The organism is Kitasatospora sp. MAA19, assembly GCF_029894125.1.
Classification (GTDB): domain Bacteria; phylum Actinomycetota; class Actinomycetes; order Streptomycetales; family Streptomycetaceae; genus Kitasatospora.
In genome coordinates this window covers 1-56,512 of record NZ_JARXYZ010000027.1, presented here as the reverse complement: position 1 = coordinate 56,512, position 56,512 = coordinate 1, and the positions used below count along the sequence as shown (strand labels likewise).

At 73.1% G+C, this 56,512-nt stretch carries 50 protein-coding genes, 1 tRNA gene and 1 pseudogene (1 of these 52 cut by a window edge); 31 read left to right on the top strand and 21 right to left on the bottom strand.

Going from position 1 to position 56,512, the window contains the following annotated elements; all coding sequences use genetic code 11:
* Nucleotides 1–1,170: the 5' portion of a hypothetical protein gene (locus P3T27_RS30715; RefSeq protein WP_280684393.1), read on the bottom strand. The gene continues 159 nt to the left of window position 1, outside the view; 1,170 of the gene's 1,329 nt are visible here — the first part of the coding sequence; its start codon is at nt 1,168–1,170; its stop codon lies off the left edge, out of view.
* Between the two features lie 229 nt (nt 1,171–1,399).
* On the opposite strand from P3T27_RS30715, the gene P3T27_RS30710 reads away from it, so the two are divergent.
* Entirely contained in the window at nt 1,400–1,906 is a 507-nt protein-coding gene (locus P3T27_RS30710) for a DUF3592 domain-containing protein (protein WP_280684391.1), read from the top strand.
* Here P3T27_RS30710 and P3T27_RS41065 read toward each other — a convergent pair.
* Both P3T27_RS41065 and P3T27_RS30700 read right to left on the bottom strand, forming a co-directional pair.
* Entirely contained in the window at nt 1,869–2,003 is a 135-nt protein-coding gene (locus tag P3T27_RS41065; RefSeq protein ID WP_348534156.1) for a DUF397 domain-containing protein, read from the bottom strand. The genes P3T27_RS30710 and P3T27_RS41065 overlap by 38 nt on opposite strands.
* Entirely contained in the window at nt 1,963–2,916 is a 954-nt protein-coding gene (locus P3T27_RS30700) for a helix-turn-helix transcriptional regulator (protein ID WP_348534155.1), read from the bottom strand. The genes P3T27_RS41065 and P3T27_RS30700 overlap by 41 nt, the downstream gene beginning before the upstream one ends.
* A gap of 160 nt (nt 2,917–3,076) precedes the next feature.
* Here P3T27_RS30700 and P3T27_RS30695 point away from each other — a divergent pair, with 160 nt between their 5' ends.
* From P3T27_RS30695 to P3T27_RS30680, 4 genes are all read left to right on the top strand, one after another.
* Nucleotides 3,077–3,517, top strand: coding sequence for an ATP-binding protein (locus P3T27_RS30695; RefSeq protein ID WP_280684387.1), 441 nt, complete (start codon nt 3,077–3,079; stop codon nt 3,515–3,517).
* Nucleotides 3,518–3,528: 11 nt separating this feature from the next.
* Nucleotides 3,529–4,086, top strand: a complete 558-nt coding sequence (locus P3T27_RS30690; RefSeq protein ID WP_280684385.1) for a hypothetical protein — start codon at nt 3,529–3,531, stop codon at nt 4,084–4,086.
* A gap of 182 nt (nt 4,087–4,268) precedes the next feature.
* Nucleotides 4,269–4,784 carry a hypothetical protein gene (locus P3T27_RS30685; RefSeq protein WP_280684383.1) on the top strand — a complete coding sequence of 172 codons (516 nt, stop codon included), beginning with the start codon at nt 4,269–4,271 and terminating at the stop codon, nt 4,782–4,784.
* Nucleotides 4,785–4,997: 213 nt separating this feature from the next.
* A complete protein-coding gene (locus P3T27_RS30680; protein ID WP_280684378.1) occupies nt 4,998–5,390 on the top strand; it encodes a VOC family protein in 393 nt (130 codons plus the stop codon).
* A 117-nt stretch (nt 5,391–5,507) separates the two neighbouring features.
* Here the strand turns inward: P3T27_RS30680 and P3T27_RS30675 are convergent, their stop codons facing one another.
* Together P3T27_RS30675 and P3T27_RS30670 are read right to left on the bottom strand one after the other, a co-directional pair.
* Entirely contained in the window at nt 5,508–6,557 is a 1,050-nt protein-coding gene (locus tag P3T27_RS30675) for a hypothetical protein (RefSeq protein ID WP_280684376.1), read from the bottom strand.
* Nucleotides 6,558–6,611: 54 nt separating this feature from the next.
* Nucleotides 6,612–7,724: a peptidase gene (locus P3T27_RS30670; protein ID WP_280684374.1), complete on the bottom strand. Its 1,113-nt coding sequence runs from the start codon at nt 7,722–7,724 to the stop codon at nt 6,612–6,614.
* A gap of 316 nt (nt 7,725–8,040) precedes the next feature.
* Here P3T27_RS30670 and P3T27_RS30665 point away from each other — a divergent pair, with 316 nt between their 5' ends.
* Entirely contained in the window at nt 8,041–8,952 is a 912-nt protein-coding gene (locus P3T27_RS30665; protein WP_280684372.1) for a sigma-70 family RNA polymerase sigma factor, read from the top strand.
* A 45-nt stretch (nt 8,953–8,997) separates the two neighbouring features.
* Here the strand turns inward: P3T27_RS30665 and P3T27_RS30660 are convergent.
* Together P3T27_RS30660 and P3T27_RS30655 are read right to left on the bottom strand one after the other, a co-directional pair.
* A pseudogene (locus P3T27_RS30660) lies at nt 8,998–9,087 on the bottom strand (DUF664 domain-containing protein); the annotation flags it as partial.
* Nucleotides 9,088–9,093: 6 nt separating this feature from the next.
* Nucleotides 9,094–9,669, bottom strand: coding sequence for a nucleosidase (locus tag P3T27_RS30655; protein ID WP_280684370.1), 576 nt, complete (start codon nt 9,667–9,669; stop codon nt 9,094–9,096).
* A 500-nt stretch (nt 9,670–10,169) separates the two neighbouring features.
* On the opposite strand from P3T27_RS30655, the gene P3T27_RS30650 reads away from it, so the two are divergent.
* The 10 genes from P3T27_RS30650 to P3T27_RS30605 all read left to right on the top strand — a co-directional run bounded on the left by P3T27_RS30650 (nt 10,170) and on the right by P3T27_RS30605 (nt 23,474).
* Nucleotides 10,170–11,528, top strand: coding sequence for a hypothetical protein (locus P3T27_RS30650; RefSeq protein WP_280684369.1), 1,359 nt, complete (start codon nt 10,170–10,172; stop codon nt 11,526–11,528).
* 16 nt (nt 11,529–11,544) lie between these two features.
* Nucleotides 11,545–12,507 carry a glutamate ABC transporter substrate-binding protein gene (locus P3T27_RS30645; RefSeq protein ID WP_280684367.1) on the top strand — a complete coding sequence of 321 codons (963 nt, stop codon included), beginning with the start codon at nt 11,545–11,547 and terminating at the stop codon, nt 12,505–12,507.
* Nucleotides 12,508–12,685: 178 nt separating this feature from the next.
* Nucleotides 12,686–14,041, top strand: coding sequence for a hypothetical protein (locus tag P3T27_RS30640; protein ID WP_280684365.1), 1,356 nt, complete (start codon nt 12,686–12,688; stop codon nt 14,039–14,041).
* Nucleotides 14,042–14,046: 5 nt separating this feature from the next.
* A complete protein-coding gene (locus tag P3T27_RS30635) occupies nt 14,047–16,566 on the top strand; it encodes a serine/threonine-protein kinase (RefSeq protein WP_280684363.1) in 2,520 nt (839 codons plus the stop codon).
* Between the two features lie 3 nt (nt 16,567–16,569).
* On the top strand, nt 16,570–17,964 hold the full coding sequence (locus P3T27_RS30630) for a PP2C family serine/threonine-protein phosphatase (RefSeq protein WP_348534154.1): 1,395 nt from the start codon (nt 16,570–16,572) through the stop codon (nt 17,962–17,964).
* Between the two features lie 123 nt (nt 17,965–18,087).
* Complete coding sequence (locus P3T27_RS30625; RefSeq protein ID WP_280684361.1) at nt 18,088–19,443, top strand: VWA domain-containing protein; 1,356 nt, start codon at nt 18,088–18,090, stop codon at nt 19,441–19,443.
* Between the two features lie 316 nt (nt 19,444–19,759).
* Nucleotides 19,760–20,776: an FHA domain-containing protein gene (locus P3T27_RS30620; RefSeq protein WP_280684359.1), complete on the top strand. Its 1,017-nt coding sequence runs from the start codon at nt 19,760–19,762 to the stop codon at nt 20,774–20,776.
* A gap of 144 nt (nt 20,777–20,920) precedes the next feature.
* Nucleotides 20,921–21,838 (top strand): ABC transporter ATP-binding protein, encoded by a 918-nt coding sequence (locus P3T27_RS30615; protein WP_280684355.1) that lies wholly within the window; start codon nt 20,921–20,923, stop codon nt 21,836–21,838.
* Nucleotides 21,835–22,983, top strand: a complete 1,149-nt coding sequence (locus P3T27_RS30610) for an ABC transporter permease (RefSeq protein ID WP_280684353.1) — start codon at nt 21,835–21,837, stop codon at nt 22,981–22,983. Before P3T27_RS30615 ends, P3T27_RS30610 begins: the two co-directional genes overlap by 4 nt.
* Before the next feature lie 86 nt (nt 22,984–23,069).
* The gene (locus tag P3T27_RS30605) at nt 23,070–23,474 is read left to right on the top strand and encodes a globin (protein ID WP_280684351.1); all 405 of its coding nucleotides are present in this window, start codon (nt 23,070–23,072) and stop codon (nt 23,472–23,474) included.
* A gap of 30 nt (nt 23,475–23,504) precedes the next feature.
* On the opposite strand, the gene P3T27_RS30600 is transcribed toward P3T27_RS30605, so the two are convergent.
* From P3T27_RS30600 to ssb, 5 genes are all read right to left on the bottom strand, one after another.
* Nucleotides 23,505–24,197 carry a hypothetical protein gene (locus P3T27_RS30600; RefSeq protein ID WP_280684349.1) on the bottom strand — a complete coding sequence of 231 codons (693 nt, stop codon included), beginning with the start codon at nt 24,195–24,197 and terminating at the stop codon, nt 23,505–23,507.
* A gap of 33 nt (nt 24,198–24,230) precedes the next feature.
* Nucleotides 24,231–24,674, bottom strand: a complete 444-nt coding sequence (locus P3T27_RS30595) for a thioesterase family protein (protein WP_280684348.1) — start codon at nt 24,672–24,674, stop codon at nt 24,231–24,233.
* Nucleotides 24,675–24,786: 112 nt separating this feature from the next.
* Entirely contained in the window at nt 24,787–26,451 is a 1,665-nt protein-coding gene (gene ettA / locus P3T27_RS30590) for an energy-dependent translational throttle protein EttA (protein ID WP_280684347.1), read from the bottom strand.
* Between the two features lie 217 nt (nt 26,452–26,668).
* Complete coding sequence (locus tag P3T27_RS30585; RefSeq protein WP_280684345.1) at nt 26,669–28,141, bottom strand: Cys-Gln thioester bond-forming surface protein; 1,473 nt, start codon at nt 28,139–28,141, stop codon at nt 26,669–26,671.
* Nucleotides 28,142–28,495: 354 nt separating this feature from the next.
* The gene (gene ssb, locus P3T27_RS30580) at nt 28,496–29,056 is read right to left on the bottom strand and encodes a single-stranded DNA-binding protein (RefSeq protein WP_280684343.1); all 561 of its coding nucleotides are present in this window, start codon (nt 29,054–29,056) and stop codon (nt 28,496–28,498) included.
* A 634-nt stretch (nt 29,057–29,690) separates the two neighbouring features.
* Here ssb and P3T27_RS30575 point away from each other — a divergent pair.
* Nucleotides 29,691–29,766 (top strand) — tRNA-Arg (locus P3T27_RS30575).
* 300 nt (nt 29,767–30,066) lie between these two features.
* Here P3T27_RS30575 and P3T27_RS30570 read toward each other — a convergent pair.
* Nucleotides 30,067–30,684, bottom strand: a complete 618-nt coding sequence (locus P3T27_RS30570; protein ID WP_280684341.1) for a TetR/AcrR family transcriptional regulator — start codon at nt 30,682–30,684, stop codon at nt 30,067–30,069.
* A gap of 77 nt (nt 30,685–30,761) precedes the next feature.
* Between P3T27_RS30570 and P3T27_RS30565 the strand changes: the two genes are divergently transcribed.
* Complete coding sequence (locus P3T27_RS30565; protein WP_280684339.1) at nt 30,762–31,310, top strand: GNAT family protein; 549 nt, start codon at nt 30,762–30,764, stop codon at nt 31,308–31,310.
* 85 nt (nt 31,311–31,395) lie between these two features.
* Here the strand turns inward: P3T27_RS30565 and P3T27_RS30560 are convergent, their stop codons facing one another.
* Nucleotides 31,396–32,877 (bottom strand): MFS transporter, encoded by a 1,482-nt coding sequence (locus P3T27_RS30560; RefSeq protein WP_280684457.1) that lies wholly within the window; start codon nt 32,875–32,877, stop codon nt 31,396–31,398.
* Between the two features lie 192 nt (nt 32,878–33,069).
* Here P3T27_RS30560 and P3T27_RS30555 point away from each other — a divergent pair, with 192 nt between their 5' ends.
* The 3 genes from P3T27_RS30555 (at nt 33,070) to P3T27_RS30545 (ending at nt 35,388) form a co-directional block, all read left to right on the top strand.
* The gene (locus tag P3T27_RS30555) at nt 33,070–33,759 is read left to right on the top strand and encodes a TetR family transcriptional regulator (RefSeq protein ID WP_280684337.1); all 690 of its coding nucleotides are present in this window, start codon (nt 33,070–33,072) and stop codon (nt 33,757–33,759) included.
* 35 nt (nt 33,760–33,794) lie between these two features.
* Complete coding sequence (locus P3T27_RS30550; RefSeq protein ID WP_280684335.1) at nt 33,795–34,604, top strand: enoyl-CoA hydratase/isomerase family protein; 810 nt, start codon at nt 33,795–33,797, stop codon at nt 34,602–34,604.
* Between the two features lie 184 nt (nt 34,605–34,788).
* Nucleotides 34,789–35,388 (top strand): hypothetical protein, encoded by a 600-nt coding sequence (locus P3T27_RS30545; RefSeq protein WP_280684333.1) that lies wholly within the window; start codon nt 34,789–34,791, stop codon nt 35,386–35,388.
* A gap of 53 nt (nt 35,389–35,441) precedes the next feature.
* Here P3T27_RS30545 and P3T27_RS30540 read toward each other — a convergent pair whose 3' ends face one another.
* A complete protein-coding gene (locus P3T27_RS30540) occupies nt 35,442–36,668 on the bottom strand; it encodes an acyl-CoA dehydrogenase family protein (RefSeq protein WP_280684331.1) in 1,227 nt (408 codons plus the stop codon).
* A gap of 147 nt (nt 36,669–36,815) precedes the next feature.
* On the opposite strand from P3T27_RS30540, the gene P3T27_RS30535 reads away from it, so the two are divergent.
* Nucleotides 36,816–37,439 (top strand): TetR family transcriptional regulator, encoded by a 624-nt coding sequence (locus P3T27_RS30535; RefSeq protein ID WP_280684329.1) that lies wholly within the window; start codon nt 36,816–36,818, stop codon nt 37,437–37,439.
* Nucleotides 37,440–37,545: 106 nt separating this feature from the next.
* The gene (locus P3T27_RS30530; protein WP_280684327.1) at nt 37,546–39,006 is read left to right on the top strand and encodes a cellulase family glycosylhydrolase; all 1,461 of its coding nucleotides are present in this window, start codon (nt 37,546–37,548) and stop codon (nt 39,004–39,006) included.
* A gap of 31 nt (nt 39,007–39,037) precedes the next feature.
* Here P3T27_RS30530 and P3T27_RS30525 read toward each other — a convergent pair whose 3' ends face one another.
* On the bottom strand, nt 39,038–41,062 hold the full coding sequence (locus P3T27_RS30525) for a M3 family metallopeptidase (protein WP_280684325.1): 2,025 nt from the start codon (nt 41,060–41,062) through the stop codon (nt 39,038–39,040).
* A 165-nt stretch (nt 41,063–41,227) separates the two neighbouring features.
* Between P3T27_RS30525 and P3T27_RS30520 the strand changes: the two genes are divergently transcribed.
* On the top strand, nt 41,228–42,958 hold the full coding sequence (locus P3T27_RS30520) for a bifunctional 3'-5' exonuclease/DNA polymerase (RefSeq protein ID WP_280684323.1): 1,731 nt from the start codon (nt 41,228–41,230) through the stop codon (nt 42,956–42,958).
* Nucleotides 42,959–42,984: 26 nt separating this feature from the next.
* On the opposite strand, the gene dhaM is transcribed toward P3T27_RS30520, so the two are convergent.
* Nucleotides 42,985–43,377, bottom strand: coding sequence for a dihydroxyacetone kinase phosphoryl donor subunit DhaM (gene dhaM, locus P3T27_RS30515; protein WP_280684321.1), 393 nt, complete (start codon nt 43,375–43,377; stop codon nt 42,985–42,987).
* Between the two features lie 157 nt (nt 43,378–43,534).
* Here dhaM and dhaK point away from each other — a divergent pair, with 157 nt between their 5' ends.
* Nucleotides 43,535–44,530 carry a dihydroxyacetone kinase subunit DhaK gene (gene dhaK, locus P3T27_RS30510; protein ID WP_280684319.1) on the top strand — a complete coding sequence of 332 codons (996 nt, stop codon included), beginning with the start codon at nt 43,535–43,537 and terminating at the stop codon, nt 44,528–44,530.
* Nucleotides 44,531–44,543: 13 nt separating this feature from the next.
* A complete protein-coding gene (gene dhaL, locus P3T27_RS30505; protein WP_280684317.1) occupies nt 44,544–45,185 on the top strand; it encodes a dihydroxyacetone kinase subunit DhaL in 642 nt (213 codons plus the stop codon).
* 83 nt (nt 45,186–45,268) lie between these two features.
* Here the strand turns inward: dhaL and P3T27_RS30500 are convergent, their stop codons facing one another.
* Nucleotides 45,269–46,441: a PP2C family protein-serine/threonine phosphatase gene (locus P3T27_RS30500; protein ID WP_280684316.1), complete on the bottom strand. Its 1,173-nt coding sequence runs from the start codon at nt 46,439–46,441 to the stop codon at nt 45,269–45,271.
* A gap of 125 nt (nt 46,442–46,566) precedes the next feature.
* On the opposite strand from P3T27_RS30500, the gene P3T27_RS30495 reads away from it, so the two are divergent.
* The 3 genes from P3T27_RS30495 to P3T27_RS30485 all read left to right on the top strand — a co-directional run bounded on the left by P3T27_RS30495 (nt 46,567) and on the right by P3T27_RS30485 (nt 49,752).
* Nucleotides 46,567–47,028 (top strand): PrsW family glutamic-type intramembrane protease, encoded by a 462-nt coding sequence (locus tag P3T27_RS30495; protein WP_280684314.1) that lies wholly within the window; start codon nt 46,567–46,569, stop codon nt 47,026–47,028.
* A 148-nt stretch (nt 47,029–47,176) separates the two neighbouring features.
* Nucleotides 47,177–47,395 (top strand): cation transporter, encoded by a 219-nt coding sequence (locus P3T27_RS30490; RefSeq protein WP_280684313.1) that lies wholly within the window; start codon nt 47,177–47,179, stop codon nt 47,393–47,395.
* A 68-nt stretch (nt 47,396–47,463) separates the two neighbouring features.
* Nucleotides 47,464–49,752 (top strand): heavy metal translocating P-type ATPase, encoded by a 2,289-nt coding sequence (locus tag P3T27_RS30485; protein ID WP_280684311.1) that lies wholly within the window; start codon nt 47,464–47,466, stop codon nt 49,750–49,752.
* Nucleotides 49,753–49,857: 105 nt separating this feature from the next.
* Here P3T27_RS30485 and P3T27_RS30480 read toward each other — a convergent pair whose 3' ends face one another.
* From P3T27_RS30480 to P3T27_RS30470, 3 genes are all read right to left on the bottom strand, one after another.
* Nucleotides 49,858–50,577 (bottom strand): SDR family oxidoreductase, encoded by a 720-nt coding sequence (locus P3T27_RS30480; RefSeq protein WP_280684309.1) that lies wholly within the window; start codon nt 50,575–50,577, stop codon nt 49,858–49,860.
* 537 nt (nt 50,578–51,114) lie between these two features.
* A complete protein-coding gene (locus P3T27_RS30475) occupies nt 51,115–52,404 on the bottom strand; it encodes a citrate synthase (protein ID WP_280684307.1) in 1,290 nt (429 codons plus the stop codon).
* Between the two features lie 225 nt (nt 52,405–52,629).
* Nucleotides 52,630–54,864 (bottom strand): ATP-dependent RecD-like DNA helicase, encoded by a 2,235-nt coding sequence (locus tag P3T27_RS30470; protein WP_280684305.1) that lies wholly within the window; start codon nt 54,862–54,864, stop codon nt 52,630–52,632.
* A 199-nt stretch (nt 54,865–55,063) separates the two neighbouring features.
* On the opposite strand from P3T27_RS30470, the gene P3T27_RS30465 reads away from it, so the two are divergent.
* Entirely contained in the window at nt 55,064–55,855 is a 792-nt protein-coding gene (locus P3T27_RS30465; protein ID WP_280684303.1) for a VOC family protein, read from the top strand.
* A gap of 90 nt (nt 55,856–55,945) precedes the next feature.
* On the top strand, nt 55,946–56,398 hold the full coding sequence (locus P3T27_RS30460; protein ID WP_280684299.1) for a GNAT family N-acetyltransferase: 453 nt from the start codon (nt 55,946–55,948) through the stop codon (nt 56,396–56,398).
* Nucleotides 56,399–56,512 lie beyond the last annotated feature (114 nt).

Genomic DNA, 56,512 nt, shown 5'->3' with positions numbered 1-56,512 from the left:
GTCCAGCGCCACCGCGCTGACGGCCGGGACGAAGGTACCGCTGCGGTACTCCTCGGTGATCTTCGCCTTGAGCGCGGTCGCGACCTTGCCGAAGGAGTCCAGGGTGCCGCCGGGCACGCTGTCCAGGGCCGGGACCTCGGTGGTGGTGCTGCGGCGCACGGCGAGGCCGAGGTGCATGCCGCCGATGCGCTCCTTGTCGCCCTTGTTCGGCTGGAAGCGGGCCGTGGCGCTGGCGATCAGGGCCTGCCAGTCGAACGCCACCTCGCCCGCCGGCAGCGGGAGGCCGACGCCGTCCCGGCGGCCGTTGGAGACGCCGAGCTTGCGCGGGATCCGCGGGAAGTTGCCGACCCGGTCGAGGTCGGCGAGGAACTCCTTGCGCAGGTCGCTGGCGGTGGCCACCGGGCCCTTGTACTTCGCGTTCTCGACCCACGCCCAGAGCAGCTGCTGAGCAGCAGGGCTGCGGATCAGCTCGGCCTGCTTGACGCCGTCCGGCCCGGCCGGGGTGAAGTCCTCGAAGAAGTACGCCATCTGCTGGAGGATGAGCGGGATCCAGGCGCCGTTGTGCGGGGAGTCGAAGGAGAGGTAGGTCGCCGTCTGGTGGTCGCCCTGGGGGTCGGACTCCAGCTTGGCGAGCGCGTAGCGGGTGATGATGCCGCCCATGCTCACCCCGCCGACGGTCAGCCGCTCGTCGCCCTTACGCTCGGCGATGGCCCGGCGAATGGCGTCGATCGCGACCTCGGCGTTGGCCTGGATGTGAGTGTGGCGCTCGGTGAAGCCGATCAGGACGATGTCGTAGCCCTTGGCAAGCAGTTGGTCGAAGAGGCCCGGCCGGCCGTCGGCGACGGTGTTGAAGTAGGAGAAGAGGCCCGGGAGGTCGCTGGGGCCGTAGTTGAAGCCGTCCGCGAAGAGGAAGGGCTTCCGCAGGCCGAGCTTCGGGTTGGCGTAGTAGACCGCCGCCTGCCCGGTTGCCGTCTGCCCCTTGTACGGCGCGCCGGTCAGGTCCCAGACGACGTCGGCGTCCCGGCCGCCAGCCTCGCCGGACAGCGCGGTGGTGAACCAGACCTCGGGCTTGAGGGAGCCGGCGATCTCCGCCAACTCTGCCTTGGTGGGCTCGGACTGGCCCTCCTTGAGGGCCGTGAGCGATACGTCGATACGGGGTTCTTGTGCCATGACTGCTACCGCCTCTGTTGAGTCGAACAGGGACTACCCGTGCACTGCGGGCGACTGTAACCGTCCGGTTACGTATCGCATCGGCATAACACGCAGAGTGGTCGAAATTGCTCGCGAGGGGTCGCCGGACGACCGGAACTGACCGATCCGCGCTCCGAGGCCCTGCCGGCGTCGGCGGGTGCGGCTAGCGTGAGCACGCGGGGCAGTTCGACTGATACCAGGGGGACCGATGGAGAACGTGCCGGACCATGGCCGGACCGTGCGGAACGGGTCGCTCGCGATGATCGGCCTGGGGGTTCTGCTGTTCGTCCTCAGCCTGGTCTATCTGATACCGCACGACATGGGCGTGACGTCGGCTCTCCGCAGTCGCGGCGTCCACACCCCGGCGGTCGTCACCGAATGTGCCGACGTGAGCGGGCCGCAGGACAACCCGGCCGGCAACGCCAACTGCCGGGTGCGGTTCACGACTTCCGAGGGGGCATCCGTCGAGACCCGACTGGCCTATGTCACCGACAGCATCAAGGCCCGTGACACGGTGACGGTGGTGTACGACCCCCAGCACACCGACGTCGCCGCCCTTGCTTCGAGCATCGGCTTCTGGAACTCACTGACCCGGAACGCACTCGATGTGGTCGCACTGGTCGCGTCGGTCGTCATGACCCTGCTCGGCCTCGCGGTCCACCTCGCATACCGCTGGTTCACCCGGGGAAGTCGCCCGAACGGACGGCCGCGATGAAGGCTTCCCAGGAGGAGGCAGGGAAGAGGAGGGCGGGGCCGGAGGGGTCCTTGGAGTCACGGACCGGGACGGCGCCGGGGAGAGATTCGAGGGCCACCTCGATGCACTCGCCCCCGTCGTCCCCGCTGTAGCTGCTCTTGCGCCAAGCAGCCATCCTCAGATCGACGTTCTTCATACCGGTACTCCTCCATCGCATCGGCGATCAGGGTGCGCGAGTCGCCCACCGAGAGTACATCGCCACGCAGGAGGTCGAAGTCTCGTCGAGCCTCATTGATGATTGACGGCGCATCACTGAAGTGTCCGCGATACAGGCTCTCCGAGTAGACCCACTCTTTCCCGTCCGGCATCAGCAGCAAGAACAGGGAAGTGGCTGGCATCTTCCTCACCGGACGGGCAAACGGCGCCACCTCGATGAAGATGTTCGACTGCTCACTCACGGAGAGAAGGTGCTCCATCTGCCTCCTCATCACGCCCGGCCCACCAATGACAGTGCGAATAGCGCTCTCATGGAGAACCGCCAGCAACATCGGCCCGTCGCCAGCCAGGAAGCGATCCTGCCTGCTCAGCCGAGTTGCAACCCTCTCCGCTAGCCTCTCCGGGCTGTTGCGTGCATCTCCGAGGCTGAGGATCGCGCGAGCGTAATCCTCGCACTGCAGTAGGCCGTTGATCCGGTTGTACTGAATCGCGCGGATGGCCGCAGCCTCGTCTTCCAGCTCCACGTACTTCTGGAACCAGTCCGGGTGCTCGATGTCCGCGTGCCAGTCCACCCGCTCCCACAGCCGAACTAGCAGGCCACCCATGGCGAGTACGGCGTCAGCTCTCTCCACGGTGTCCCGATCCATCGGCCTCTTGCCGCCCTCCCACCGGGTGATCACCGTCCGGTGGCAGTGCAGGAGCCTGCCCAGGTCTTCCTGCTTGTAGCCGGCCCGCTCGCGCGCGAACCGGAGCGCCTCACCGAACATCACCGCCGGGCTCGACGTGAGTCCGTTCTCCAACCGTCGATGTGCCATCGCAATCCCCCTCAGGTGCCGTGGGTCTCCACACGCTGATTTGGTCGTCACCGTAACCCCGGCAGCCCGATCATTGAGACCAGAACGCAGTCATTTGCATGCAGAGCGTGATTGCGTGCGCCTCTCGCACTCCCCCATCCGCCCCCCGAGGTACTCCACCATGCTCAAAACCCACCGCCCCCGCACGTTCGCGGCCCGCCTCGACTCCCGCCCGGACTCCACCCCCGTCGCCCGGCAGTTGCTCCGCGCCTACCTCGCCGCGCTCCCCGCCGGCGACCGCTACGCCGACATCGCCGAACTCCTCCTCGGCGAACTCTTCGCCAACGCCGTCCAGCACACCGACGCCCCCGCCGACCGTCTGATCGAGGTCCGCTTCGCCCTCATCGGCGACCGGCTGCGCCTCGAAGTCCACGACGCGGGCACCGGCCGCCCGTCCCTCCGCTCCCCCGCGCCCAACGACGAGCACGGGCGCGGCCTCTTCCTCGTCAACGAGCTGGCCGAGCGCTGGGGTTGCTGCCCCCGCGCCGGCGGCATCGGCAAGTTCGTCTGGGCGCTGATCGCGCCCTCCCCCGTCGCCACACTCACCGTCCTCGCCGTCTGAAGGTGCCCTCCATGCGACTCGCTCTCACCGCCCGGCACCTGTTCGACACCGGTTCGACCCCGGCCGACGCCTACGCCACCCTCGCCCGCCGCACCCGCGAACCCGTCCGCGCCGCCCGTGCCGTCTGCGTCGCGCTCGGCATCCCCGCCGCCGAGACGCAGCTCCGCCTCGACGACTGCTTCGACGCCCTGCTCGCCGACCCGCGCCCGGGCTCCGAGGCGGACACCGGCGAACTCCTCGAAGCCCTCGGCGTGTTCGACGTCCCGAAGACGCTCGACGACCGCGACCTCGCCATCGTCGACCAGTTCCTCGCCGCGATCGACGCCCTGGGCGGCATCCGCGCCGGCCACCAGCACGGGCTGGCCCGCTGGTTCGTCACCGGGAACCTGACCGCCGCCTTCCTCTCCCTCGCCGCCACCCGGCCCCGCCCCACCACCGGCGACCCGGCCCACTACTGGACCGCCCTGGTCACCGCCGGCGAGTTGCTCGCCGCCTCCCCCGCCCCCGACGCCCGCATCAAGCCCGCCCTGGCCCACTGCCGCGACCGCGCGCAAGCCGCCACCCGGTAGCCCGCATCCGACAGTCGATCGCGCGGCAGGTCGACGTTGCGCTGAGTGCAGCGTCGGGCGGGCTCGGCCCGACGCTGCAGGCCGATCACGCCCCATGTCCAGGGCGATGGCACCGCCCGTCGAACGCGGGTGATGATGTACTGGGTCAACGTCCGGAATTCGACGGCCAGTTGGGGGATCCCTTGTTCCGCAGCAACCGCCCGCGCACCTTCCACCTCCCCACCCCGCGCGAGACCGCCGAGGAGTGGAGCGAGCGGATCGCCGTCCTCCGCGACGCGCCGCCTGGGTGGTTCGTCCTGCTGGGGCGGATGGCCAGCGACGGCTACCTCTGCCACCTCGACCTGAACTACCACCTGGATCGCGAGTTCGTCGCGATCGTCCAGACCTCCCGGCCCGTCCCGGACAGCCACCGGGTCAAGTCCGTGACCACCCCGGAGAGCCAACTCGCCAACTTCCTCGCGAACTCCGACCGCATCGACCCACGCGCACCCTGGACCCCGCTCGACTCCGGGCCGACCACCGGGGAGTTACGGCTGAACGGCGAGCGCGTCCCCGTCGAGGTCCTGCACAGCCACGGCTGCCGCAGCGCCCTCGTCCCCCAACTCCCCGGCCAGGACGGTTACGTGATCGTCACCGCCCCCGACGAGCACTGGGACACCGTCCTCGACCTGGTCCTCCAACCACCCACCGCGTTCTGAATCTTCACCCCAAGGTGGGGTTTGGCTCAACGAACCCCTACCCCGGTGCCGAGAAGCCAACGGGGTGGCGGCGCTGAGGGCCGCCACCCCGCTCCTCGCCCGAACCCGACCGGCGGCGGCAACCGCTCTGTGCGGGCCGCCGGACCGGGTGCCGGTGCTGTCCGGCCGCAATCCGGTAGCGGACCGAGCGGCGCTTCGGGCAGGCTCTCGGGCATGGTCTCGGTGTTGCAGAATGTGGCGATCGACTGTGCGAACGCCTATGAACTGGCTCGGTTCTGGAGTGAGGTGCTCGGTTGTCCGCTGCATCCGGAGGCCGAGCCGGGTGCAGCGGAAACCGAGGTGGTGCTGCCGGAGGGCCCACTGCTGTACTTCAACCAGGTGCCGGAGCCGAAGACGATCAAGAACAGGCTTCACCTGTGCGTGCGTCCGAAGACCACGCGCGAGGAGGAGGTCGAGCGACTGCTGAAGCTCGGGGCCACCCTCGTCGACGATCGCCGGGAACCGGACGGCCCCGGCTGGGCCGTCCTCGCGGACCCTGAGGGCAATGAATTCTGTGTTCTCCGCAGTGAGTCCGACCGCGCAGCGATGTCCTCTTCAGGCGATTGATGTCGCACCCGGCGGCGTGCCGCTCCCGATCACCCGGTCGCACAGCCCCTGATCGCCACCGCCCGTGCGGCCGGCCACCGATGTACCGGTGGCCGGCCGCACGGGACTGACGGACGGTCAGGCCGCGCGACCCTGCGCCCAGGTGTAGAGGCGGTGGGCGCTGTCGCCGAGGCGCGTGGCGTAGAGCGTGTTGGTCGGGCCGCCCGCGAGATCGTCGCTGGTGGTGGTCACGCCGACGACGGTGCCGGTGCCGGTCCGGGTGTCGAACTGTGCCAGGTGGGGGCCGCCGCTCGCCCCGTGCGACATGTCGCAGGACTCACCCCACAGCAGGGGGGCCTTGGGGCCGGGCTGGGCCGGTCCGGCGCAATGGATCATGCGCGATCCGGCGTACTTGGCGCTGGGGTTGTTGAGCCGGTCCTTCGGGTACCCGAAGGTGTGGATGAACTCGTCCTTGGCCGGCTTGGTGAACGCGATCTTCTGGCTTCCCGTGACGTCCGCGACCCGTCGTCCCTCGGCCGAAGGGTTCGCCACGAGGAGTCCCGCGTCGTAGCCGGCGACGGCGACAGCGTCCGAGGTCGTCTTGCCCGGATCGGCGTCCCAACGGGAGGAGGTGGCCGCCTCCTTGATGCTGAAGCCGCCGAGCGGCTTCGTGCCGTTGCGGTAACCGGGCACGAAGTAGAGGTTGTGGTTCCACGTCGTGTCGGTGGCGGCGGCTCCGACGCCCCTCAGACAGTGCGCCGCCGTGATGACGGTGCTGCGGTTCGCGCTGGCGACGACCGTTGCGGTGCAACTGCCGTCGTAGCCGTCGGAGAAGGTGAAGAAGAGCCGGCCGACGCTCTTGTTCACCGCTCCGCCGTGCGTCCACGTGGCCCCGGGGTCCGGCGTGTTCGCGGGAAGCGGCTGCGGATCGTCAGGCGTGTTGTCGTCCTCGGGCACGGGGGTGATCTCGGGGACCATGGCGCCCGCCAGCTTCATCCGTTCGGGAGTCCAGTAGGCATCGATCCGGCTGCGCTCCTGTTCGGTCGTGGCGCCGGCATGCGTGGTGACGGATTCCCGTTCCGCGGCGAAGGCCGTGTTCGGCAGCAGCACGGCCGCCGTGGTCGCGCTCAGCAGGAGGACTCCCGCGGCGGCGAACTTGCGGGGAAACGCTCGGGGTGTGGTTGACATCGTCGCCAATCTCCTTTGGGTGCGGTTCGTTTCGAGCACGGCTCGGCCGACGCTTCAGGAGCGTTCGGCGGCCTTGTACAGCGGCTTCGTGATCGCGGAGGTGAACTGCGGGCCGACCAGGTGTCGGGTGCAGGCGGGGTCGCCGCGGTCGCAGACCCGGCCCGAGGAGTCGAAGAAGCCACCCAGGGTGTTGTCACCCACCACCGTGCCGATCCCGGAGGACGGGTCGAAGTCGGCGACGCGGGGACCGCCACTGGAGCCGCCGCCCATCACGCAGGGGGCGCCCCACTGACCCCGGGGCTCCGGGTACTTCTCGGTACCGGGGTACTCGCGGGTCTGTCCCACGCAGTGGGCGAGCCTGGCCCCGGTGTACTCGGGCAGGCCCGCGCGGGTGGGATCGCCCGAGGACTCGCGCGGATAGCCGAACTCGTGGACGGAGGCGTTGCCCGGCCGGTCGAAGCCGATGCGCTGTGCGGCGCCGACGGCGTCCTGCACGCGCTTTCCTGCGGCGTTGGTGTTCAGGACCAGGAACGCCTGGTCGTACGCGTTGTACTTCAGGGCGTCCTGCTGGTCGTTGAGGAGCCAGGTGGCGTCGGCGACCCCGGCGCGGGCGACGAACTTGCCGTACGGCGCGAGACCGTCGCGGTAGCCCGGGACGAACATCTCGTTCGACAGCCACTCGTCGTTCTCACCAATGAGGTCAGGGCTGTTGACGCAGTGCCCCGCCGTGACGACGGTGCTGCGGTTGGCGCTGTTCACGACGGTCGCGGTGCAGCTCTCGTCCTCACCGTGGTTGGTGAAGAAGAGCCTGCCCACCGTCCTGCTCAGGGTGTCGGCACCGGTCCACGGAGCGCCGTCGGGGGCGCTCTTGGGCGGATTGCCGGACGACGGCGTCGTCAGGGCGGCCATCCGCTCGGGGGTCCAGTAGTCCAGGACGGTCTGCTGCTGCGCGGCCGTGACTGCCTCCGGATGGACGACCACCCGGCTCGCCGTGGCCGCCCCGTCCGTCGCTGCGGCCCCGTCCTGCGCTGCGGCCCCGGCGGCTCCTGCGGGCGCGGCCAGCGCCAGGCCGGCTGCCAACACGGCTGTCGTCAGGACGACTTGGGTGCGCGCTCGGCTGTGGATCCGGTTGCGGTGGCCGCCGATCCGGCCATGTGTTTGTGGCATGCACGGCACCGTAGGAGCGGGATGTCAGATTCTCGTCTGGGGGGAGTCTCATCCGTTCATCGGTATCAGCAGATTCCGGTAACCGGCGTTTCATCCTTGTATCGGTCACGGCCGCACCCCTCGCTGGCCCTCCTCCCCGGTGCGGTGGCCGAGTTCGGCACCGGCCAGGGTGCGAGTGGCGGCGTCGTCCCTGGTCGCGGGGGTGTTCGTCACGATCGTCTCCGGTTCGTCCCGGGCGGGGAGTTGATCTGCCCGCCGCAGCGTTGTTTGGTGGCTCCTGCTGCTCTGACCCCCGGCGACGAAGGAATGTGACACGGTGGACGAGAAATCTGCGCGGGCGGCGCTCTTCGAGGCGCACCGGCCTCGGCTGCGGGCCGTGGCGTACCGGATGCTCGGCTCGATCAGCGAGGCCGAGGACGCCGTCCAGGAGGCCTGGCTGCGGTACGACCGCACCGACACCGCCGACGTGCAGAACCTCGCCGGCTGGCTGACCACGGTGGTCTCGCGGGTCTGCCTGAACCTGCTGCGCGCCCGGGCGCTGCGCCGCGAGGAGCCGCTGGAGGGCCCGTCGGACGAGACGGGCGCGCCGCGCATCCCGGACCCGCTGCTGCGCGGCGAGGGCGTGGCCGACCCCGAGCAGGAGGTGCTGCTCGCGGACTCGGTGGGGCTGGCGCTGATGGTGGTGATGGAGTCGCTGTCGCCGGCCGAGCGGGTCGCCTTCGTGCTGCACGACCTGTTCGCGGTGCCGTTCGACGAGATAGCCCCGCTGATCGAGCGGACGGCGGCCGCGACCCGCCAGCTGGCCAGCCGGGCCCGCCGCCGGGTGCAGGGGCAGGCGCCGGCGCCCGATCCGGACCTGGGCCGTCAACGGGCGGCCGTGGACGCCTTCTTCGCGGCCGCCCGCGGCGGCGACCTGGACGCGCTGGTGGCGGTGCTCGACCCGGACGTGGTGCTGCGCTCGGACGGCGGCGGGGTGCGGGCCCGGCACACGGTGGTGCTGGCGGGCGCCGCCACGGTGGCCGGCCAGGCCGTGCTGTGGGGCGGGCTGTCGCCGTTCGCCCGCCCGGCGCTGGTCAACGGCGCCGCGGGCGCGGTGGTGATCGGCGACAACGGCCGGGCGCTGTCGATCATGGCGTTCACGGTGGTGGACGGCGTGATCGCGACGATCGACGTGCTCACCGACCCGGAGCGGCTGGCGGCGCTGGACCTCTCGGCGTTCCGCGGCTGACCGGTGCGGGTGGGAGGGCGGCCGCCCTCCCACCCGTGGGGCCGGTCAGCGCCCGACGGCGCCGTCCAGCTGCTCGCGGATGAGGTCCGCGTGCCCGGCGTGCCGCCCGGTCTCCTCGATCACCCGCAATCCGACGGTCCGTCACCAACCCTGGGTGGTCACCCAGTCGGCGAGGTGGCGGGCGCACTCGTCGACCGACTCGCGCCAGCTGTGGCTCGCGCCCTCGCCGGCCTCGTCGCTGACGTGCTTGACCAGGCGGACCGGGACTCCGGCGCGGTGCGCGACGGCGGCGACGGCGTAGCCCTCCATGTCGACCAGGTCGGCGTGCTCGGCGAGCCGGTCGCGGGCCGCCGGGTCCGAGACGAAGAGGTCCCCGGTGGCCAGCACCGGCCCCTCGCCCTTGCCGATCACCAGCGGGGCGCCGTAGCTGCGGCCGGTGAGCGCGTACAGGGCGGGGGTGTCGAAGTCGTGCTGGATGACCTGGACGACGTGGTGGGTGCCCTCCCAGCCGGGGCGCAGCGCACCGGCGGTGCCGAGGTTGATCACCTCGGACGGCCGCTCGCCCTGGGCGAGGACGGTGGCCAGCGCGGCGGTGGCGTTGATCTTCCCTATTCCGGTGAGCAGGACGGGCAGCCGGTCGTCGAGGTGGGCGGCCTCCTCGCGCACGGCGACGACGAGCAGCGGGCGGTCGGGCGAGATCGTTCCAAGCAGGCGCATGGTGCCCATCGTACGGAGGGCCCCCGCCGTACGAGGCGCACCGACCGGGCCGGGAACGACGGCGTCGCGGCGACGGCCCGACGGCGGTACCGCGGCACCGTCACGGCAGGGGTGCCCGAGACAATCGGACCTCTCCGTTCCGGCTTGTCGGGGGAACCGCATAGGGTGCAACCGGCGTCGGAGGGTTCGCCGCCCGCCCCGCATCCGAGCGGCGGGCCTCGAACAGTACGCGGCGACCGCGCGGCACGTACGCGGGAACCGCGCGGGAACCGTGCGGGACAAGCTCAAGATCGGCGCAAGTCGGGTGTGGCCGGGGGGAGTCACGGCCATACTGCTGGCATCGGCCGGGCCCCGGACAGCGGGCCCGGCCCCAGGGGAGGATGAGGCGGGTGGCGACACCAGGAGGTAGCGGCGCACCGAGCGCCGTAGTCCCGGCACGGCCGAGTCGTCCGCCGGGCGCGCCGGTCGGGCCGGGCGCACCGGCGCCCGGACCGGGCGGCGTGCCGGCACCACGGCCCCCGGCGGCCCGGCCGGCGCCGCGCGGCCTGCGGGGCCGGCTGGCACGGGCCACCCGGACGGCGCCGGGCCGGCTGCGGCTGGCCGGGGCGGTGCTCGCGGTACTGACCGTGGCGTTCGGCGGGCTGACCGCCTGGCAGTTGGAGACCAGGGCGCAGGCCGCCGAGCGGGTCGTCTCGTACAGCCAGCCGCTGAGCCAGGCCGCCGCGGACATCCACCGCTCGCTGGCCGACGCCGACACCACCGCGGCGACCGGCTTCCTGCTGGCCGGGGCCGAGCCGAAGGGCGTCCGGGACCGCTACGAGCAGGACCTCGCGAAGGCCGCCAAGCTGATCGCCGACGCCGCCGCCCGGACCACCGCCACCTCCCCCGCCCAGGGCTCGCTCACCCGGCTGAACCAGCAACTCCCGGTCTACTCCGGGCTGGTGGAGAGCGCCCGGGCGGACAACCGGCAGGGCATCCCGCTCGGCGGCGCCTACCTGCGGTACGCCTCCGAGCAGATGCAGACCGTGCTGCTGCCGGCCGCCGCCGAGCTGTCCGCGACCGAGAACGGGGAGCTGGCGAACGACTACGCCGCGGCCAAGTCCGTGCCGTGGGCGGCGTACGGCCTGGCGGTGATCACCCTCGGGGCGCTGCTCTGGGTGCAGCTGACGCTGTTCCGCCGCACCAACCGGGTGTTCAACCCGGGCCTGCTCGGCGCCACCGCCGCCGTCCTGGCCGGCGGGCTCTGGCTGACCGTCACCGGGCTCACCGCCAGCGCGGCGCTCAAGCAGAGCGACCGCGAGGGCGCGACCCCGCTGCGGGCGCTCAACACCGCCCGGGTGGACGTGCTGACCGCCCGGCTGGCGGAGAACCTGAACTTCGTCGCCCGCGGCTCCACCGGCAAGTACGCGGACCAGTGGACGAAGGCCACCGACCACCTGTCCGGCGACGCGCCCAAGGACGCCCCGGCGGACCGGCAGGCCGGCTCCCTGCCGGAGGCCCTGCGGCTGGCACCGCCCCAGGCCCGGTCGGCCGTCGACGACGCCCGCGCGCAGTACGGCGTCTGGTACGACCGGCACGGCGCCGCGCGGAAGCTGGAGATCGACGCCGCCGACTACCAGGGCGCCCTGGACGCGACCGTGACGGCCACCGACGCCCCCACCACCGCCGACAGCGCCTTCAACGCCACCGACCAGGCGCTCGCGCAGGCCGCCGTCGTCGAACAACAGCGGTTCCAGGCCGCCGCGAAGGACGTCGACACCGACCTGCGAGCCGCCGCCGGCGCGGCCGCGGTGCTCGGCCTGGTGGCCGCGGCCGCGGCGCTGCGCGGCCTGGGCCGACGACTGGCCGAGTACCGGTAGAGGGGGGAACGGACAGATGCGCGACAGGACCGTACGGACCAGGCCGGCCGCGGCGCTGGCACTGCTGACGGCCGCCGCGGCCGTGCTCGGCGGGGGCGGCCCCTCCGGCGCCGCACCGGCGACCGGCCAGGCGGCCCGCCAGGCCACGGCACCGCAGGCCGTCCAGCAGGAACAGCAGGAGCAGGCCGAGCCCTGCGACATCTACACGAGCGTCCCGCCCAGCACCCAGGACGGCCCGGCGGTGAAGGCGATCAAGGCCAAGCGCAGCCTGGTGATCGGCGTGGACCAGAACAGCTACCGCTGGGGCGCCCGCAACCCGAACACCGGTCAGATCGAGGGCTTCGACATCGACCTCGCCCGGGCGATCGGCGCCGCCGTCATCGGCGACCCCGACAAGGTGGTGCTCAAGCCGGTGGCGACCGCCGACCGGGTCGACGCCATCAAGGGCGGCCGGGTCGACCTGATCGTCCGCACCATGACCATCAACTGCGACCGGATGAAGGACGTGGCCTTCTCCAAGCCGTACTTCAACATCAGCCAGCGGGTGCTGGTGCCGAAGGCCTCCACCGCGAAGGGCATCGACGACGCGATCAAGGACCGGACGGTGTGCGCCGCCAAGGGCTCCACGGCCTCGACCGTGCTGGCGGCCAAGAACACCGCCCGCCAGGTCGTCACGGTGGAGAACCACCTGGACTGCCTGGTCCTGATGCAGCTCGGCAAGATCGACGCCACCATGACCGACGACGGCCTGGCCGCCAGTCAGGCCGCCCAGGACCAGACCGTGCGGGTGGTCGACGGCGAGGTGCAGCCCGAGGTGATCGGCGTCGCCATGCTGAAGACCAGCCCCGACCTGACCGCCCGGGTCAACCAGGTGCTGGCCGACTACTACGCCGGCGGCGCCTGGCGCCTGTCGTACGAGCACTGGCTCAAGCCGTACATGCTCAACGAGGCCGACCACTACTGGCCGGTCCCGCACTGACCGGACGGGCGCGGGGCGCCACCGGGCCGTTGACGCGGTCTTGACGCCCCGCGCCCGTCCGGCCCGAACGGCCACCGGCTAGGGTTCGGGACGATCACCACGGGGAGACCGGTGGTGGGCACGGGGGTTGTCGTGGGATCGCACGTCGGGATCGCACGCGAGGAGGAAGGACACGGCGTTGGCGGCTTCGGCTGGCCCGGTACTGAGCCGGGAGGAGGTGGACCGCGCGCTGGCGCGCCTCGGCGCGGAGCGGGACGCGGTCGAGTCGGCGCTGCTCGCCCTGCAGGACCACCCGGGGCTGCGGCTGCTCGACGGCGCCGAACTGGCCGGGCGCACGCTGGAGCGCTGGTCCGTCGCCGGGAAGGGCCTGCCGCTGCTCTGGGCGCTGTTCGACCGCTACGCGGAGGCGCTCGCCTCGGCCCGCGCCGTCCGGGCCCGCAAGGCCAAGCCCGGCGCGCCCGAACTCGCCGAGCTGAGCGAACTGCTCACCGGCGACGCCGTGACCGTCCCCGGCGGCGCGCTGCCGGACGGCCCGCAGCTGCTCGGCGCGCCCGCCCGGCTGGTCGAGCGGATCAGCCTGGACGCGCTGATGTCCCGGATGAACTCCTGGTACGCCACCGTGCTGGAGGTGGTCAGCGCCGCCGACGCGGTCTGGTCCGCGCTGCCCGCCCGGATCGACCTGCTGCTGGCCGAACTCCACCGGGTGCGGAACCTGGCCGCCTCGCTCGGCGTCCGGGCCGGCGCCCACCCGCTGGGCGACGACCTGACCGGCCTGGAGGCCGACCTCACCGGGCTGCGCACCGAGGTGCGCGAGGACCCGCTGGCGCTGTGGCGCCCGGCCAGGGTGCCCGCCCAGCGCGGCACCGTGCCCGAGGGCGGCGCCTTCGCCACGCCCGCCGGGATGGTCGACACCGAGCGGTTCGACCGGGCCGGGCGGGCGCTGGACGGCGTCCGGCTGGAGCTGGAGGACCTGCTGCGGCTGCGCGACGACGCCGAGGAGCGCCTGCAGGGCGTCGGCGACCTGCTCCAGCGGGCCGACGCCACCCTGGCCGAGGCCCGCCGGGCGCGCGGCGAGGTGCTGGCGAAGATAGCCGCCAGCGACGTCCCGGCGGTGCCCGGGCCCGCCTCGGCGCTGCGTGAACGGATCGTGACGGCCCTGGAGTTGCGCCAGGGCGGGCAGTGGGGCCGGCTGGCGCCGCTGCTGGAGACGCTGGAGGACGCCGCCGCCAAGGAGCTGGCCCGGGCCCGGCAGTCGCTCACCGAGGTGACCCAGCCGCTGGCCGTCCGCGCCGAACTGCGCGGCCGGCTGGACGCCTACAAGGCGATGGCCGCCCGGCTGCGGGTCTCCGAGGACCCGGAAGTGATCGAGCGGTACGAGAAGGCGCGCTGGCTGCTGTGGAGCGCGCCCTGCGACCTGCGGGCGGCGGCCGCCGCGGTGGCCCGCTTCCAGCAGTCGCTGCGGCCGGCGCAGGCCGAGGCCGCACAGGAGGCGACCGGCCCGACGCCGGTCGACGGACAGGTTCAGGGGGGCTGAGGTTGATGGGCGAGACGTGCGTGAGGCCGGAGTGCTCCGGCAGCGGCAGGATCGACGCGGACGGCTACTGCGACGAGTGCGGGCTCGCCCCGACCGGCGGCGCCGCGGTGGCCCCGACCGCGGTCAAGGCGGCCCCGGCCGCCGCGGGCCCCGGCGCGCCCTGCCCCCGGGACTGCTCCGGCACCATCGACGCGGACGGCTACTGCGACGAGTGCGGCCTCACCCCGCCCGGCGGCGACACCGGCGTCACCCAGCCCTACGTGCCCTCCGCCCGGGTCTCCACCGACTCGGCGCGCAGCGGCTCGATCCGCTCGATGTCCTCCCGCACCGGCTCGGCCCGCTCGATGTCCGGCCGCTCCCGCTCGCACCGCTCGACCCGCACCGGCAGCAGCCGCTCGGTCTCGGTGCGCAGCAGCCGCGGCAGCGTCAGCGCGGGCACCCGCAACCGGCTGGGCGCCGGTCTGGTGACCGTGCCGACCGTCGAGACGGCCGACCCGGCCCAGGCGGTGCTGGAGAACCCGGAGGTGCCGGAGCGCAAGCGGTTCTGCTCCAAGTGCGAGACCCCGGTGGGCCGGGAGAAGAACGGCCGGCCGGGCCGCCCGGACGGCTTCTGCACCCAGTGCGGCACGCCGTACTCGTTCACGCCCAAGCTGCGCCGCGGGGACCTGGTCGGCGGGCAGTACGAGGTGGTGGGCTGCCTCGCGCACGGCGGGCTCGGCTGGATCTACCTGGCGGTGGACCGGCGGGTCAACGACAAGTGGGTCGTGCTGAAGGGCCTGCTGGACACCGGGGACGAGGACGCGCTGGCCGCGGCCGTCGCCGAGCGGCGCTTCCTGGCCGAGGTGGACCACCCGAACATCGTCCGGATCATCAACTTCGCCGAGCACCCGGACCTGCGCACCGGCTCCACCGACGGCTACATCGTGATGGAGTACGTCGGCGGCAAGTCGCTCAAGGACATCGCCAACGACCGCCGCACCCCCGACGGCCGGCGCGAGCCGCTGCCCGTCGAGCAGGCGATCGCGTACGCGCTGGAGGCGCTGCCGGCGCTCGGCTACCTGCACGGCCGGGGCCTGGTCTACTGCGATTTCAAGATCGACAACGCGATCCAGAGCGGCGACGCCCTCAAGATCATCGACATGGGCGCCGTCCGCCGCCTCGACGACGACGGCCCGATCTACGGCACCATCGGCTACCAGGCCCCGGAGATCGCCACCGACGGCCCCTCCCCCGCCTCCGACCTCTACACCGTGGCCCGCACCCTCGCGGTGCTCACCTTCGACTTCCAGGGCTACAGCAGCACCTACCGGGAGACCCTGCCCGGCCCCGAGGACGTCGAGGTCTTCGCCCGCTACGAGTCGTACTACCGCTTCCTGGTGCGCGCCACCGACCCGGACCCGGCCCGCCGGTTCTCCTCCGCCGAGGAGATGGCCGACCAGCTCACCGGCGTGCTGCGCGAGATCCTCGCCCTCCAGGACGAGCGGCCCCGGCCCGCCATGTCCACCCTGTTCGGCCCCGAACTGCGCGTCGTGGACACCGAGTTGGTCATGCCCACGGAGCAGTCCGGGCAACTGAGGCTGGCCGCCCTGGACCCGGCCGCCGCCGCCCTCGCACTGCCCGTCCCGCGCGTCGACCCCGCCGACCCCAACGCCGGCTTCCTCGCCACCCTGCTCGCCACCGACCCCGAGGAGGCGCTCGCCGCCCTGGCCGGCGCCCCCGCCTACTCCGTCGAGCGGCGGCTGCGCGAACTGCGCGCCCAGCTCGAACTCGGCCGCCGCACCGCCGCCGCGGAGGCCCTCGACGCCCTGGAGCAGGAGCACCCGGACGACTGGCGGGTCGTCTGGTACCGCGGCCTGGTCGCCCTGGTCGGCGCCGCGGACGGCCCGGACGCGCCCGACGAGGCCGGACTGCGCGCCGCCGCCGAGGCCTTCGACGCGGTCTACGACGCCTTCCCCGGCGAAGCCGCCCCCAAGCTGGCCCTCGCCATCTGCGCCGAACTCCTGGAGGACGGCGGCGACGCGGCCGAGTTCTACCGGCTGGTGTGGACCACCGACCCGGCCTACCTGAGCGCCGCCTTCGGACTCGCCCGGGTCCGTCTGGCCGAGGACGACCGGCCCGGCGCCGTCCGCGTCCTGGAGTCCGTCCCGGCCACCTCCAGCCAGTACACCGCCGCCCGGATCGCGGCCGTCCGCGCCCGGCTGCGCGAACGCCCCGCCACCGACCCGCTCGCCGCCGACCTCGGCGCCAGCTCCGACCAGCTGACCGCGCTGCGCCTGGACGACCGCCGCCGCGAGGAACTGGCCGTCGAGCTGCTCGGCGCGGCCCTCGTCTGGGTCACCGCCGGTTCGCCCGGTGCCGAGCGGAGCGGCGGCACCACGGTGCTGGGACGACCCACGGTGGAACGGGAACTGCGCTTCGCCCTGGAACAGTCCTACCGGGTACTCGCCCGGTTGGCCGACCGGGCCGAGACCAGGATCGAGATGGTGGAACGGGCCAACCGCGCCCGTCCCAGGACGTGGGTGTAGCCGATGCCGCAGCAGACCGTGTGCCCGAGCTGTTCCGAGCCGATGGACCCGGAGGACGCCTTCTGCGGCGCCTGCGGGGCCGGCCGGAACGGCCGGCCCGCCCCGGGCGCGATGCCCGCGAGCTGGACCGCCACCCAGAGCGAGGCCACCCCGTCGCAGCACGGGCCGCTCTGCGCGCACTGCGGGCTGCCGCAGGTCACCTCCGACGGCTACTGCGAGGCCTGCGGCGGCGCCCAGCCGCGCCCGCGCGACCACATGGAGAAGTCCCTCGCGGGCGTCGCCGGGGTCAGCGACCGCGGCGTGCGCCACCACCGCAACGAGGACTCCTTCACCGTCGCCGCCACCTCGCTGCCCGGCGGCGAGCCGGTCGTGGTCGCCGTGGTGTGCGACGGCGTCTCCTCCTCCGACCGCCCGGACCAGGCCTCCGAGACCGCCGTCGACGCCGCCTCCGAATCGCTGCTGACCGCCCTGGAGGCCGGCCGCGAACCCACCGCCGCGATGCGCCAGGCCGTCGCCGACGCCGCCCAGGCCGTCGCCGACCTCGCCCAGGAGGGCCCCGGGCCCACCCGGCCCGACGTCAACGCCCCCGCCTGCACCTTCGTCAGCGCGATAGCGTCCGGCGGCCGGATCACCATCGGCTGGGTCGGCGACACCCGGGCCTACTGGATCCCGGACGACCGCGCCGGCGCCGAGCCGTTCCGGCTCACCCAGGACGACTCCTGGGCGGCCCGGATGGTCGAGGCCGGGCTGATGGGCGAGGCCGAGGCGTACGCCGACCCGCGCGCCCACGCGATCACCGGGTGGCTCGGCGCCGACGCCGAGGAGGTCGTCCCGCACACCCTCGACTTCACGCCACACGTCCCCGGGGTGCTGTTGATCTGCACCGACGGGCTGTGGAACTACGCCGAGGCGGCCACCGACCTGGCGTACTTCGTCCGCCCGGACGCCCGCACCGAGCCGCTCGCGGCGGCGCAGACCCTGGTGAAGTTCGCGGTCGCCGCCGGCGGCCACGACAACATCACCGTCGCCGTCCTGCCGATCGACCCGCCGGCCGCCGGCGCCGAGGAGGAGGACGCCCGCACCGCCACCGCGCTCGACCTGCCGGTGATCACCCTGCCGGGCACTCGCGCGGGCACGGGCACGGGTTCGGGCGCAGCGGGCACGGGCGTCGCGGGCACGGGCGTCGCGGGCACGGGCGTCGAGGGCACGGGCGTCGAGGAGGACGAGGACTACGAGCCGACCCTGCCGGACCTCCCGGTGATCGGCTCCCCCGCCGCCCCGCTGCCCCCGGCCGCACCCCCGCCCGCCCCGCCGGCACCCCCCGCGCCGCCCGCACCCCCCGCGCCGCCCGCCGCACCGACCGTCCCCCCGCAGCCGCCGCACCCGCCGACGGCCTGACCGGACGCTGCCCCGCCCGGCGCCGCACCGGGCGGCCGCCCGGTCCGCCGGCCCGCGCCCGCGCGGCCGGCCCCCCACCGACCGATCCCTACCGACCACCCTTCCGACGGGAGCCACCGGCCCATGGCAACACTGGCGAAGCCGAACCTGCCCAGGTTCGACGTGGAGATCTTCCAGAACGAGTTCCTTGCCGACGGCGCCCGCGAGGTCAACGCCATCGTCACCGTCACCGCGACCGGCGGCGGCACCTCCGGCGGGCGCCCGCTCGGCATCACCGACGCGGGCTCGCAGGGCGCCGACGCCGCCGCGGCCGTGGTGATCCTGGTGGACTGCTCGGGCTCGATGGACTACCCCAAGACCAAGATCAACGGCGCCCGCGAGGCCACCGCCGCCGCCATCGACGCGCTGCGCGACGGCACCGCCTTCGCCGTGGTCGCCGGCACCCACGAGGCCCGCGAGATCTACCCCGGCGACGGCACCCTCGCGACCGCCTCCGCCACCACCCGCGGCCACGCCAAGGAAGCCCTGCGCCGCCTCACCGCCGCCGGCGGCACCGCGATGGGCACCTGGCTGGCCAAGGCCGACAAGCTCTTCCTGACCCGCCGCGACATCGCCATCCGGCACGCCGTCCTGCTCACCGACGGCAACAACGAGCACGAGTCGGCGGCCGACCTGGAGCGCGCCATCGAGCGGGTCACCGGCCACTTCACCGCCGACTGCCGCGGCGTCGGCACCGACTGGAAGATCGACGAGCTGCGCAAGATCTCCTCGGCGCTGCTCGGCACCGTCGACATCGTCGCCGAACCCTCCGGCCTGGCCGAGGACTTCCGCTCGATGATGGCCGGCGCCATGGGCAAGCAGGTCGCCGACGTCGCACTGCGGATCTGGACCCCGGCCAACGCCGCGGTCAAGTTCGTCAAGCAGGTCGCCCCCGCGGTCGAGGACCTGACCGACCGGCGCGCCGAGGCCGGCCCCCGGGCCGGCGACTACCCCACCGGCTCCTGGGGCGACGAGAGCCGGGACTACCACGTCTGCGTCGAGGTCCCGGCCGCCTCGATCGGCAACGAGATGCTCGCCGCCCGGATCAGCCTGGTGCTGCCCCCGCAGGTCGGCGGCGGCACCCCCGAGGTGCTGTCCCAGGGCCTGGTCAAGGCGGTCTGGACGGACGACCTGGCCTCCTCCACCCGGATCAGCCCGCAGGTCGCCCACTACACCGGGCAGGCCGAGCTGGCCTCCTCCATCCAGGAGGGTCTGGAGGCCCACCGGGCCGGGGACGTCGACGCCGCCACCGCCAAGCTGGGCGCCGCCGTCCGGATCGCGCACGCGACCGGGAACGAGGGCACGTACAAACTGCTGCAGAAGGTGGTGGACGTGGTCGACCCCAAGGAGGGTACGGTTCGGTTCCGTAAGAACGTGAGCGAGGCCGACTCGATGACCCTTGAGACCCGGTCGACCAAGACGGTACGTGTGAAGAAGTGACCGCTGAAGACGTGACCGGGCCGACGGCCCGGTGCGACGCCGCCCCAAGCCGGCTCGAAGTGAGGGGGAACTGATGCCGATCTGCCCGAGGGGCCATGAGTCGCAGGCCGAGGACTGGTGCGACTTCTGCGGCTTCCCGATGACTCCGCCGGCCCCGACGCCGCCCGGGGCCCACCCTGGAGCCCATCCCGGAGCCCATCCCGGAGCCCACGGAGCCCATCCGGGGGCGCACGGGGGCCACCCCGCGCCCGGGGCACCCGCCGGGCACGCGGAGCACGGTGGTGCACCCTACGGCGCACCGCTGCCGCCTCCGCCGATGCCGCCGGGGGCCTTCCCGCCACCGGGAGCCGTCCCGCCGCCCGGCGCGATGCCGCCGCCCCCGGCCCAGGGCTTCCCGGACCTCACCGAGGGCCTGGCGGTCTGCCCGATCTGCCGCAGCCCGCAGACCGGGCGGTTCTGCGAGGAGTGCGGGTACGACTACGAGCTCTCCACGCCCTCGCGCCGCCAGCCGCCGCCCGTCGGCGTCCCGGCGCCCGGCGGCCACACCCAGCCGCCGCCGTTGAACATCCCGGCGGCGTACGGCGGCGCCCCGCAGCCGGCCGCCCAGCCCCCGTACGCCCAGCCGCCGCACGCCCAACCGCCCGTCCCGCAGCAGGCGCAGCACCAGCAGCCGCAGCATGCCCAGGCACAGGCACAGGCACAGGCACAGCACCAGGCGTACCAGCAGCAGGCCCCCGCGCCCGCACACACCTACGGCTACCCTCCGCCGGAGGGCGCGTTCCCCGAGGCCCCCGTCCGGGAGGACTCCGGCCCGGTGTACGCCGAGCCGCCCGGCCCGAACAACCGCGGCGGCGACTTCGGCACCTCGTTCCACCTCGCCCCGCCGCAGCCCCAGCCGGGGGCCGCCCCCGCGGAGCCGCTCCGGGCCAACTGGATCGCGGTGGTCTCGGCCGACCGCGACTACTTCACCGAGATGATGGCCCGCAGCGGCCCCGAGGCGGCCGGCCTGTTCTTCCCGCCGTACTGCCCCGAGCGGCGGGTCCCGCTGACCGGTCGCGGCCAGCTGCGGATCGGGCGGCGCAGCCAGCACCGCGGCACCGTGCCGGAGATCGACCTGTCGGTGCCGCCGGAGGATCCGGGCGCCTCGCACCAGCACGCGCTGCTCGCCGAACAGGCCGACGGCAGCTGGGTGCTGGTGGACCAGGACTCGACCAACGGCACCACCGTCAACGGCGGCGCGGAGCCGATCGCCCCGCACACCGCCGTACCGCTGAACGACGGCGACCGGATCCACATCGGGGCCTGGACGACGATCACCATGCACCGCGCCTGAAGGATCGTCAGCACGAACTCCGGCCGGGCCGGGCGGAATTCAACTTTCCGCCCGGCCCATTTTGTTCCCGAATCCTCAAAGTATCCGCAAATTCGCCATCTCCGATGTGCACAAGGGACTCCGGAAGCCCTAGGCTCAGGGCACATGACTGCAGCTATATCCGCCGACGGCATCCGTCAGCGGTACGGGGATGTGCAGGCTGTCGACGGGGTGTCACTCACCGTCGAAGCCGGCGAGTTTTACGGGATCCTGGGCCCCAACGGCGCCGGGAAGACCACCACGATGGAGATCCTGGAAGGCGTCCGCAAGCCGGACGAAGGCCGGGTCGAGCTGCTGGGGATGGCTCCCTGGCCGCGCAATCCGAAACTGCTGCCGCGCATCGGCGTGCAGTTCCAGGCCTCCGCCTTCTTCCGGAAACTGACGGCCCGGGAGACCATCCGCACGTTCGCGTCCTTCTACGGGGTCGGCCCCAAGCGCGCCGACGCGATGCTGGAGCGGGTCGGCCTGACCGACAAGGCCGAGGTGATGACCGACCAGATGTCGGGCGGCCAGGCGCAGCGCCTGTCGATCGCCTGCGCGCTGGCCCACGACCCGGAGATCGTCTTCCTGGACGAGCCCACCACCGGCCTCGACCCGCAGGCCAGGCGCAACCTCTGGGACCTCCTGCGGGACATCAACAACGAGGGCCGCACGGTCGTCCTGACCACCCACTACCTGGACGAGGCCGAGGTGCTCTGCGACCGGGTCTCGATCATGGACCACGGAAAGATCCTGCACACCGGTGCCCCGGCGACGTTGATCCGCGAGATCGACGACACCGTCCGGATCAGCGTCGCGTCCGGCCAGCTGACCGTCGAGCGCGCCCGCGACCTGCTCACCGCGGCCGGCGCCGACATCGCCACCCTGGAGGACGACAGCGTCTCGCTCTCCGTCTCCACCCGCCTCCCGGCCCCGGTCCTGAGCGTCCTGGCCGAGCAGAACGCGCTGCGCGGCCTCGAAGTGCGCGGCGCCACCCTGGAGGACGTCTTCCTCCAGCTGACCGGACGGGAGTACCGCGCATGACCGCCAGCACCTCCACCGAACCGAAGGTCCCCGCCCAGCGCGGCGGATCGGGCGGCGGCGCGAGCGCCGAGCGGGAGCGGGTCAGCGCGTTCTGGAGCCTGTCCCGCGCGATGCTGCTCGGCATGAAGCGCGACCGCACCGCGACCTTCTTCATCCTGCTCTTCCCGCTGGTGTTCCTGGTGTTCTTCGGCAGCCTGGGCAAGGGGTCCAGCAGCCCGCACGCCAAGGTGGCGCAGGTCGGCGCGGTGAAGCTGTTCGACTCGATGCAGGGCGGCGACCGGGCCGGGCTGGACCAGGTCCTCACCATCACCCGCACCGACGACGAGGCCGCCACGCTGGAGAAGGTCCGCAAGGGCGACTACGACGCGATGATCAAGCAGGGCCCGGACGGCGAGGTCGAGCTGCGGTTCAGCGCCGCCGACACGGTCCGCGCCGGCGCCGTCCAGGGCGTCCTCGGCTCGGTGGTCCAGAGCGCCAACCAGAAGGCCACCGGCCAACCGCCGGCCTACGTGCTGGACGCCCAGCAGGTCGAGGACAAGTCGCTCAAGTCGATCCAGTTCCTCACCCCCGGCCTGCTCGGCTGGGCCGTCGCCACCGGCGCGGTGTTCGGCGCCGCACTGACCCTGGTCGGGTGGCGCAAGTCCAAGGTGCTGCGCCGGCTGCGGCTGGCCCCGGTGAGCGCGGGCACGGTCGTCAGCTCCAGGATCCTGGTCTCGCTGCTGACCGCCCTGCTCCAGACCACCGTCTTCCTGGTGGTCGCCACGAACTTCTTCGGACTCAAGCTCACCGGCAACTGGTGGCTGGTCATCCCGCTGGTGGCCTGCGCGACGCTCGCCTTCATGTCGATCGGCCTGCTGGCCGGTTCGGTCGCCAAGACCGAGGAGGCGGCCAACGGCATCTCGCAGATCATCGTGCTGCCGATGTCCTTCCTGTCCGGCGCGTTCTTCCCGATGGACGGCGCACCGGGCTGGCTGAAGACCGTCTCCGAGGTCATGCCGCTGCGGTACCTGGTGCAGGCCTCCCAGTCGGTGCTGACCCGCGGCGGCGGTGTCATGGACGCCCTGCCCACCATGGGCGGACTGCTGCTCTTCGCGGCCGTCCTGACCGGCATCGCCTGGAAGCTGTTCAAGTGGGAGGACGCGTAACCGCCTCCCCGGTCGCCTGAGCCCTGCGGGGTCGTACGCCTCTGATCCCGGTGTACGGCCCCGTCGGCGTCTGCGACCATGGTCGGGTGACAGAGATCCGGCGAGGCACGTTCAGCGAGGAGACCTTCTTCGACCAGGTCGGTGGGGAGCCGACGTTCCGGCGACTGGTCCACCGGTTCTACCAGGGCGTCGCCGAGGACGAGTTGCTCCGGCCGATGTACCCCGAGGAGGACCTCGGCCCGGCCGAGGAGCGGCTGGCCCTGTTCCTGATGCAGTACTGGGGCGGCCCGCGGACCTACGGCGAGCAGCGCGGCCACCCCCGGCTGCGGATGCGGCACGTGCCGTTCAAGGTCGACCGCGCCGCGCACGACGCCTGGCTGAAGCACATGCGGGCGGCGGTGGACGAGCTGGCCCTGCCGGCCGGGGCCGAACAGCAGCTCTGGGACTACCTCACCTACGCCGCCGCCTCGATGATCAACACCCCGGGCTGACCAGGGCCGGTCCGGCCACCCGGGCGGGTCCTACCGGAGCGGGCTGAGCCCCAGGCCCGCGCCGGGCGCGGCCACGGTCCGGACCGCCACCGAGCCGGCCGGGGCGCTCAGCCGCAGCCAGCCGCCCACCCGGTGCACGGTGAGCGGGGCACCGGGCTTCAGGAAGCCGATCACGTACGCCGCGTGCACCGCCCGCAGCGGCAGCTCCGGCAGCGCGGCGACCGGGCGGGACCAGATCTCGTCGGCCAGCGCGTCCAGCACCGCGCGGCTGCGGTGGTGCTCCGGGACGGCCTCGCTGCGCGCGCGGAACTCCCGTACACCGGCCATCAGTTCGGGGTACACCTCGGCCGCCGGCGGCGCCCCGACCGGCCGCCAGCCGGTGCGCGGCGGCAGCAGCCCGGCCCAGGCGGGGCCGGTCACCGGGGCGGGCAGCGCGAGGGTGCCCGCCTCGCCGTCCACCCCGTCCAGCAGTTGGCCCGCCGAGACCGTCAGATCGACCGGCTCGCCCAGCCCGGTCAGCCGGGCGGTGCGGATCGCCAGCGCGCCCGAACCGCCCAGCGGCAGCCGCCCGAAGACCGCCAGCACGCCGTCGTCCTCGGCCGGGGCCACCGCCTGCAACCGGACGGCCGCCGCCCGGTCGAAGCGCAGCAGGCGCAGCAGGAAGGCGGAGAGGTCGGCGGCCTCCCCGGCGTCGGTGAGGGCGAGACGGGCGGTGATGGTCAACGCGGGTCAGCTCGAATCGTCGGAGGTGGGCGCTCAGGCGGCGACTACGGCGGGCTCCTCGTCCATGAACCGGGACAGGAACTCCCGCTCCACGGGCGAGATCCGGCGCGGCCGGCCCTCGGCCAGGTCGTAGGGGACGACCACGGTGGACGCCCGGACGTACACCGTCTCGGTGCCGTCCTCGGCGACGTCCTTGATCTCGTAGGACACGGTCAGCGAGGCGCCGCCGATGCGGGTCACCCGGGTCTCGATGGTGACCGGCTCCGGCCGGTGCACCAGCGGAAGCTTGTAGTCGATCTCGTGGCGGGCCACCACCGAGCCGCCCGCGAACTCCCCGGCGCCGGCCTCGGCGGCCTGGGTGAACATGAAGTCGATCCGGGCCTCCTCCAGGTAGCGCAGGAAGACCACGTTGTTGACGTGTCCGAAGGCGTCCATGTCGGACCAGCGCAGCGGGCAGGCGTAGATGTGGCGGGCCACAGGTGTTCTCCTCGACATCCGATCGCCCGCCGCCGTGCGGTGGCGGCGGGCCCGCGGCCCCGGCAGGCCGCCCCGGAGGGCAAGTCTGCCGGGCCGCCGTGACGGCTGGGTGTCAGCCGCGGGTCAGCTTCTTGTACGTGGCCCGGTGCGGGCGGGCGGCGTCGGCGCCGAGCCGCTCGATCTTGTTCTTCTCGTACGACTCGAAGTTGCCCTCGAACCAGAACCACTTGCTCTCGCCCTCGTAGGCGAGGATGTGGGTGGCCACCCGGTCCAGGAACCAGCGGTCGTGGGAGATGACCACGGCGCAGCCGGGGAACTCCAGCAGGGCGTTCTCCAGCGAGGAGAGCGTCTCGACGTCGAGGTCGTTGGTGGGCTCGTCGAGGAGCAGCAGGTTGCCGCCCTGCTTGAGGGTGAGCGCCAGGTTCAGGCGGTTGCGCTCACCACCGGACAGCACGCCGGCCGGCTTCTGCTGGTCCGGGCCCTTGAAGCCGAAGGCCGACACGTAGGCGCGGGACGGCATCTCGACCTGGCCGACGTTGATCCAGTCCAGACCGTCGGAGACGACCTCCCAGAGGGTCTTCTTCGGGTCGATGTTGGAGCGGGTCTGGTCGACGTAGCTGATCTTGACGGTATCGCCGACCTTGACCTTGCCGGAGTCCGGAGTCTCCAGGTCCTGGAGCATCTTGAACAGCGTGGTCTTGCCGGCGCCGTTGGGGCCGATGATGCCGACGATGCCGTTGCGCGGCAGGGTGAAGCTGAGGTCGTCGATCAGGATCTTCTCGCCGAAGGCCTTGGAGAGGTTCTCCACCTCGATGACGACGCTGCCCAGACGCGGGCCCGGCGGGATCTGGATCTCCTCGAAGTCCAGCTTCCGCATCTTGTCGGCCTCGGCCGCCATCTCCTCGTAGCGGGCGAGACGGGCCTTGGACTTCGCCTGGCGGCCCTTGGCGTTGGAGCGGACCCAGTCCAGCTCCTCCTTGAGCCGCTTGGCGCGCTTGGCGTCCTTCTGGCCCTCGACCTTGAGCCGGGACTGCTTGCTCTCCAGGTAGGTGGAGTAGTTGCCCTCGTAGCCGATCGCGCGGCCGCGGTCGAGCTCCAGGATCCAGCCGGCCACGTTGTCCAGGAAGTACCGGTCGTGGGTGACGGCGACGACGGTGCCGGCGTACTTGGCCAGGTGCTGCTCCAGCCAGTTCACCGACTCGGCGTCCAGGTGGTTGGTGGGCTCGTCGAGCAGCAGCAGGTCGGGGGCCTCCAGCAGCAGCTTGCAGAGCGCGACGCGGCGCTTCTCGCCACCGGAGAGCTTGGTGACGGCCCAGTCGCCGGGCGGGCAGCCCAGCGCGTCCATGGCCTGCTCCAGCTGGGCCTCCAGGTCCCACGCGTTGGCGTGGTCCAGGTCCTCCTGGAGCTTGCCCATCTCGTCGAGCAGCGCGTCCGAGTAGTCGGTCGCCATCAGTTCGGCGATCTCGTTGAAGCGGTTGAGCTTCCCCTTGATCTCCTTGACGCCGTCCTCGACGTTCTCCAGGACGGTCTTGGACTCGTCGAGCGGCGGCTCCTGGAGCAGCATGCCGACGGTGAAACCGGGCGAGAGGAAGGCGTCGCCGTTGGAGGGGTGCTCCAGGCCGGCCATCATCTTCAGCACGGTGGACTTGCCCGCGCCGTTGGGGCCCACGACGCCGATCTTCGCCCCGGGGAGGAAGCTGAGCGTCACGTCGTCAAGGATGACCTTGTCTCCGTGCGCCTTGCGCACCTTGCGCATCGTGTAGATGTATTCCGCCACGTGAGATCGCTCCGGCGTCGTCGGGAGTATTCGGCTTGCAGCCTTCCATTGTGCCGCACCCGGCCGGGAGCCCCGAACGCCCGGGGTGCCCCACAGGGGTATCCGCAGCTCGCCGCCGAAAGGCGCGGGCCCGGCCCCCCGCAGCGGGTGCGGGGAGCCGGGCCGGGTGCCGCCTCAGGGCCTCAGGAGGTCAGCGCCTCCGGGCCGACGGGGCGGTTCAGGCGGTGGTGCGACCGTGGCGGCCACGGCGGCGCAGGACGAAGACCGCGGCGCCACCGGCCAGGACCAGGGCACCGGCGACGCCGGCGAGGATCGGGGTCGAGTCGCTGGCACCGGTCTGGGCCAGGCCACCGGTGCCCGGGGCCGAGCTGCTGGCGGCCGGGGTCGGGTGCGCCGCGGCGGCGGTGCTGGCACCGGCCGACGGGGTGCCCGCCGACGGGGTGCCGGCCGGGGCGGCCGGGCTCGGGGTGCCGCTCGCGGCCGGGGTCGACGGGCCGGAGGACGGGGTCACGGCGCTGACCGGCTTGCAGTCGAGGACGCCCTTGAACTCCTTGGTGTAGCCGTTCGGGCCGGTGACGGTGATGTCGTAGGCGGCCTTCTCGGCGACCGGGACGACCAGGCTCTCGGTCTTGCCCGGCTGGACGGTCAGCTGCTTGCCCGGCTTGACCGTGACGGTGGCGGCCTCGTCACCGCCGTTGGTGACGGCGACGCGCACGCCGTTGCTCTCGCACTCGACCTGGGCGGTGCTGTCGACCAGCGCGCCCTTGCCCTGCTTCCAGGTGGCCTTGGCGGCGGCGGCGACGCTGAGCTTGCTGGAGCCGGCCAGGATCATGGTCTGGCTGTGGTCCTCGGCGGTGTAGCCCTTGCTGAGGAAGACGCGGCCGCTGGGCACGACGGTGTCGGCGGTGGCGTTGAGGGCGGCCGCGCCGTCCGGGGTGCCGGCCGGCACGTCGAGGAAGAGCTGGGTGTTGGCGATCGGGCCGGCGACGGTGGCACCGACCGGCTTGCCGTCCTTGTCCAGCAGCTTGACCTTGTCGGCGGCGTCGCCGGAGACGGCGAGCTTCACCTCGCTGGCGCTGGAGCTGAGGGTGAACGGGCCGATCTTGCCGCCGGACTTGCCGGAGACGGAGTCCGGGTTGAGGGCCAGCGAGGGCTTGGGCTCGGCGGCGATGCCCTTGTTGGCGTCGCTGAGCAGGTAGTCGCGCAGCTTCTTGGCCTTGGCGTTGCGCGGGGTCGCGTTCTTGCCGTCCGAGTACTTCCAGATCGCGGCCTGGGTACCGGCGGCGGCGTCCTCGGCGGTCAGGCCGTCGACGCCGACGGTCTTGCCGAGCGTCGTCAGGTCCTTGACCTGCGGGTAGGAGTTCTCCAGGATCCAGCGGATCTTGGCGGCGTCCTGCGCCTTCTCCTTGCGACCGAGGGAGCTCGACTTCCAGTCGGACTCCTGGTACTCGATCTTCTTGCTGATGTTGACCGGGAAGCCGAAGTCGATGCAGTAGGTCTGCAGCTCGCCGTCGGCGGTCTTGAGGGTGAACAGACCGCCGTCGACCGTGCCCTCGCCCTCGACGTCGATCTTCTCGCTGATCATCGTCGGCTGGACGACCGCGGTGACGCCCGAACCCGGGGTGCCGGCCGCAGCCGCCGCACCGGCCGCGAACAGGCCCCCGCCCAGCGCCAGGCTGGTCGTGAGCATGACAGTGGTTATGCGGGGGAGATTCCGCACCTGCCTCTGGAACATCTGGGATCCCTCCGGGCCGGGCCGCGCCGATGGGCAGCCCGCCGACTTGCCGTGCCGCGGGCGCCCCCTGTGGCGCCGCTGCGGGGTATGAACCAGACGAATCCTATTGAGCCCCGCAGGTCCCGAAACCCCCATGCGAAATCAGGACGATTCCGTATCTGGATCGTTATCAACCCCCTCAGTTCCCACACAAGCTGACGATCAGCCAGAATCTCCTCGCCACTTTTCGTTATCCGGGCGAGATTGCGCGTGCGGGCGCAACAACGGTCTCGATCAACATATTTGTCGACAGTTAAGGTCATCGACCAGTCAGATCAGCGCAGCCTGCTCGTCACCTCCCGGCTCCCCCTCGGCCACCCGGCTCCGCTCCCCCGCGGCCGCGGCCGCCTGCGCCGAGGCCACCGCCGAGGCCTTCCGCGCCTCCAGCGCGTCCGCGATCCACCCCGGCACCAGCTCTCCTCCGGCCTGCGCCCCGGCCGGCCCCGCCGTGCCCGGCGGCTGCCCGCGCACCCCCGCCGCCCAACGGAACGCCGAGGTACCGCGAGTGAGGTCGTGTCCGACCGATCGGGCGTCGATCTCGACCTTGGTGCGCTTCACCTCTCCGTCGACCCACTCCCGCACCCGCAGCCGACCGCTCACCAGCACCGGATCACCCTTGGCGAGCGAGCCGATCAGGTTCACCGCCAGCGCCCGCCAGGCCGTCACCGTCAGCCACTGCGTCTCGCCGTCCACCCAGCACTCGCGCTGCCGGTCGTACCGGCGCTCGGTGCAGCCGAGCCGGAAGTTGGCCATCGGCACCCCGCCCCCCGTTTCGCCGTAGCTCACCTCCGTCGCGACATTGCCGACGACCGTCACATGCGTCTCGCTCACAGCGCACTCTCCGTTCTCGCCGATGCACCGTACGGAATCGACCGGTGCGCGTTGAGAGTGCGCTTCACGGGAAATCCCCGCCAGGGAGTTCCGAAATCCTGTGGATAACTCGACGCTGTGGAAAACAGGGGTCACTCGCAGGGGTGAATTTCGGCCTTTCAGCCGCCCTTCACGCCCATCTCATCGCGGCCATGACAACAAACGGGCTGCTCGCCGACCCCCACCGGCACGCCCCGGAACGCCCGGAGTCGACCGTCCGCGCACGTCACCCGACCGAAGGAACCCGAATACGGCCCCCCTCCCGCACCGATGGCGGCACATTCTCCGTGCCGAATCCATAACGGGTGGGGCGGCAGCCCCGTAACGACTGCACAACGTCCGGCGCGGAACACTGCCAGACCGCTGCACTCACGGCGTTCACCTGCGATTATCGGACCGCTCCACCGAACCGACACACCAACGGCGGTGTCGTCGAACCCGGCCGAGGAACTGGGCACCCTTATCCTGTCCCCGACAGGGCGAGGGCCCACCAACCCCCACCCCCACCCTCAGGTACGGGGCCGGACACGCGCGCCCTCGGCGCTCGTCGCCCGAACCCGGCCACGGTCACGCCCACCCGGGCGCAGCCCGTCCCGCCCCCATAGCTCAGCGGATAGAGCACCCGCCTTCTAAGCGGTAGGTCGCAGGTTCGAATCCTGCTGGGGGCACCACCCTGCCATTCCCGCAGGCCGCCAGGCCTGCGGTCGCATTGCCCGGCCGCCGCGGACCGCCCGGAAATCCCGTACACCGGCCGCCTGATTCCGCGTACCCACCGCGCATAACCCGTGACGATGCGTGTCATGGACGCAGCCGAAATCCCGGGCGAATCACGCCCCCGGGACAATTGCCCCCAGACGGCCCGCCGACGACCCGAACGGCGGCACGGGCCGATGACCCGACCCGCGGCCCACCCGACAACCCGGCCGGCGGCTCAGTCGGCAACCCAGCAACCCGGCAACCCGGCCGGCGGCTCAGTCGGCGGCCGCGAGCCCGGCCAGATAGCCGTCCAGCAGAGCGGCCTGGCGCTCGGACGGGAACTCCGCCGGGGCGAACAGCGCCTGCACCACCAGGCCGAGCACGAAGGCCTGCGCGCCGGCCGCGAGCGCGGCGGCGTCAGCGCCGGCCGGGAGCTCCCCGAGCCGCTGGGCGTCCGCGACGTGCGCCGTGAGGTCCTCGCGCGAGCGGGCGTAGCGGCCCGCGTGCGCGGCCGCGAGCTCGGGATCGGCGAGGGCGACGTCCCAGGAGCCGACCCAGATCCGGTTGTCGGCCGCCGCCGCCCCGTCCAGCGGCAGGATGTCGAGCAGCGCGGCCCGCAGCCGGGCCAGCCCGGCGGGTGGCACCGGGGTGCCGTCGGCGGGGGCGGCGCGCCGGGGCCGGGAGCCGGAGCGCCGGTCGAGCTCCTCCAGCGCGTGGCTCAGCAGGGCCCGCTTGCTGGGGAAGTAGTGCGTCAGCAAACCGGTGGAGGCCCCCAGTTCGGCGGCCACCGCGCGCAGGGTCAGCCCCTCGAAGCCGCGGCTGGACAGCACCCGCCACACGCCCTCGGACACTTCCAGGCGGCGGGCGTCATGGTCTCCACGGGCGGGCGTCATGGCGGCCATCGTACATACCAAACGTTTGTTATGTATGGTTCCCAGCGAGCACCGCGCATCCCCCGAAAGGCCCGCCCATGTTTGCCGTACCGCTTGCCGAGAACGCCGAGCTGCGCCCGCTGGAGCCGTGGCAGGCGGCCGAGTTCCTGGCCCACATCGACCGCGCCCGCGCCCACACCGACCCGTGGATCCCCTGGGCCACCCGCTCCACCGACCTCGCCTCCGCCCGCGCCACCCTGCAGCGCTACGCCGACCAGCAGGCCGCCGACACCGGCCGGATCTACGGCATCTGGCTGGACGGCACGCTGGTCGGCGGCGTGATGTTCGTGGCGTTCGGCGTCGAGTCCGGCAACTGCGAGATCGGCGTGTGGACGGAGCCCGCCGGCGCGGGCCGCGGCCTGGTCACCGCCGCCGTCCGGCACCTGCTCGACTACGCCTTCGTCACCCGGGGCCTGCACCGCGCCGAGTGGTGGACCACCTCGGACAACGCCCCCAGCCGGGCCGCCGCCCAGCGGGTCGGCATGAAGCTGGACGGCGTGCTGCGCGAGTTCTTCCTGCACAACGGCGTCCGGCACGACATGGAGGTCTGGTCGCTGCTGGCCGCCGAGTGGACGTCCGAGGCCTGACCGAACGAGGCGGGGCCCGGTGGACACCCCGTCCACCGGGCCCCGCACCGTCCCTCCCCTCTCAGGGCGCCGCCCTCGGCCGCCCTCAGGCCGCGAGCACCGACGGCTCCTGCCCGGACCGCTCCGCCCCCGCCGCGGCCCCCCGCAGCCGCAGCGCGAGCAGCAGGACCAGCGCCAGCATCCCGCCCGCCGACAGGAACACCACGTCGACGGCGTCCGTGAAGCTGCGCAGCGCGTGCTCGCGGGCCGCGCCGCCGAGCGTCCGGACGGCGCCGAGCGGCCGGCCGGGCTCACCCGCCGCGAAGACCCGGGCCAGCACGGTGCCGAAGAGCGCCGCGCCGAGCGCGCTGCCGAGGCTCTGGAAGAAGCGGATCCCGCTGGTCGCGACACCGAGCTGGTGCCGGGGCGCGGCCTCCTGGACCACCGTGATCAGCTGGCCGATCAGCTGGCCCAGCCCGCAGCCCAACAGGGCGAGTTCGCCGCACACCGCCCACAGCCCGGTGGTCGGCCCGCTGAGGCCGAGCAGGGCGAGGGCCAGGGCGGCACAGCCCGCGCCGACCACCAGGAAGGTCTGCGTGGCGTGGCCGCGGGCGGTCAGCCGGCCGACCAGCAGCCCGACCGCCGTCATCCCGGCCGCCATCGGGATCAGGTAGAGGCTGGCCGAGGTCGGGGCGACGCCGCGGGCGATCTGCAGGTAGAGCATCACGTAGACGATCGAGCCGGTCATGCCCATCCCGACCAGGCCCTGGATCGCGAAGCCGAGCCGCACCTCGCGGATCCGGAACAGCGACAGCGGCAGCACCGGCTCGGCGGCGGTGGCCTGGCGCCACAGGAAGAGGCCGAGCGCGGCCAGGGTGGCGGCGCCCAGCCCGAGGATCACCGGGGAGGTCCAGGCGTGGTCCTTGCCGCCCCACTCGGTGACCAGCAGCAGCCCGGTGGCGAAGGCGGCGACCAGGGTCGCGCCGAGGAAGTCCAGACCGCGACGTCCGGCCGCCGGCGGCAGCTTGATCACCAGGGCGGTGCCGACCAGGACGAGCAGGCCGAGCGGCAGGTTGATGTAGAAGATCCAGCGCCAGCCGAGGTGGTCGGTGAACAGCGCGCCGACCAGCGGGCCGACCGCCATGCCGATGCCCGCGACGATCCCGCCCATCGCGCCGCCCTTGCCGCTGCCGCGCTCGGCCGGGTCCTTGAGATGGGCGATGACCACCATGGTGACGCTCATCAGCCCGCCGCCGCCGATGCCCTGGAGGGCCCGGAAGGCGATCAGCTGTCCCATCGACTGGGCCGCCCCGCAGAGCGCCGAGCCGAGCAGGAAGGTGCCGACCGCGCCGAGCAGCACGCGCTTGGCGCCGTACACGTCGCAGAGCTTGCCGTAGAGCGGCAGCAGCGCGGTGGCGGCCAGGGCGAAGGCGCTGACCAGCCAGGGGAGGCGGTCGACGCCGTGGACGGGGTCGAGTTCGCGGACGATCGGCACGGTGGCCGCGGACACGATGTTCATGTCGAGCACGGCCAGCACGATCGTGACCAGGCAGATCAGCTGGGCCAGGCCGCGCCGGGCCGGGGTCATCAAGGCCGGGTCGGGTACGGTCGGTACGGCGGTCGTCATCGGAAAGTCCCCCCAGGGTCAACGGAGTTCGGCCCGGACCGGTGCGGTCCGGCGGGCAGGCCACCACCATGACAGTGTTTTTGTACCTGGTCAATTCTTCGGCCGAGCAAATTGTTCTTCCCAGTCAATCTTTGGTCCTGGTACAGTCGCCCCATGGCGACGCACACCGGCTTGGACCTCGGACCCGACCGCGACCTCGACGCGCTCCCGCTGCGCGAGCGCAAGAAGATCCAGACCGCCATCCGGATCTGGCGCACGGCCGTCGGACTGTTCGCCGAGCGGGGCTTCGACCAGGTCTCGGTCGCCGAGATCGCGGCCGCCGCCGAGGTCTCCAAGATGACCGTCTTCAACTACTTCCCCACCAAGGAAGACCTGGTCATGAGCCCGATGGAGCAGCACCTCGACGAGTCGGCCCGGGTGGTGCGCGAACGCACCCCGGGCACCTCGGCGGTGGTCGCGCTGCGCGAGCAGTACCTCGCGGCGCTCGAACGCTTCGACCCGGCCACCGGCCTGAACGACGACCGGGCCGTGGTGGACGTGGTCCGGCTGATCCACCGCACCCCGACGCTGGCGATGCGCGCCACGGCCGGTTTCGGCGCCCAGGCGAGAGCCCTGCTGACCGACGAGCTGATCGCCCAGGACCCGGCCCACGACGAGCTCACCGCCCAGATCGCGGCAGCCCAACTGCTCATCACCCGGCTGACCCTGACGACCGACAACCAGCGCCGGATGCTGGCCGGCGAGAGGCCGGCGGACGTCCTGCCCGGCGCCCTCGACCGGGCCCGCCGCGCCTTCGCCCTGGTCGAGCGGGGCCTCGGCGACTACTGCGCCGGCACGTCCTGAGAGAGTGGGCGCACCACGACCGCCCGGAGGTGCGCATGGACCAGCCGCTGCTCACGCGGGACCGCTCCGCCCTGCCCGTCCACGCCGAGGGCTTGCACGCCTACGTCGGCGAGGACGGCGTCGCCGTCCTGGAGTTCGCCCGCCCGCACCGGCGCAACGCGGTGACCCTGGCGATCTGGCGGGAGCTGCCCGAGGTGCTGATGCGCCTCGCCGAGCGGCCGGGGGTGCGCGCCCTGCTGCTCACCGGCGCCGGCGGCACCTTCAGCGCGGGTGCGGACATCACCGAACTCGCCGAGGTGTACGGCGATCCGGAGCGCGCGGACGCCTACCACGCGGTCAACGTCGCCGCCGAGGAGGCGCTGGCGGCCTTCCCGCATCCGACCATCGCCGTGGTGCAGGGCGCCTGCGTGGGCGGCGGCTGCCAGCTGGCCGTCGCGTGCGACCTGCGGTTCGTCGCCGAGGACGCCCGGCTGGGGATCACCCCGGCCAAGCTCGGCGTGGTCTACCCGGCGGTGCCGACGCTGCGGCTGGCCCGGCTGGTCGGCCCGGCCCGCGCCAAGTACCTGCTGTTCTCCGGCGAGTTGGTGGCGGGCCGCGACGCGCTGCCGCTGGGCCTCGCCGAGCGGGTCCTGCCGGGAGCCGAACTGGACGCCGCGGCACTGGAGTTCGCCCGGCTGCTGACCCGGCGCTCGGCCCAGACGATCGGCGCGGTGAAGGCCGCGCTGGCCGTCCCGGCGGAGCAGGCCGCGCAGGCGCTGGCGCCCTGGGAGCGCCGCTCCCGGGAGGCCTCGGACGTGCACGAGGGGCTGGCCGCGTTCCTGGCGGGCCGCCCGGCGCGGTTCTGAGCGGATCGGCCCGACCGCAGCGGGCCGACGCGGACCGGGCCGACAGCAGCCGGCCGACGCGGACCCGTCGACGCGGACCGGGCCGGTGGGCGCCCAACCGGCGGCCCGCGTACGATCATCCGACCGGCGCGCCGAGCCGTCGGACCGCCCCCTCCCCACCGTCCCCACCGGAGCAGCAACCCCGATGACCGAGGCCACGACCGCCCCCACCAGCCGGACGATCTGGGCCCGCCGGGTCACCGACGGCGTCGAGCCGAAGAACGTGATCATCGCGCTGCTCCCGCTGCTCGGCTGCGTCCGCTACGGCTGGGCCGGCCTCGGCTGGGCGGTCTTCGCGGCCCTGTTCGCGGCCGTCATCCCGACCCTGTTCATCCAGCGCGGCATCCGCAAGGGCACCCTGGAGGACCGCCACGTCGGCCACCGGCAGCGCCGGCTGACCGTCATCCCGTTCATCATGGGCTCGGTCGCGACCGCCTTCGCGGCGATGCTCTGGCTGGACGCCCCGGCCGACCTGACCGCGATGGTGCTGGCGATGTTCGCCTCGCTGATCCCGATCCTGGTGATCACCGTCTGGTGGAAGGTCTCCGTGCACACCGCCGTCGCCGCGGGCGCGGTGGTCTGCCTCGGGATCGCGCTCGGCCCGCTGTGGCTGCTGCTCTCCCCGCTGGTCGCGGTGATCGGCTGGTCCCGGGTGGTGCTGCGGGACCACACCACCGCGCAGACCATCGTCGGCGCGGCGGTGGGCGCGCTCACCGCCGGGCTCACCTTCTGGGCGGCCCGTTAGGGCTTGCCGAGCCCGGTCGGGTCGGCCCCCGGCGGGGCCGGCCCCGCCAGGCGTCAGCGGATCGGCATCCCGGATATCGCCCGGGCGATCACCAGCCGCTGGATCTCGCTGGTCCCTTCGAAGATCGAGTAGATCGCGCTGTCCCGGTGCATCCGCTCCACCGGGTACTCCCGGGTGAAGCCGTTGCCGCCGAGGATCTGCATCGCCTGCGCGGTGACCCACTTGGCCGTCTCCCCCGCGTACAGCTTGGACATCGAGCCCTCGGCCGCGGTGAACGGCTGGTTGTTGGCGGCCATCCAGGAGGCCCGCCACACCAGCAGCCGGGAGGCGTCGATCCGGGTCTTCATGTCGGCGAGCTGGAAGGCCACGCCCTGGTTGTCGATGATCGGGCGGCCGAACTGCTCGCGGGTCTTCGCGTAGTCCAGCGCCACCTCGTACGCGGCCCGGGCGATGCCGATCGCCTGCGCGCCGACGGCGGGCCGGGAGGCCTCGAAGGTGGCCATCGCCGCGTTGCCCCTGCCGCCCGAGCGCTTGACGCCCTCGCGGGCCCGGGCCAGCCGCTCGTCCAGCTTCTCCTTGCCGCCGAGCAGGCAGCTGCCGGGCACCCGGACGCCGTCCAGCACCACCTCGGCGGTGTGCGAGGCGCGGATGCCGTGCTTCTTGAACTTCTGGCCCTGGCTCAGCCCGGGGGTGCCCGGCGGGACGACGAAGGAGGCGTGCCCGCGCGCGCCGAGGTCCGCGTCGACGGTGGCGACGACGACGTGGACGGCGGCGATCCCGCCGTTGGTGGCCCAGGTCTTGGTGCCGTTCAGCACCCACTCGTCCTTGGCCTCGTCGTACACCGCCCGGGTGCGCAGCGCGGAGACGTCGGAGCCGGCGTCCGGCTCGGAGGAGCAGAACGCGGCCACCTTGAGGTCGTCCGGGGTGCCGAACATCTGCGGGGTCCAGGTGCCGATCTGCTCGTCGGTGCCGTTGGCGAGCACCGCGACGGCGGCCAGGGTGGTGCCGACGATGGACAGCCCGATGCCCGCGTCGCCCCAGAACAGCTCCTCCATGGCGATCGGGATGCCGACGCCGGAGGGGTCGAAGTACTGCTGGGCGTAGAAGTCCAGTGAGTAGATGCCCAGCTTGGCGGCCTCCTGGATGATCGGCCAGGGGGTCTCCTCGCGCTCGTCCCACTCGGCCGCGGCGGGGCGGACGACGTCCGCGGCGAAGCCGTGCAGCCAGTCGCGTACGGCGAGCTGGTCCGCGCCCGGGTCCAGCGAGAACGTGCTGCTCATGGTGCTTTCCTCCGAAGAAGGGTGCGGCCGACCGGGGGTGTTACCTCGGGTAACATCGTCGGAGTCTGCTACTGATTGGTAACCGGTGTCAACGCCCGGCACCGCCCCCGCACCACCCCGTACACCACCGACCGCGAGGAGCAGCGCATGTCCCGAGAGCCCCGCCGCGAGCAGTTGCTCAACGCCGCCGACCGGGTCATCCAGCGGGACGGGCCGACGGCCAGCATGAACGCCATCGCCGCCGAGGCCGGCATCACCAAACCGATCCTCTACCGGCACTTCGGCGACCGGAACGGCCTGATCAGCGCCCTCACCGAGCGCCACACCAGCGGCCTGCTGGCCGCCATCCGGGCCGCCCTCGCCGAACCGCTGGAGCGCCGCGACCGGGTCGAGCACGTCCTGGACACCTACCTGGCCGGGATCGAGGCCCGCCCGCAGGTGTACCGGCTGCTCACCCACCCCGAACCGGGCGACCCGGGCGGGGTCGGCAACGCGCTCGCCCCCGCGCTGCGGCAGATCGCCGAGGAGATCACCCGGGCCGTCCAGAGCCAGGTCGACCTCGGCGCCGACCGCGACCTGCTCGCCGAGGCCTGGGGCCGGGGCATCACCGGCATGGTGCTGGCGGCCGGCGACTGGTGGCTGAACAGCAGACCCTGCTCGCGCACCCGCATGGTGCAGGCGCTCGCCGACCTGCTCTGGGGCCGCCTGGCCGCCGCCGCGGACCGGCCCACCCCCGCCCTGCCGACCCCTCCGGTCGAACCCGCCGACTGAACCCGCCGGCTGAACTCCTCTCCAGCGCAGCCCCCTTGCGCCGCCCACCGCAGTCCGGGCATCATCGGGCCCCCACCCCTTCGCCGCGTGCCCCCGCGAGGTCCCGATGCACCTGCGCCGCACCGTCGTCGCCCTCCTGCTCGCCGCCGCCGCGGCCCTCGCCGCCGCACCCGCCACCCCCGCGGCCGCACACGGCGGCCCGCCCGCGCGGTTCCCCGCCGGTACGGTCACCGGCCCCGACGGCCGCACCGCCTTCACCGACGCCCAGGGCCGCCGCCTTCAACTGCGCGGCTTCAACCTGGACAAGTACGCCGAGGCCACCGAGGCCGACGTCACGTCCCTGGCCGCACAGGGCTTCACCCTGATCCGGGTGGCGGTCTCCTGGACCAGGCTGGAGCCCGTCCGCGGCCACCTCGACCCGGCCGAACTGCACCGCCTGCGCCAACTCCTCGGCTGGGCCGACCGGTACGGCCTGCTCGCCCTGATCGACTTCCACCAGGACGTCTACGGGCCGAAGTTCGGCGGCGGCGACCGCGGCATCCCGCCCTGGGCCACCCGGGACGACGGCCTGCCGTTCACCCCCGACCCGGACGACTGGTTCGCCGGCTACTTCCAGCCCGCCGTCCAGGCCGCCTTCCGCCACCTCTACGACGACCCCGACCTGCGTGCCTGGCAGGCCGACTTCTACACCCGGCTCGCCCTCGAACTGCGCGGCCACCGCTCGCTGCTGGGCTACGACCTGTTCAACGAGCCGTTCGGCCCGGTGGACGGCGACCCGACCGACCCGGCCGTGCTCGCCGCCGCCTCCGCCGCCCTCGAACAGGGCCGGCTCGCCGACATGTACCGCCGCCTGATCGCCGCCGTGCGCCGGGTCGACACCCGCGCCTGGCTGTTCGTCGAACCGACCGTCCTGGTCGGCCAGGGCGTGCCCACCCGGTTGCCCGGCTTCGAGGACCCGCGCCCCGGCCCGGCCCGGCTCGGCTACGCGCCGCACTTCTACGACACCGCGGTCGAGAACGGCGCCGACTGGGACCCGTCCGACGGCTTCGTCGAGCGCTACACCGCCGCGATCGCCGCCTACCCCGCCGCCCACCGCCTGCCGGTCCTGGTCGGCGAGTGGGGCCCGCCCGACTCCCGCAGGCCGGGCAACACCCAGCTGGTCCGCCGACAGGTCGCCGCCATGGACGGCTTCGCCGAGGGCTGGACCATGTGGTACTGGTGCCGCGGCACCGGCGGCTACTGCGCGCTCGACCCGGCCGGGCACCCCGCCCCCGGTGACGAGCCCGCCTTCGGCCCGTACCCGGCGGCCGTCGCCGGGGCCGGGGTGAGCACCACCGCCACACCCACCGGGCACACCGTCCGCTGGAGCGCCGACGGCACCCGGCACAGCACCGAACTCGTCCTGCCCCCGGCGGCGTTCCCCCGCGGCGCCCGGGTCGCCGCCACCCCCGCCACCGCCCGCGTCGACGTCGAGCAGCCGTACGGCGGGCGGGCCGGCACCGTCCGGATCCGGCTCCCGCACACGAGCCCGGGCACCCCGGTGACGGTGACGGTCACGCCGCGCTGACCGCCACCGGGGCGCACCCGACGGACAACCGCTAGGCCAGCCCCCGCCGCGCCAGCAGCGGCCCGGTCTCCGGCGCCCGGCCGACCACCGCGCGGAAGGACTCCAGCGGGTCCCGGCTGAAGCCGCGCGCCAGCAGCTCGCGCCGGAACAGCTCGCCGCTCTCCCGCACCGGGCGCCCGTTGCCCTCGAACCACTGCACGGTGTCGGCGTCCAGCACCTCCGACCAGATGTACGCGTAGTACCCGGCGCTGTAGCCGCTGGAGAAGATGTGCTGGAAGTACGCCGTCCGGTAGCGCGGCGGGATCGCCGGCACCGCGATCCCGGCCTCCGCCAGCACCCGCGCCTCGAACTCCTCGGCGTCCTCGATCTCCCTGCCCTGCGGCACGGTGTGCCAGGCCCAGTCCAGCAGCGTCGCCGCCAGGTACTCCACCGTCCGGAAGCCCTCCCCGAAGCCCTCGGCCGCCACCATCCGCTCGACCAGCGCGGCCGGCAGCGGCTCCCCGGTCACGTGGTGGCGCGCGTAGCCGGCCAGCACCTCCGGCCGGACCATCCACATCTCGTTGACCTGCGAGGGGAACTCGACGAAGTCCCGGGGCACCGCGGTGCCCGCGAACAGCGGGTACCGCACGTCCGAGAACAGCCCGTGCAGCGCGTGCCCGAACTCGTGGAAGAGCGTGCGCACCTCGTCCCAGGCCAGCAGCACCGGCTCGCCCGGCGCGGGGCGCGCGATGTTCAGGTTGTTCAGCACCACCGGGCGCCGGCCGGTCAGCCCCGACTGGCCCACCAGCTCGTCCATCCAGGCGCCGCCGCGCTTGGACGCCCGGGCGTGGAAGTCGCCGATGAACAGGCCCAGCGAACCGCCGTCCTCCTCGAACACCTCGAAGACCCGCGCGTCCGGGTGGTAGGCGGTCAGGTCCGGCCGCTCGGTGAAGGTCAGCCCGTACGCCAGCTTCGCGGCGAGGAACACGCCGTCGTGCAGCACCCGCTCCAGCTCGAAGTACGGGCGCAGCACCGCCGCGTCCACCTGGTACGACTCCTGCCGCACCTTCTCCGAGTAGTACGCCCAGTCGTGCGCGGCGATCTCCTCGATCCCGTCCGCGGCCGCCACCTTGGCCAGCTCGGCGGCCTCCCGGCGGGCGTTGGCCACCGCCGGCCCCACCAGCCGGGCGAGCAGCCCGGACACCGCCTCCACCGTGCCGGCGGTCTCGTCCTCGACCACGTACGCGGCGTGGCTCGGGTGCCCCAGCAGCGCGGCCCGCTCGGCGCGCAGCGCGGCCATCCGGATCGCCAGCGGGCCGTTGACCGCCGCGCCCCGGCCGAGCGAGGCCGCGAGCAGCCGCTCGCGCACCGACCGGTCGGTGAGCAGCGCCAGTTCGGGCTGGCCGGAGGTGCTCTTCAGAGACAGCACGAACCGGCCCTCGTGGCCGAGCACCCGGGCGTTCTCCGCGGCGGCGGCGACCGCGTCCGCGGACAGCCCGTCCAGTTCCTCGGCCGTGTCCACGACCAGCGCGGCGGCCTTGGTGGCGGCGTTCACGTTCTGCTGGAACGTCGTTCCGAGCGCGGCGAGTTCGGCGTTCAGCCCGCGCAGCCGGGCCTGCTCGGCCTCGCCCAGCCGGGCGCCGGAGCGGACGAAGCGGGTGTGCCGGGTCTCCAGCAGCCGCAGCGACTCCGGGTCCAGGCCCAGCTCGGCGCGGCGCCCGTACAGCTCCTCGATCCGGGCGAACAGCGCGCGGTCCAGGTGGATCGCGTCGTGGTGCGCGGCCAGCAGCGGGCTCACCTCGGCGTCCACCTCGTCGACCAGCTCGCTGGTGTCGGAGGCCGACTGGTTGCGGAACACCGCGTCCACCCGGCGCAGCAGCTCCCCGGAGCGCTCCAGGGCGACCAGGGTGTTGTCCACGGTCGGCGGCTGCGGATCGGCGGTGATCGCCGCGATCTCGGCCAACTGCTCGGCCATCCCGCGCTCGTAGGCGGGCAGGTAGTGCTCCGGCCGGATCGCGGCGAAGGGCGGCAGTTCGTAGACCAGGGCGCTGGGCTTGAAGAACGGGTTCTCGGTCATTTCGCCGACCATACGCCGTGTCCCCGACCCTGCCTATGCGCCCCCGCCCCCGGGACATGCCCGTTGTCGTACCCACCCGTTAACGTCGAGGTCGGACACCCGTAGACCGCACATCCGTGCCCGTACCCGCACGCCCGACCAGCGCGCCGGAGAGGAGACGCCCCCGTGGCACCCAGGACGGCCCTCGCCCCCGATCCGCACGGCCCGGGCGGCCGGCTCCAGCCGCTCGACGACGCCGGCACCCCGCTCGGTCCGCCCGAGCGCGTCCCCGACCTCGCCGCCGCCGTCGCCGCCCGGGAGGCCGCCGGGAGCACTCGTCCGCTGGGGCCCCGCTGGGTGTGGGCCGCCGCCGAGAGCGCCTACGCGCCGCTGCTGCCCCGGCTACCCGACCGGCTCGCCCGCTGCCACGACCTGCGCCTCGTCGAGGCCCTGCTGCTCACGCGCGAGGGCCGGCTCGGCGCGCCGCGCTCGCTCGGCGCCGCCTGGTCCCGGCTGCGCGGCCTGCCCGTCCCGGACGACCTGCCCGAGCCCGGCTCCGCCGAGTCCGACGACGGGCAGGACACCCTGTTCGCCCCCGACCGGCTGCAACTGCCGCCCGGCGCCGACCCGCTGGCCGCCGTCGTCGCCGTCCACGCCGAACAGCAGCGCCGGCTCGCCGCGATCGCCGACCCGGCCGCCCGGCAGCGGTTCCGGCTGCTGGTCGCCGCCGAGTCCGCCGGGGCGCTGGTGGCCGCCGAGATGGCGTACGACGGGCTGCCCTGGCGCGGCGACGTCCACGACCGGCTGCTGACGGAGCTCCTCGGCCCCCGCCCGACCGTCCCCGGCACCCAGCCGCGACTGCTCGCCGAACTCTCCGCCGAGCTCCAACAGGCCCTCGGCGGGCGCCCGTTCAACCCCGACTCGCACACCCAGGTACTGCGCGCCTTCGCCGAGAACGGCATCCAGCTCAGCTCCACCCGCTCCTGGGAGCTCAAGCGCGTCGACCACCCGGCCGCCGCGCTGCTGATCCGCTACAAGGAGCTGTCCCGGATCCACGCCGCGCACGGCTGGGCCTGGCAGGACGCCTGGGCCCGCGGCGGCCGGTTCCGGCCCGAGTACGTGGTCGGCGGCGTGGTCTCCGGGCGCTGGGCCAGCCGCGGCGGCGGCGCGCTGCAGATCCCGCGCATCCTGCGCCGCGCCGTCGTCGCCGACCCCGGCTGGCTGCTGGTCGTCGCCGACGCCGCCCAACTGGAGCCCCGGGTGCTCGCCGCCCTCTCCCAGGACGCCGGGCTGGCCCGCACCGCCGCCGGCGGCGACCTGTACGAGGCGCTGGCCGCCAGCGCCTTCCAGGGCGACCGCGACAAGGCCAAACTCGGCCTGCTCGGCGCCATGTACGGGCAGACCAGCGGCGACATCGGCCCGCTGCTGAACACCCTGCACCACCGCTACCCCGCCGCGATGGGCTACGTCGAGGCCGCCGCCCGCACCGGCGAGGACGGCGGCGTGGTCGCCTCCCGGCTCGGCCGGGTCTGCCCGCCCGCCTCCGCCGAGTTCCTCGACCTCACCGAGGACCCCGGGACGGCCGGCGAGGCCGGCGGGCGGCAGGCGCGCGCCCGCGGCCGCTTCACCCGCAACTTCGTCATCCAGGCCAGCGCCGCCGACTGGGCGCTCGCCCTGCTCGCGGCCCTGCGCCGCCGACTCAGCGCCCTGCCGGTGGCCGACCCGGCGGACCGGCCGCACCTGGTGTTCTTCCAGCACGACGAGGTGATCGTGCACACCCCGGCCAACCTCGCCGACGAGGTGGCGGCGGCGGTCGCCGAGTCCGCCGACGAGGCCCGGCACCTGGTCTTCGGCGACACCCCGGTCCGCTTCCCGCTCACCACCGCGGTGGTGGACTGCTACGCGGACGCCAAGTAGCCGACACCGACTCGGCCGGACGGGCCCTACAGCTTCCGGAAGCCCCGGGCGTCCTCGGCCGCCGCCACCACCTCGGCCAGCGCCGCCCCGGTCGAGGCGGTGACGGCGGCCGCCACCGCGCCCTCCACGAACGGTGCGTCCACCAGCCGCGCGCCCGGGCGCGGCTCGTCCTCCAGCACGGTGACGGCGGTGAGCACCGAACTCCCGAGGTCCGGCAGCACCACCACGCCCGCCCCGCCGTCCGCCTCGGCGACGGCCCGCGCGATCAGGTCGTAGCTGGTGCCGAGCCCGCCGTCCTCCGTCCCCGCCGCACACACCACCCGCACGCCGCCGGGGGCGAGTTCGACGAGCAGCTCGCGCAGTCCTGCGGCCAGCCGGGCGCTGTGCGAGACCAGGACGATACCTACGTGTTCGCTCATGCCTGCGACCCTACGACCGGACCCCACTACTCCGGGCGGGTGACGGGAAACCCGCGTGTCGCACCCCGTGCCCGCCACCCCCGGCTGGCGTAGCGTCGGGGCAGCGCCGTCTGCCGCACGGCCCGCCGAAGCGTCCTGACCGAGGGAGCGAAGAGCGTTGAAGAAGCTGATCAACACCCCGGAGAGCGTCCTGGAGGACGCGCTGGCCGGAGTCGCCGCCGCCCATCCCGAACTGACGGTGGACCTCCCCAACCGGGTGATCACCCGGGCCGCCCGCCCGGCCGCGCCCAAGGTCGCGGTGATCTCCGGCGGCGGCTCCGGGCACGAGCCGCTGCACGGCGGCTTCGTCGGCCCCGGCATGCTGGACGCCGCCTGCCCCGGCGAGATCTTCACCTCCCCGGTGCCGGACCAGATGCTGGCCGCCGCCAAGGCGGTGGAGAGCGGCGCCGGCGTCGTCTTCGTCGTGAAGAACTACACCGGCGACGTGATGAACTTCGAGCTCGCCGCCGAACTCGCCGCCGAGGAGGGCCTGGCGGTCCGCACCGTCCTGGTCGACGACGACGTCGCGGTCGAGGACTCCACCTGGACGGCCGGCCGCCGCGGCACCGGGGCGACCGTCCTGGTCGAGAAGACCATCGGGGCGCTGGCCGAACGCGGCGCCCCGCTCGACGAGGTGGCCGCCCTGGGCGAGCGGGTCAACGCCGCCTCCCGTTCCTTCGCCATCGCGCTCACCGCGGCCACCGTCCCGGCCGCCGGCAAGCCCGGCTTCGACCTGCCGGAGGACGAGATCGAGGTCGGCGTCGGCATCCACGGCGAGCCCGGCCGCCGCCGCGAGAAGCTGCGCCCGGCCCGCGAGCTGGCCGCCGAGGTGGTCGACACCATCCTCGCCGACCGTCACCTGGCCCCGGGCGACGAGGTGATCGCCCTGCTCAACGGCCTCGGCGCGACTCCCCTGCTGGAGCTGTACATCGCCTACGGCGAGGTCGCCGCCCGGCTCGCCGAGCGCGGCATCACGGTGGCCCGCAGCCTGGTCGGCAACTACGTCACCAGCCTGGACATGGCCGGCTTCTCGCTCACCCTCACCAAGGCCGACGCGCAGCTGCTGGAGCTGTGGGACGCGCCCGTCGACACCCCCGCCCTCAAGCGGGCCTGAGCAGGGAGACGGCATGGACTTCGACACCCCGCTGTTCGACACCGCACTGGCCGAGGCCTGGGTCCGCGCGATCGCCGCGGCCGTCGAGAAGGAGCAGGCCCGGCTCACCGAACTGGACTCGGCGATCGGCGACGGCGACCACGGCAGCAACCTCCACCGCGGCTTCAGCGCCGTCCTGGCCGCCCTCGACGACCTCCGGCCGGCCGGCTCCGGCACGGTCCTGACCAAGACGGGCAGCACGCTCATCTCCAAGGTCGGCGGCGCCTCCGGCCCGCTCTACGGCAAGGCCTTCCGCGCCATCGGCGCCGCCCTGCCCGACCCGGCCGGCCCGGCCGACGTCGCCGAGGCCCTGGCGGCCGGTCTGGACGCCGTCCGCGCGCTCGGCAAGGCCGCGCCCGGGGACAAGACCATCGTCGACGCCTACACCCCGGCCGTCGCCGCCTTCCGCGCCACGGCCGCCGCCGGTGCCGCCCTGCCCGAGGCCGCTGCCGCGGCCGCCGACGCCGCCGAGCAGGGCGCCCGCGACACCGTCCCGCTCCAGGCCCGCAAGGGCCGCGCCTCCTACCTCGGCGAACGCAGCATCGGCCACCAGGATCCGGGCGCCACCTCCACCGCCCTGCTCTTCCGCGCCCTCGCCGACGTCGCCGCGGGCTGAGGCCCACCGGCCGTCCGGGCCCGTCCCGTCCTCCTCCCCGCGCGGCCGCCCGTGCGGCGAGGAGGACTCGGGCAGCCCGCCCCTCAGCCGTCCGTCCTGGCGATCAGCAGCAGCAGCGCGTCGTCCCGCAGCTCCCCGCCCGTGTGCGCCAGCAGGTCCGCGTACACCCGCCCCACCGCCGCCTCCAGCTCCCCCGCCGAGCGCGCGGCGCCCCGCACCAGCGGCCCGACCCGCTCCGCCAGCGGGTAGAACTCCCCGCTCTTGTGGTGCCGTGCCTCGATCACCCCGTCCGTGCAGAGCACCAGCACGTCCTCCGCCCCGAACGGCTGGTCCCAGCTGGCCGGCTCGCCGGCCGCCAACCGTCCGAGGCCCAGCGGCACCCACGGGTCGGGGGCGTCCAGCACGTGCGCCCGCCCGTCGCCGTCGACCCGGATCGGCGGGACGTGCCCGTACTGCAGCAGTTCCATCACCCCGGGCGAGCGGAACTCGGCGAACAGCGCGGTGGTGAACTCCCCGTCCGGCACGTGCCGCTCGACGCTGGCCTCGATCCGCGCCGCGACGCCCCGCAGCCCCGCCTCGTCGTACGCGGCCTCGCGGAACGCGCCCAGCACCACCGCGGCCGTCTGCACCGCGCCGAGCCCCTTGCCCCGGACGTCCCCGACCGCGACCCGGATCCCGTGCGGCGTCTCCAGCACCGAGTACAGGTCCCCGCCGATGAGTGAGGCGTCGGCCGCCGACACGTACCGGACGGCCAGCCGCAGCGGCCCGACCGTCGGCCCGGGCAGCCGCAGCAGGGCCCGCTGGGCCGCCTCGGCGACGGAGCTGACGGCCGCGAAGGCCGCCGCGCGCCGCATCCGAATCTTGGCGACCCAGGCGGAGAAGAGCGTCAACACGACGTAGCTGACCATCGCACCGTAAAGGAAGCGTGCGTCGTTGATGTTGTCGACCTCGTCGTAGTGGCTGAGCCCGAAGACCGCGAACAGGCCGAGCGAGCAGACCGCGAGCAGTTCACCCGGCTTGAGGGTGAGCGCGGCGATGGCCGGGACGACGGTCATCAGCGGCGCGAGGTAGCGGTCCTTGCCGGAGAGGAGGTCGGCGAGTGCGACCAGGAGGACGGCCAGCAGGGCCGGGCTGGCCCGCCGCCAGAACGGCACGTCCTGGAGGTCGGCGGCGAGCAGGGCGCCGCGCTGCCGCTCCGGCGACAGCCCCGCGGCGGCGGGAGCCGACGGGGACTGGGCACGACGGATCGGAAACACATATCGAACATAAGGGACGATCGCCGCGCCCAGCCATCCGCCTGCCCCACGTCGGGCCGCCGACCCGCCGCGAACCAGCCCCAATCATCACCGAATGTCCCATTTGTCATACAGTTCGACCAAAAGTGGCTACCCCGAGGAGGCCCGACCGGTGTCCGGATACCGCAACACCCCCCGCATCTCCGACGGAGATCCTGCGCGGGGTGCTCACCCCGGTCGGCCACATCCTGTGGACCGCGATCATCGGCGGGGTGCTGTTCCGCGAGCGGCGCGGCGGGCGCTTCCGCTTCACCGCCCCGGTCATCGTCACCTACCTGGGCGTATCGCTGCTGCACGCGCTCTGGGACAGCATGAACGGCATCGCCGTCTGGCTGGCCGCCAGGACCACCGCGAGCGAGTGGCAGCGCGCGCTGTTCGCCCTCGGCCACATGCCCGACCCGACCACCGAGCAGGTGCACCTGTACACCTGCTACGACACGGCCGGGCTGATCGTGGTCTCCTTGGGCGGGCTGCTCTGGCTGCGACTGCTGGTCCGGCGCGAGCGCGGGGCGCCGATCCCGGCCCAGCTCCCGGCCTCCCCGGCCTGAGCCGGTCGGCCGCATACGCTCTGCTGTCGGGCGCGCCCGCGAGGCGCGCCCCCCACCCGCCCCTCCGGGGAATACCCCAGAGGGGTACGGTGTCAGCAGAGTAGAGCCCGGGCCGACGCCCGGGGCAGCACACCTCCCGGAGGCCCGGATGTCCAGCACCATCACCTACACCGTGACCGGCATGAGCTGCGGCCACTGCGAGAACGCGATCAGCGAGGAGCTCTCCGCCCTGGCGGGCGTCACCGAGGTCGCCGCCGACGCCAAGGCCGGCACCGTGACGGTCTCCTCCCTCGCCCCGCTGGACGACGAGCAGATCCGCAGCGCCGTCGACGAGGCCGGCTACGAGCTGGTCGGCCGCAGCGCCTGAGGTTCGTCCGGTACGGCGGGGCCCGGGCAGCGGCCCCCGCCGTACGCCCCACCAAGGAGCTGATGCGCATGAGTACAACCGTCCCGGGCGTCCACGGCGCAGCCGGCGCCCAGGCACGGGACCGGGTCGAGCTGTCGATCGGCGGGATGACGTGCGCCTCCTGCGCGGCCCGGATCGAGAAGAAGCTCAACCGGATGGACGGCGTCGAGGCCACCGTCAACTTCGCCACCGAGAAGGCCCGGGTCGACTACGGCCCCGGGGTGACGGTCGAGGACCTGATCGCCACGGTCGAGCGCACCGGCTACAGCGCCGAGCCCCCGCCGCCCCCGGCGCCCGCCGTCCCCGCGCCGGTCGGCGCCGACACCACCACCGACCGGCCCGCCGCCGACCCCCTGCTCGACCGGCTGCTGATCAGCGCCGTCCTCAGCATCCCGGTGGTCATGCTGTCGATGATCCCGGCCCTGCAGTTCACCAACTGGCAGTGGCTGGCCTTCGCGCTCACCGGCCCGGTCGTGGTCCACGGCGGTCTGCCGTTCCACCGCGCCGCCTGGACCAGTCTCAAGCACGGCGCCGCGACCATGGACACCCTGGTCTCGCTCGGCACCCTGGCCGCCTTCGGCTGGTCGTTCTGGGCGCTGTTCTGGGGCCACGCCGGCAGGCCCGGCATGCGCCACGACTTCTCGCTGTCGATCGGCGACACCGGCGCCTCCTCCACCCTCTACCTGGAGACGGCCGCCGCCGTCACCGTGCTGATCCTGCTCGGCCGTTACCTGGAGGCCCGCTCCAAGCGCCGGGCCGGCGCCGCCCTGCACGCCCTGCTCGACCTCGGTGCCAAGGACGTGTCCGTCCTCCGGCGGGGCCGCGAGGTCCGGATCCCGATCGGGGATCTGGCCGTGGGCGACCGGTTCGTGGTGCGGCCGGGCGAGAAGATCGCCACCGACGGCGTGGTGGTCGACGGCGGCTCGGCGGTGGACGCGTCGATGCTCACCGGGGAGTCGGTGCCGGTGGAGGTCTCCGTCGGCGACGGCGTCACCGGTGCCACCGTCAACGCGGGCGGCCGCCTGGTCGTCGAGGCGACCAAGGTCGGCACGGACACCCAGCTGTCCCGGATGGCCCGGCTGGTCACGGAGGCCCAGAACGGCAAGGCCGCCGCGCAGCGCCTCGCGGACCGGATCTCCGCCGTCTTCGTCCCCGTCGTCATCCTGATCGCGCTCGCCACCCTGGTCGGCCGGCTGCTGGTCTCGAACAGCCCCACCGAGGCGTTCACCGCCGCCGTGGCCGTGCTGATCATCGCCTGCCCGTGCGCCCTGGGCCTGGCCACCCCGACCGCGCTCATGGTCGGCACCGGCCGCGGCGCCCAGCTGGGCATCCTGATCAAGGGCCCGGAGGTGCTGGAGTCCACCCGCAACGTCGACACCATCGTCCTGGACAAGACCGGCACCGTCACCACCGGCCGGATGACCCTGCTCGCGGTGCACACCGCCGAGGGCGTCACCGAGACGGAGGCACTGCGCCTGGCCGGCGCCCTGGAGCACGCCTCCGAGCACCCGATCGCCCGGGCGATCGCCACCGCCGCCGCGGAGCGCACGGGCGGGCTGCCGCCGGTCGAGGGCTTCGAGAACGTGCCGGGCCTGGGCGTCCAGGGCGTGGTGGACGGCCACGCGGTGATCGCCGGCCGGGAGGCGCTGCTGAACGACTGGTCGCAGTACCTGCCGCAGGGCCTGGCCGAGGCCAAGCGCACCGCCGAGGCGGCCGGCCGCACCGCGATCGCGGTGGGCTGGGACGGCGAGGCCCGGGCCGTCCTGGAGGTGGCGGACGCGGTCAAACCGACCAGCGCCGAGGCGATCGCCCGGCTGCGCGCACTGGGCCTGCGCCCGGTGCTGCTGACCGGCGACCACCGGGCGGTCGCCGAGGCCGTCGCGGCCGAGGTCGGCATCGCCCCGGAGGACGTGATCGCCGAGGTCATGCCGCAGGACAAGGTCGACACCGTCAAGCGGCTGCAGGCCGAGGGCAGGGTCGTGGCCATGGTCGGCGACGGCGTCAACGACGCGGCCGCGCTCGCCCAGGCCGACCTGGGCCTGGCGATGGGCACCGGCACCGACGCCGCGATCGAGGCGGGCGACCTCACCCTGGTCCGCGGCGACCTGCGCTCGGCGGCGGACGCCATCCGGCTCTCCCGCCGCACCCTCGGCACCATCAAGGGCAACCTGTGCTGGGCCTTCGGCTACAACGTGGCGGCGATCCCGCTGGCCGCCGCCGGGCTGCTCAACCCGATGATCGCGGGGGCCGCGATGGCCTTCTCCTCGGTCTTCGTGGTCACCAACAGCCTGCGGCTGCGCCGCTTCCAGCCCGCCTGAGGCACCCGCCCGCCACCGCGAGGGGCCCGGACCGGACGAACCCCGGCCCGGGCCCTTCCCGGTGGTTCACCCCCGAGCAGCCACCGCAGCCGAGCAGCCCGCCGCTCAACGCCCGAGCAGCTCGCCGCCGTTGCAGTGCAGGATCTCGCCGGTGATGAACCCGGCCTCGGGCGAGGCCAGGAAGTACACCGCCGCCGCGACCTCGCCGGTCTCCCCGATCCGGCCGAGCAGGGTGCGCGCCGCCCGGCGGGAGACCTCCGCCTCGTCCAGGCGCGGGCCGAAGAACTCGGTGCCGGCCACCGTCCCCGGCGCGACGATGTTGGCGGTGATCCCCGAGGTGCCCAACTGGGCGGCCAGGAAGTGGTTCCAGGCGTGCAGCGAGGCCTTCGCGGCGCCGTACGAGCCGGCCCCGCGCAGGGCGGCGATCGAGCTGATGGTGACCACCCGGCCGGCGCCCGGGGTGAGCCGGTCCCGGATCGACTCGGTGAGCAGCACCACGGTCAGCACGTTGCGCTCGAAGTCGCCGCGCCAGCGGGCCAGCAGGGCGTGCGGCCCGGCGCCGATCACGGTCTCCCGGCTGCCGGCGTTGTTGACCAGGACGTCGATCCGCTCGGGCAGTTCGGCGAGCGCGGCCTCGACGGCGTCGGGGTCGGCGAGGTCGCACACCAGCGGGGTGACGTTCGGCCCGAGATCGGCCGCGGCCTTCTCCAGCACCGCGCGACGGCGGCCCACGATCACGACCCGTTCGCCCGCCTCGGCGAACCGCCGCGCGACTTCGTACCCGATTCCCGTGCCACCGCCGGTGACAACGACGTTCCTGGCCATCTGCGCACTCCCTCCCCAGTTCCGCCGCCACGCTGCGAGGGTGCGGGACGGTCCGTACCGGAATGCCACGATTCCTATCACGCTCGGTTGCCGTGACTGCGGGGAGGGTGACGTCGCGCGTGCGGGATCGTGTGGTATGGGCAGGGCACGACGCGCACACGGAGCGTGGCGAGAGGCAGCTCACACCCCCCGGGCGTAACTTCTCGCACCCTGATACGTCTTAGGTTGGTAGTGCGGCAGTTTTTCCGATGGGCTGGGACGCGGCGAACGGCAAAGGCGTCCCCGCACTGCCATCGGTTGCCGCCGACGGGGCTCCGGCGGGCCCCGGGACGGTCGTCGACCCTGGCGACCTTCGCGCACGACGCCGGGGTTGCGGCGGGTCAGGGACGCTTTGAGCGGCCGTCCCCGGCTGCGGCCGCCCCCGGAGTCGTGCGCCGTACGGTTCCGTCCGCGTGCGGGGCGCCCACCCGGGCCCACCGCGCGGGGACGCGGAAGGGCCCGGCCGCACAGCGCGGCCGGGCCCTTCCTGGTGCGGCGTCAGCGGTCGCCGAGGGCGACGAAGTCGCGGATCTCGACGCCGGTGTAGATCTGGCGCGGGCGGCCGATCCGGCTGGTCGGGTCGTTGATCATCTCGTGCCAGTGGGCGATCCAGCCCGGCAGCCGGCCGAGGGCGAACAGCACGGTGAACATGCTGGTCGGGAAGCCCATGGCGCGGTAGATCAGGCCGGTGTAGAAGTCCACGTTCGGGTAGAGCTTGCGCGAGATGAAGAAGTCGTCCTTGAGGGCGTGCTCCTCCAGCTTGAGCGCGATGTCCAGCAGCTCGTCGTTCTTGCCGAGCTGGCCGAGGACCTCGTGCGCGAGCAGCTTGACCTGCGCGGCGCGCGGGTCGAAGGCCTTGTAGACGCGGTGACCGAAGCCCATCAGCTTGACGCCGGCTTCCTTGTTCTTCACCTTCGTGATGAAGGCGTCGACGTCGCCGCCGTCCTTCTGGATGCTCTCCAGCATCTCCAGCACGGCCTGGTTGGCGCCGCCGTGCAGCGGGCCCCACAGCGCCGAGATGCCGGCCGAGATCGAGGCGAACAGGTTGGCGTGGCTGGAGCCGACCAGGCGCACGGTGGAGGTCGAGCAGTTCTGCTCGTGGTCCGCGTGCAGGATGAGCAGCTTGTCCAGGGCGTTGACGATGACCGGGTTGAGCTCGTAGTCCTCGGCGGGGACGGCGAAGGTCATCCGCAGGAAGTTCTCGACGTAGCTCAGGTCGTTGCGCGGGTAGACGAAGGGCTGGCCCATCGCCTTCTTGTACGCGTAGGCGGCGATCGTCGGCAGCTTCGCGAGCAGGCGGACGGTCGACAGGTGACGCTGGCCCGCGTCGAACGGGTTGTGGCTCTCCGGGTAGAACGTGGACAGCGCGCCGACCACCGAGGACAGCATGGCCATCGGGTGGGCGTCCCGCGGGAAACCCTGGAAGAAGCGCTTGACGTCCTCGTGCAGCAGGGTGTGCTGGGTGATCTCGCGGTTGAAATCCGCCAGCTGGTCCGCGTTGGGCAGCTCACCGTTGATCAGGAGGTACGCGGTCTCGATGAAGCCGCCCTGTGCTGCGAGCTGCTCGATCGGGTAGCCGCGGTACCGCAGGATGCCGTTGTCGCCGTCCACGAAGGTGATCGCGGACTTGTACGCGGCGGTGTTACCGAAGCCGTTGTCCAGGGTGACCAGGCCGGTCTGCGGCAGCAGCTTCGAGATGTCGAAGCCGGCGTTGCCCGCAGTGCTCTCGACGACGGGGTACTCGTACTCGCCGTCCTGGTACCGCAGTACTACCGAGTTGTCGCTCACGTCTTCCTCACCGACGAAATGAATCCTCTTCCAAGGTGCCCTGACTGTCTCTACCATCCCCCATCTGGAGGACAGCCGCGCACCCGGGGTGGCCCGAAAGGGCCCGCCCCTACAAAACCTGCCGCCGCAGCCGGTACGAACCGGACAAGATCGGCACCACCCTAGGCTCTGCCGTAAATCTCTTCACGTCAAGAGAACATTAGAGGCAACCATCCTGTTGGATAATCATCCAGTTCCCAGCCGATGATCGAGGGCCGCGTGCCGCCGACCTGCACTGACGGTCCGTACGGCCTGCGCGATCGCCTTCCGTGACCCCACCAGTACCACCAGTTTCCTGGCCCTGGTCACAGCGGTGTAGAGCAGATTTCGCTGGAGCATCGTCCAAGCGGACATGGTGACCGGAATCACCACCACCGGGTACTCGCTGCCCTGCGAGCGGTGGATCGTCACCGCGTACGCGTGGGCCAGCTCGTCCAGTTCGTCGAAGTCGTACGCCACCTCCTCGTCCTCGTCGGTGAGCACCGTCAACCGCTGGTCGTCCACGCTGAGGGCGGTCACCACTCCCACTGTGCCGTTGAAGACACCGTTCCGCCCCTTGTCGTAGTTGTTGCGCACCTGCGTGACCTTGTCCCCCACCCGGAACGTCCGCCCGCCGAACCGCCGCTCCGCCACCCCCTCCCGGGCCGGCGTCACCGCGGCCTGCAGCAGCGTGTTCAGGTTGCCCGCCCCGGCCGGGCCCCGGTGCATCGGCGCCAGCACCTGCACGTCCCGGCGCGGGTCGAAACCGAACTTCTGCGGGATCCGCCGCGCCACCACGTCCACCGTCAGACCGGCCGCCCGCTCCGCGTCGTCCTCCACGAACAGGAAGAAGTCCGCCAGACCGTCCGTCAACGGCGGCTTCCCCTCGTTGATCCGGTGCGCGTTGGTCACCACGCCGGACTGCTGCGCCTGCCGGAAGATCCTGGTCAGCCGCACCGACGGGATCGGGCCGCCCTCCGCCAGCAGGTCCCGCAGCACCTCGCCGGCCCCCACCGAGGGCAGCTGGTCCACGTCCCCCACGAACAGCAGGTGCGCCCCCGGCGGTACCGCCTTGACCAGCTTGTTCGCCAGGATCAGATCCAGCATCGACGCCTCGTCCACCACCACCAGATCGGCGTCCAGCGGCCGGTCCCGGTCGTACGCCGCGTCCCCGCCCGGCTTCAGCTCCAGCAGCCGGTGCACCGTCGAGGCCTCCACCCCGGTCAGCTCCGACAACCGCTTCGCCGCCCGCCCGGTCGGCGCCGCCAGCACCACCTTCGCCCGCTTCGCCAGCGCCAGCGTCACGATCGACTTCACCGTGAAGGACTTGCCGCACCCCGGACCGCCCGTCAGCACCGCGACCCGCTCGGTCAGCGCCAGCCGCACCGACTGCTCCTGCTCCGGCGCCAGCTCCGCCCCGGTCCGCTTCGCCAGCCACTCCAGCACCACCGGCCAGTCCACCGAACCGAACCACGGCATCCGGTCGGAATCCGAACGCAGCAGCCGCAGCAACTGGTTGGCCAGCGAGATCTCCGCCCGGTGGAACGGCACCAGATACACCGCGGTGATCGGCTCGCCCGCCTCCCCCGGCACCGACTCCCGCACCACCCCCTCCGCCGCCACCAGCTCCGCCAGGCAGTCGATCACCAGCCCCACGTCCACCTGCAGCAGCTTCACCCCGTCCGCGATCAGCCGCTCCTCGGGCAGGTAGCAGTGCCCCTGATCGCTGCTCTGCGACAGCGCGTACTGCAGCCCCGCCTTCACCCGCTCCGGGCTGTCGTGCGGGATCCCCACCGCCTGGGCGATCCGGTCCGCCGTCAGGAAACCGATGCCCCACACGTCCGACGCCAGCCGGTACGGCTCGTTCCTGACCACCCCGATCGAGCTGTCCCCGTACTGCTTGTAGATCCGCACCGCGAGCGAGGTCGACACCCCGACCCCCTGCAGGAAGACCATCACCTCCTTGATGGCCTTCTGCTCCTCCCAGGCCGCCGCGATCTTCTTCGTCCGCTTCGGCCCCAGCCCCGGCACCTCGATCAGCCGGCCCGGCTCGTTCTCGATCACCTCCAGGGTGTCCACCCCGAAGCGCTCCACGATCCGCTCGGCGAACCGCGGCCCGATCCCCTTGATCAGCCCCGAACCCAGGTAGCGCTGGATGCCCTGCACCGTCGCCGGCAGCACCGTCGTGTAGTTCTCCACCGTGAACTGCCGCCCGTACTGCGGGTGCGAACCCCACCGCCCGTGCAGCCGCAGCGACTCGCCCACCTGCGCGCCCAGCAGCGCGCCCACCACCGTCAGCAGGTCGTTCCCGCCCCGGCCGGTGTCCACCCGGGCCACCGTGTAGCCGGTCTCCTCGTTGGCGTACGTGATCCGCTCCAGCACGCCCTCGACCTGCGCGAGCTGGCGCGGCGCCTCCTGCCCCGACTGCGCCTGCCTGGCCACCGGGACCCCCTTCGACCGGTACGGGTGGACCTTTCCGTTACGCACCGTACCGCCCGGCCCCGACAACCCCGCACCCGCGCCGACCGCCCCCGAACGCCCTGCCGTGCAGCGCCCCGGCCGGGGTGCCAGGCTGGGAGGGGCAAGGGGGGCACCGATCGCGCCCGCGCCCGCACGGGCCCCCGTCCGAGGAGCAGAGCCCATGCTTAACACCGCCTTCCGCCCCGGCTCCCCCGCCTGGGTCGACCTGGGCAGCCCCGACACCCAGGCCTCCGTCAGCTTCTACACGGCCCTGTTCGGCTGGACCTTCGACTCGGCCGGCCCCGAGGCCGGCGGGTACGGCTTCTTCCAGCTCGACGGCCGGACGGTCGCCGCCCTCGGCCCGCTCGCCGAGGAGGGCGCCCTGCCCGCCTGGACGCTGTACTTCACCACCCTCGACGCCGACCGCACCACCGAACTCGTCGAACAGGCCGGCGGACGCGTCCGGTTCACCCCCTTCGACGTCTTCACCGCGGGCCGGATGGCCGGCTACGCCGACCCGACCGGCGCCGAGTTCGCCGTCTGGCAGCCGCACGACACCCGCGGCCTGGACGTCGTCAACGAGGAGGGCAGCCTCTGCTGGGCCGAGTGCTACAGCGTCGACGCCGAACGCGCCAAGTCCTTCTACCGCACCGTCTTCGGCTGGCAGGAGCAGGACGTCCCGCTCGAAGGCGTCCTCTACACCGTCCTCACCCCGGCCGGCGCCGGCAGCGACGACGCCCACGGCGGCATCATGCAGCTCGGCCCCGAGCACACCGCCGCCGGCACCACCTCGCACTGGCTCCCCTACTTCGAGGTCCCCAACGTGGACGCCAGCCTCGCCATCGCCGACACCCTGGGGGCGACGGTGCGGATCCCCGCCATGGACGTCCACGGCGTCGGCCGGCTCGCCCAGCTGCACGACCCGCACGGCGCCGTCTTCGCCGTCATCACCAGTGCCAAGCCCGGGGAGTGACGTCGGATCACCCCCGAGAAGGGCCGTGAGGGGGCCCTACGGGCACCGACGGACAGGGGTGCGGGGAAGGCGGCCACCTATCCTCTGATCATGAACGATCTGACGATTCGCCGGGCCACCGAAGCCGACCTGCCCGCGATAGTGGCCATGCTCGCCGACGACCCCCTCGGCGCCACCCGCGAGAGCTCTGACGACCTCGCGCCCTACCTGGACGCCTTCGCCCGCATCGACGGCGACCCGCACCAGCACCTCGTCGCCGCCGAACGCGCCGGCCGAACCGTCGGCACCCTGCAGCTGACCGTGGTCCCCGGCCTCTCCAGGAAGGGCTCCACCCGGACCATCATCGAGGGCGTCCGCATCCACGCCGACGAGCGGGGCACCGGCCTCGGCACCGAACTGATCGAGTGGGCGATCGAGCGTGCACGCGCACTCGGCGCGGACCTCGTCCAGCTCACCTCCGACGCGACCCGCACCGACGCCCACCGCTTCTACGAGCGGCTCGGCTTCGTCCCGTCGCACCTCGGATTCAAACTCCAGCTCTGATTCCGGCCCGGAAATGCAGAGAACCCCCATCCGGTTTCCCGGATGGGGGTTCTCTGTGAATGATTGTTCGGCGGCGTCCTACTCTCCCACAGGGTCCCCCCTGCAGTACCATCG

Bases quoted from the DNA above. Each gene is read 5' to 3' on its own strand.
- P3T27_RS30710 (WP_280684391.1), top strand. From the start codon at position 1,400: ATGGAGAACGTGCCGGACCATGGCCGGACCGTGCGGAACGGGTCGCTC.
- P3T27_RS30700 (WP_348534155.1), bottom strand. From the start codon at position 2,916: ATGGCACATCGACGGTTGGAGAACGGACTCACGTCGAGCCCGGCGGTG.
- P3T27_RS30695 (WP_280684387.1), top strand. From the start codon at position 3,077: ATGCTCAAAACCCACCGCCCCCGCACGTTCGCGGCCCGCCTCGACTCC.
- P3T27_RS30690 (WP_280684385.1), top strand. From the start codon at position 3,529: ATGCGACTCGCTCTCACCGCCCGGCACCTGTTCGACACCGGTTCGACC.
- P3T27_RS30680 (WP_280684378.1), top strand. From the start codon at position 4,998: ATGGTCTCGGTGTTGCAGAATGTGGCGATCGACTGTGCGAACGCCTAT.
- P3T27_RS30675 (WP_280684376.1), bottom strand. From the start codon at position 6,557: ATGTCAACCACACCCCGAGCGTTTCCCCGCAAGTTCGCCGCCGCGGGA.
- P3T27_RS30670 (WP_280684374.1), bottom strand. From the start codon at position 7,724: ATGCCACAAACACATGGCCGGATCGGCGGCCACCGCAACCGGATCCAC.
- P3T27_RS30655 (WP_280684370.1), bottom strand. From the start codon at position 9,669: ATGCGCCTGCTTGGAACGATCTCGCCCGACCGCCCGCTGCTCGTCGTC.
- P3T27_RS30645 (WP_280684367.1), top strand. From the start codon at position 11,545: ATGCGCGACAGGACCGTACGGACCAGGCCGGCCGCGGCGCTGGCACTG.
- P3T27_RS30635 (WP_280684363.1), top strand. From the start codon at position 14,047: ATGGGCGAGACGTGCGTGAGGCCGGAGTGCTCCGGCAGCGGCAGGATC.
- P3T27_RS30630 (WP_348534154.1), top strand. From the start codon at position 16,570: ATGCCGCAGCAGACCGTGTGCCCGAGCTGTTCCGAGCCGATGGACCCG.
- P3T27_RS30625 (WP_280684361.1), top strand. From the start codon at position 18,088: ATGGCAACACTGGCGAAGCCGAACCTGCCCAGGTTCGACGTGGAGATC.
- P3T27_RS30620 (WP_280684359.1), top strand. From the start codon at position 19,760: ATGCCGCCGGGGGCCTTCCCGCCACCGGGAGCCGTCCCGCCGCCCGGC.
- P3T27_RS30615 (WP_280684355.1), top strand. From the start codon at position 20,921: ATGACTGCAGCTATATCCGCCGACGGCATCCGTCAGCGGTACGGGGAT.
- P3T27_RS30610 (WP_280684353.1), top strand. From the start codon at position 21,835: ATGACCGCCAGCACCTCCACCGAACCGAAGGTCCCCGCCCAGCGCGGC.
- P3T27_RS30585 (WP_280684345.1), bottom strand. From the start codon at position 28,141: ATGCTCACGACCAGCCTGGCGCTGGGCGGGGGCCTGTTCGCGGCCGGT.
- P3T27_RS30570 (WP_280684341.1), bottom strand. From the start codon at position 30,684: ATGACGCCCGCCCGTGGAGACCATGACGCCCGCCGCCTGGAAGTGTCC.
- P3T27_RS30565 (WP_280684339.1), top strand. From the start codon at position 30,762: ATGTTTGCCGTACCGCTTGCCGAGAACGCCGAGCTGCGCCCGCTGGAG.
- P3T27_RS30560 (WP_280684457.1), bottom strand. From the start codon at position 32,877: ATGACCCCGGCCCGGCGCGGCCTGGCCCAGCTGATCTGCCTGGTCACG.
- P3T27_RS30555 (WP_280684337.1), top strand. From the start codon at position 33,070: ATGGCGACGCACACCGGCTTGGACCTCGGACCCGACCGCGACCTCGAC.
- P3T27_RS30550 (WP_280684335.1), top strand. From the start codon at position 33,795: ATGGACCAGCCGCTGCTCACGCGGGACCGCTCCGCCCTGCCCGTCCAC.
- P3T27_RS30545 (WP_280684333.1), top strand. From the start codon at position 34,789: ATGACCGAGGCCACGACCGCCCCCACCAGCCGGACGATCTGGGCCCGC.
- P3T27_RS30540 (WP_280684331.1), bottom strand. From the start codon at position 36,668: ATGAGCAGCACGTTCTCGCTGGACCCGGGCGCGGACCAGCTCGCCGTA.
- P3T27_RS30535 (WP_280684329.1), top strand. From the start codon at position 36,816: ATGTCCCGAGAGCCCCGCCGCGAGCAGTTGCTCAACGCCGCCGACCGG.
- P3T27_RS30530 (WP_280684327.1), top strand. From the start codon at position 37,546: ATGCACCTGCGCCGCACCGTCGTCGCCCTCCTGCTCGCCGCCGCCGCG.
- P3T27_RS30525 (WP_280684325.1), bottom strand. From the start codon at position 41,062: ATGACCGAGAACCCGTTCTTCAAGCCCAGCGCCCTGGTCTACGAACTG.
- dhaM (WP_280684321.1), bottom strand. From the start codon at position 43,377: ATGAGCGAACACGTAGGTATCGTCCTGGTCTCGCACAGCGCCCGGCTG.
- dhaL (WP_280684317.1), top strand. From the start codon at position 44,544: ATGGACTTCGACACCCCGCTGTTCGACACCGCACTGGCCGAGGCCTGG.
- P3T27_RS30490 (WP_280684313.1), top strand. From the start codon at position 47,177: ATGTCCAGCACCATCACCTACACCGTGACCGGCATGAGCTGCGGCCAC.
- P3T27_RS30485 (WP_280684311.1), top strand. From the start codon at position 47,464: ATGAGTACAACCGTCCCGGGCGTCCACGGCGCAGCCGGCGCCCAGGCA.
- P3T27_RS30480 (WP_280684309.1), bottom strand. From the start codon at position 50,577: ATGGCCAGGAACGTCGTTGTCACCGGCGGTGGCACGGGAATCGGGTAC.
- P3T27_RS30465 (WP_280684303.1), top strand. From the start codon at position 55,064: ATGCTTAACACCGCCTTCCGCCCCGGCTCCCCCGCCTGGGTCGACCTG.
- P3T27_RS30460 (WP_280684299.1), top strand. From the start codon at position 55,946: ATGAACGATCTGACGATTCGCCGGGCCACCGAAGCCGACCTGCCCGCG.